At 46.9% G+C, this 57,671-nt stretch carries 48 protein-coding genes (2 of these 48 running past the window's edge); 20 read left to right on the forward strand and 28 right to left on the reverse strand.

The genetic code is table 11. The features are described from left to right. Positions 1 to 838 carry the 3' portion of an outer membrane protein assembly factor BamC gene (gene bamC, locus KGF88_RS03205; protein ID WP_153826062.1) on the forward strand. The gene continues 230 nt to the left of window position 1, outside the view, so 838 of the gene's 1,068 nt are visible here — the last part of the coding sequence; the start codon falls outside the window, past its left edge; the stop codon is at positions 836 to 838. A 38-nt stretch (positions 839 to 876) separates the two neighbouring features. Next, positions 877 to 1,590, forward strand: coding sequence for a phosphoribosylaminoimidazolesuccinocarboxamide synthase (gene purC / locus KGF88_RS03210; protein ID WP_153826063.1), 714 nt, complete (start codon positions 877 to 879; stop codon positions 1,588 to 1,590). Here the strand turns inward: purC and KGF88_RS03215 are convergent, their stop codons facing one another. The 4 genes from KGF88_RS03215 to KGF88_RS03230 are packed head-to-tail and all read right to left on the reverse strand — an operon-like array spanning position 1,591 to position 3,918. Further along, positions 1,591 to 1,737, reverse strand: a complete 147-nt coding sequence (locus KGF88_RS03215; RefSeq protein WP_110075301.1) for a DUF2897 family protein — start codon at positions 1,735 to 1,737, stop codon at positions 1,591 to 1,593. It lies immediately after the preceding gene. Further along, positions 1,725 to 2,438, reverse strand: a complete 714-nt coding sequence (locus KGF88_RS03220) for a M15 family metallopeptidase (protein WP_153826064.1) — start codon at positions 2,436 to 2,438, stop codon at positions 1,725 to 1,727. The genes KGF88_RS03215 and KGF88_RS03220 overlap by 13 nt, the downstream gene beginning before the upstream one ends. Further along, complete coding sequence (gene dapE / locus KGF88_RS03225) at positions 2,432 to 3,556, reverse strand: succinyl-diaminopimelate desuccinylase (protein WP_153826065.1); 1,125 nt, start codon at positions 3,554 to 3,556, stop codon at positions 2,432 to 2,434. The genes KGF88_RS03220 and dapE overlap by 7 nt, the downstream gene beginning before the upstream one ends. After that, positions 3,553 to 3,918 carry an ArsC family reductase gene (locus tag KGF88_RS03230; RefSeq protein WP_153826066.1) on the reverse strand — a complete coding sequence of 122 codons (366 nt, stop codon included), beginning with the start codon at positions 3,916 to 3,918 and terminating at the stop codon, positions 3,553 to 3,555. The genes dapE and KGF88_RS03230 overlap by 4 nt, the downstream gene beginning before the upstream one ends. 311 nt (positions 3,919 to 4,229) lie before the next feature. On the opposite strand from KGF88_RS03230, the gene yfbV reads away from it, so the two are divergent. Further along, positions 4,230 to 4,643 (forward strand): terminus macrodomain insulation protein YfbV, encoded by a 414-nt coding sequence (gene yfbV, locus KGF88_RS03235; protein ID WP_153826067.1) that lies wholly within the window; start codon positions 4,230 to 4,232, stop codon positions 4,641 to 4,643. Positions 4,644 to 4,648: 5 nt separating this feature from the next. On the opposite strand, the gene xthA is transcribed toward yfbV, so the two are convergent. Continuing rightward, positions 4,649 to 5,455: an exodeoxyribonuclease III gene (gene xthA / locus KGF88_RS03240; protein WP_153826068.1), complete on the reverse strand. Its 807-nt coding sequence runs from the start codon at positions 5,453 to 5,455 to the stop codon at positions 4,649 to 4,651. Between the two features lie 156 nt (positions 5,456 to 5,611). Here xthA and KGF88_RS03245 point away from each other — a divergent pair, with 156 nt between their 5' ends. From KGF88_RS03245 to KGF88_RS03265, 5 genes are read left to right on the forward strand one after another with little or no spacing between them, the layout of a single operon-like run. Further along, a complete protein-coding gene (locus KGF88_RS03245) occupies positions 5,612 to 6,679 on the forward strand; it encodes an alpha/beta hydrolase (protein WP_153826069.1) in 1,068 nt (355 codons plus the stop codon). Between the two features lie 11 nt (positions 6,680 to 6,690). Continuing rightward, complete coding sequence (hemH, locus tag KGF88_RS03250) at positions 6,691 to 7,791, forward strand: ferrochelatase (protein ID WP_153826070.1); 1,101 nt, start codon at positions 6,691 to 6,693, stop codon at positions 7,789 to 7,791. Between the two features lie 22 nt (positions 7,792 to 7,813). Next, positions 7,814 to 8,089: a hypothetical protein gene (locus KGF88_RS03255; protein WP_153826071.1), complete on the forward strand. Its 276-nt coding sequence runs from the start codon at positions 7,814 to 7,816 to the stop codon at positions 8,087 to 8,089. After that, a complete protein-coding gene (locus KGF88_RS03260) occupies positions 8,086 to 9,579 on the forward strand; it encodes a phospholipase D family protein (RefSeq protein ID WP_153826072.1) in 1,494 nt (497 codons plus the stop codon). Before KGF88_RS03255 ends, KGF88_RS03260 begins: the two co-directional genes overlap by 4 nt. Positions 9,580 to 9,625: 46 nt before the next feature. Further along, positions 9,626 to 10,987, forward strand: coding sequence for an MBL fold metallo-hydrolase RNA specificity domain-containing protein (locus KGF88_RS03265; RefSeq protein ID WP_153826073.1), 1,362 nt, complete (start codon positions 9,626 to 9,628; stop codon positions 10,985 to 10,987). A gap of 23 nt (positions 10,988 to 11,010) precedes the next feature. Here KGF88_RS03265 and KGF88_RS03270 read toward each other — a convergent pair whose 3' ends face one another. Beyond that, positions 11,011 to 12,396 (reverse strand): SLC13 family permease, encoded by a 1,386-nt coding sequence (locus KGF88_RS03270; protein ID WP_153826074.1) that lies wholly within the window; start codon positions 12,394 to 12,396, stop codon positions 11,011 to 11,013. A gap of 136 nt (positions 12,397 to 12,532) precedes the next feature. Between KGF88_RS03270 and KGF88_RS03275 the strand changes: the two genes are divergently transcribed. After that, entirely contained in the window at positions 12,533 to 14,563 is a 2,031-nt protein-coding gene (locus tag KGF88_RS03275; RefSeq protein WP_153826075.1) for a BCCT family transporter, read from the forward strand. 88 nt (positions 14,564 to 14,651) lie between these two features. Here the strand turns inward: KGF88_RS03275 and KGF88_RS03280 are convergent, their stop codons facing one another. The 3 genes from KGF88_RS03280 to KGF88_RS03290 form a co-directional block, all read right to left on the reverse strand. Continuing rightward, positions 14,652 to 18,125 (reverse strand): putative bifunctional diguanylate cyclase/phosphodiesterase, encoded by a 3,474-nt coding sequence (locus KGF88_RS03280; RefSeq protein WP_153826076.1) that lies wholly within the window; start codon positions 18,123 to 18,125, stop codon positions 14,652 to 14,654. Between the two features lie 101 nt (positions 18,126 to 18,226). Next, positions 18,227 to 18,697 carry a GNAT family N-acetyltransferase gene (locus tag KGF88_RS03285; RefSeq protein ID WP_153826077.1) on the reverse strand — a complete coding sequence of 157 codons (471 nt, stop codon included), beginning with the start codon at positions 18,695 to 18,697 and terminating at the stop codon, positions 18,227 to 18,229. Then, positions 18,697 to 19,314: a YceI family protein gene (locus tag KGF88_RS03290; RefSeq protein WP_238387062.1), complete on the reverse strand. Its 618-nt coding sequence runs from the start codon at positions 19,312 to 19,314 to the stop codon at positions 18,697 to 18,699. The genes KGF88_RS03285 and KGF88_RS03290 overlap by 1 nt, the downstream gene beginning before the upstream one ends. Before the next feature lie 109 nt (positions 19,315 to 19,423). On the opposite strand from KGF88_RS03290, the gene KGF88_RS03295 reads away from it, so the two are divergent. Further along, entirely contained in the window at positions 19,424 to 20,362 is a 939-nt protein-coding gene (locus KGF88_RS03295) for a mechanosensitive ion channel domain-containing protein (RefSeq protein ID WP_153826079.1), read from the forward strand. Here the strand turns inward: KGF88_RS03295 and KGF88_RS03300 are convergent. Next, on the reverse strand, positions 20,359 to 22,527 hold the full coding sequence (locus KGF88_RS03300) for a putative bifunctional diguanylate cyclase/phosphodiesterase (protein WP_162014496.1): 2,169 nt from the start codon (positions 22,525 to 22,527) through the stop codon (positions 20,359 to 20,361). The genes KGF88_RS03295 and KGF88_RS03300 overlap by 4 nt on opposite strands. 163 nt (positions 22,528 to 22,690) lie before the next feature. On the opposite strand from KGF88_RS03300, the gene KGF88_RS03305 reads away from it, so the two are divergent. From KGF88_RS03305 to KGF88_RS03335, 7 genes are all read left to right on the forward strand, one after another. Then, positions 22,691 to 23,389 (forward strand): GntR family transcriptional regulator, encoded by a 699-nt coding sequence (locus KGF88_RS03305; RefSeq protein WP_153826081.1) that lies wholly within the window; start codon positions 22,691 to 22,693, stop codon positions 23,387 to 23,389. A 1-nt stretch (position 23,390) separates the two neighbouring features. Beyond that, positions 23,391 to 24,269 carry a methylisocitrate lyase gene (gene prpB / locus KGF88_RS03310; protein WP_153826082.1) on the forward strand — a complete coding sequence of 293 codons (879 nt, stop codon included), beginning with the start codon at positions 23,391 to 23,393 and terminating at the stop codon, positions 24,267 to 24,269. A 100-nt stretch (positions 24,270 to 24,369) separates the two neighbouring features. Then, positions 24,370 to 25,494, forward strand: a complete 1,125-nt coding sequence (gene prpC / locus KGF88_RS03315) for a bifunctional 2-methylcitrate synthase/citrate synthase (RefSeq protein ID WP_110075282.1) — start codon at positions 24,370 to 24,372, stop codon at positions 25,492 to 25,494. Between the two features lie 84 nt (positions 25,495 to 25,578). Beyond that, positions 25,579 to 28,173 carry a Fe/S-dependent 2-methylisocitrate dehydratase AcnD gene (acnD, locus tag KGF88_RS03320; protein WP_153826083.1) on the forward strand — a complete coding sequence of 865 codons (2,595 nt, stop codon included), beginning with the start codon at positions 25,579 to 25,581 and terminating at the stop codon, positions 28,171 to 28,173. A 4-nt stretch (positions 28,174 to 28,177) separates the two neighbouring features. Continuing rightward, the gene (prpF, locus tag KGF88_RS03325; protein WP_153826084.1) at positions 28,178 to 29,362 is read left to right on the forward strand and encodes a 2-methylaconitate cis-trans isomerase PrpF; all 1,185 of its coding nucleotides are present in this window, start codon (positions 28,178 to 28,180) and stop codon (positions 29,360 to 29,362) included. A 149-nt stretch (positions 29,363 to 29,511) separates the two neighbouring features. Continuing rightward, positions 29,512 to 30,381, forward strand: a complete 870-nt coding sequence (gene rluF / locus KGF88_RS03330; protein WP_153826085.1) for a 23S rRNA pseudouridine(2604) synthase RluF — start codon at positions 29,512 to 29,514, stop codon at positions 30,379 to 30,381. Continuing rightward, the gene (locus KGF88_RS03335) at positions 30,374 to 30,772 is read left to right on the forward strand and encodes a YchJ family protein (protein WP_228759458.1); all 399 of its coding nucleotides are present in this window, start codon (positions 30,374 to 30,376) and stop codon (positions 30,770 to 30,772) included. Before rluF ends, KGF88_RS03335 begins: the two co-directional genes overlap by 8 nt. Before the next feature lie 103 nt (positions 30,773 to 30,875). Here KGF88_RS03335 and KGF88_RS03340 read toward each other — a convergent pair whose 3' ends face one another. The 5 genes from KGF88_RS03340 to KGF88_RS03360 form a co-directional block, all read right to left on the reverse strand. Continuing rightward, positions 30,876 to 31,283 carry a DUF4870 family protein gene (locus KGF88_RS03340; protein ID WP_228759459.1) on the reverse strand — a complete coding sequence of 136 codons (408 nt, stop codon included), beginning with the start codon at positions 31,281 to 31,283 and terminating at the stop codon, positions 30,876 to 30,878. Positions 31,284 to 31,361: 78 nt separating this feature from the next. Next, positions 31,362 to 32,855, reverse strand: a complete 1,494-nt coding sequence (locus KGF88_RS03345; RefSeq protein WP_153826086.1) for a protein adenylyltransferase SelO — start codon at positions 32,853 to 32,855, stop codon at positions 31,362 to 31,364. Between the two features lie 72 nt (positions 32,856 to 32,927). Beyond that, the gene (katG, locus tag KGF88_RS03350; RefSeq protein ID WP_153826087.1) at positions 32,928 to 35,114 is read right to left on the reverse strand and encodes a catalase/peroxidase HPI; all 2,187 of its coding nucleotides are present in this window, start codon (positions 35,112 to 35,114) and stop codon (positions 32,928 to 32,930) included. A gap of 187 nt (positions 35,115 to 35,301) precedes the next feature. Further along, the gene (locus KGF88_RS03355; protein WP_257119962.1) at positions 35,302 to 36,237 is read right to left on the reverse strand and encodes a cytochrome P450; all 936 of its coding nucleotides are present in this window, start codon (positions 36,235 to 36,237) and stop codon (positions 35,302 to 35,304) included. A 221-nt stretch (positions 36,238 to 36,458) separates the two neighbouring features. Beyond that, the gene (locus tag KGF88_RS03360) at positions 36,459 to 37,358 is read right to left on the reverse strand and encodes a LysR substrate-binding domain-containing protein (RefSeq protein ID WP_153826089.1); all 900 of its coding nucleotides are present in this window, start codon (positions 37,356 to 37,358) and stop codon (positions 36,459 to 36,461) included. Between the two features lie 108 nt (positions 37,359 to 37,466). On the opposite strand from KGF88_RS03360, the gene KGF88_RS03365 reads away from it, so the two are divergent. Both KGF88_RS03365 and KGF88_RS03370 read left to right on the forward strand, forming a co-directional pair. Then, a complete protein-coding gene (locus KGF88_RS03365; RefSeq protein ID WP_162014497.1) occupies positions 37,467 to 38,312 on the forward strand; it encodes a DMT family transporter in 846 nt (281 codons plus the stop codon). An 87-nt stretch (positions 38,313 to 38,399) separates the two neighbouring features. Then, positions 38,400 to 38,672 (forward strand): TIGR03643 family protein, encoded by a 273-nt coding sequence (locus KGF88_RS03370; protein WP_153826091.1) that lies wholly within the window; start codon positions 38,400 to 38,402, stop codon positions 38,670 to 38,672. Positions 38,673 to 38,700: 28 nt separating this feature from the next. Here the strand turns inward: KGF88_RS03370 and KGF88_RS03375 are convergent, their stop codons facing one another. The 13 genes from KGF88_RS03375 to KGF88_RS03435 all read right to left on the reverse strand — a co-directional run bounded on the left by KGF88_RS03375 (position 38,701) and on the right by KGF88_RS03435 (position 56,602). Further along, positions 38,701 to 40,527 (reverse strand): long-chain-acyl-CoA synthetase, encoded by a 1,827-nt coding sequence (locus tag KGF88_RS03375; protein WP_153826092.1) that lies wholly within the window; start codon positions 40,525 to 40,527, stop codon positions 38,701 to 38,703. A 192-nt stretch (positions 40,528 to 40,719) separates the two neighbouring features. Then, on the reverse strand, positions 40,720 to 42,423 hold the full coding sequence (locus tag KGF88_RS03380) for a proline--tRNA ligase (RefSeq protein WP_153826093.1): 1,704 nt from the start codon (positions 42,421 to 42,423) through the stop codon (positions 40,720 to 40,722). Positions 42,424 to 42,510: 87 nt separating this feature from the next. Then, entirely contained in the window at positions 42,511 to 43,221 is a 711-nt protein-coding gene (tsaA, locus tag KGF88_RS03385; protein WP_153826094.1) for a tRNA (N6-threonylcarbamoyladenosine(37)-N6)-methyltransferase TrmO, read from the reverse strand. Between the two features lie 100 nt (positions 43,222 to 43,321). Further along, a complete protein-coding gene (locus KGF88_RS03390) occupies positions 43,322 to 43,732 on the reverse strand; it encodes an H-NS family nucleoid-associated regulatory protein (RefSeq protein WP_153826095.1) in 411 nt (136 codons plus the stop codon). 107 nt (positions 43,733 to 43,839) lie between these two features. Beyond that, the gene (locus KGF88_RS03395; RefSeq protein WP_153826096.1) at positions 43,840 to 45,483 is read right to left on the reverse strand and encodes an electron transfer flavoprotein-ubiquinone oxidoreductase; all 1,644 of its coding nucleotides are present in this window, start codon (positions 45,481 to 45,483) and stop codon (positions 43,840 to 43,842) included. A gap of 28 nt (positions 45,484 to 45,511) precedes the next feature. Continuing rightward, the gene (locus KGF88_RS03400) at positions 45,512 to 47,656 is read right to left on the reverse strand and encodes a putative bifunctional diguanylate cyclase/phosphodiesterase (RefSeq protein ID WP_153826097.1); all 2,145 of its coding nucleotides are present in this window, start codon (positions 47,654 to 47,656) and stop codon (positions 45,512 to 45,514) included. A 60-nt stretch (positions 47,657 to 47,716) separates the two neighbouring features. Then, on the reverse strand, positions 47,717 to 49,663 hold the full coding sequence (locus tag KGF88_RS03405; protein WP_153826098.1) for an acetoacetate--CoA ligase: 1,947 nt from the start codon (positions 49,661 to 49,663) through the stop codon (positions 47,717 to 47,719). Then, positions 49,663 to 50,571 (reverse strand): hydroxymethylglutaryl-CoA lyase, encoded by a 909-nt coding sequence (locus KGF88_RS03410; protein WP_153826099.1) that lies wholly within the window; start codon positions 50,569 to 50,571, stop codon positions 49,663 to 49,665. Before KGF88_RS03410 ends, KGF88_RS03405 begins: the two co-directional genes overlap by 1 nt. Positions 50,572 to 50,604: 33 nt before the next feature. Next, positions 50,605 to 52,569 (reverse strand): acetyl/propionyl/methylcrotonyl-CoA carboxylase subunit alpha, encoded by a 1,965-nt coding sequence (locus KGF88_RS03415; RefSeq protein ID WP_153826100.1) that lies wholly within the window; start codon positions 52,567 to 52,569, stop codon positions 50,605 to 50,607. 9 nt (positions 52,570 to 52,578) lie between these two features. Continuing rightward, positions 52,579 to 53,367 carry an enoyl-CoA hydratase-related protein gene (locus tag KGF88_RS03420; protein ID WP_153826101.1) on the reverse strand — a complete coding sequence of 263 codons (789 nt, stop codon included), beginning with the start codon at positions 53,365 to 53,367 and terminating at the stop codon, positions 52,579 to 52,581. Positions 53,368 to 53,376: 9 nt separating this feature from the next. Beyond that, on the reverse strand, positions 53,377 to 54,984 hold the full coding sequence (locus KGF88_RS03425; protein WP_162014498.1) for a carboxyl transferase domain-containing protein: 1,608 nt from the start codon (positions 54,982 to 54,984) through the stop codon (positions 53,377 to 53,379). Positions 54,985 to 55,004: 20 nt separating this feature from the next. After that, a complete protein-coding gene (locus tag KGF88_RS03430) occupies positions 55,005 to 56,174 on the reverse strand; it encodes an isovaleryl-CoA dehydrogenase (protein ID WP_110075262.1) in 1,170 nt (389 codons plus the stop codon). Continuing rightward, positions 56,171 to 56,602 (reverse strand): MerR family transcriptional regulator, encoded by a 432-nt coding sequence (locus KGF88_RS03435; protein ID WP_153826102.1) that lies wholly within the window; start codon positions 56,600 to 56,602, stop codon positions 56,171 to 56,173. The genes KGF88_RS03430 and KGF88_RS03435 overlap by 4 nt, the downstream gene beginning before the upstream one ends. 131 nt (positions 56,603 to 56,733) lie before the next feature. Between KGF88_RS03435 and KGF88_RS03440 the strand changes: the two genes are divergently transcribed. After that, positions 56,734 to 57,671, forward strand: partial view of a thiolase family protein gene (locus tag KGF88_RS03440; protein WP_153826103.1) — the 5' portion only. The gene runs 241 nt beyond the window's last position; 938 of the gene's 1,179 nt are visible here — the first part of the coding sequence; its start codon is at positions 56,734 to 56,736; the stop codon falls past the right edge of the window.

Genomic DNA, 57,671 nt, shown 5'->3' on the forward strand with positions numbered 1-57,671 from the left:
AGTAGTGGTTTGGCCCTTAGCTGATGGCAGCCGGGTAGAAGAAACCGAGCAACTGCCACGCATTTACTTTGATGAGCTTGAGGGGATGACTAATATTTCTGATTACGTGTGGAACTCGGCATTGCAAGGGTTACAAGCGTGTAATATTGGAGTAGCAGCCACCCAAGATAAACAAGTGATTAGTACCGATTGGCTAACCACTCAGTATCAAATAGGTGAGAACGAAACGCCCTTGCAAGTTCAACGGCGCTTTAATTTAATCATGGAAACTGCGCCACACGGTCGCACTGCGTCCTTATTGGTTGAAGTTGCAGAGCGGCAAGATAAGGGTCCAACTATTGGTGAGGTACTTGCCTCTAAACAAGATCGTGATGCCGCTGCAGGGTTGTTAAACCAAGTAGTTAGTGAAATTGCTATCATGCAATATCAAGGCGTCGGCAGCTTAACCGAAGACGGTACTTTAGCGATTGATACAGGCTTTGATGATGAAGGCTCGCCAGCGATGGTATTGGGCGCTAGCTTTAACTTCAGTTGGACCTTAATGGCCAGCGTCGTAGAAGAATTGGGCTTTGAAATTGATGACTTGAATCAGTCTACGGGCCGCTACTATTTGGATTACGATAAAGACAAGTCAGGTGCTTCAAGCCTAGCTTTTTGGCGTAGTAGCAAAGAAGGCAAGTTAGATATTGCCAATGGTAGTTATGAGTTAAAAGTGACCGGTGATAGACGTCGTACCACGTTAACTTTCTTCACCAACGGCGAAGCTTTTAGCGCGGCTGAGTTAAATCGAATTTTTGCGCCTGTAGCTGCTGAAATTAAACGCCAAAGTGAATTATAATAGGCGCTTCTTACACCTGCTTGGAGACCTAGTTGCTCATGGAAAAACGTACTGAATTGTATCGCGGAAAAGCGAAAACTGTGTTTACCACGGATAACCCAGACCGCTTGATTCTTGAATTCCGCAATGACACCTCAGCTTTTGATGGTGAAAAAGTAGAGCAGCTAGACCGTAAAGGTATGGTCAATAATAAGTTTAATAACTTTATTATGAGCAAACTTGAGGCCGCTGGCATCCCCACTCAATTGGATCAGGTATTGAGTGATACTGAAACCCTAGTCAAAAAACTTAGCATGATTCCGGTCGAGTGTGTGATTCGTAACTATGCCGCCGGGTCGTTAGTACGTCGTCTTGGGGTTACCGAAGGGCAACAGCTAAATCCGCCTACTTTTGAGCAGTTTCTGAAGAATGATGCGTTGCATGATCCTATGATCAATGAATCTTTAGCGATCAGTTTTGGTTGGGCCACCGCCGAACAATTAGCCAAGATGAAGGAATTAACCTTTAAAGTGAACCAAGTATTGCAAGCCTTGTTTGATGAGGCTGGCATGTTGTTGGTAGATTTTAAACTTGAATTTGGTGTTGATAGCGCTGGTAATATTGTCTTAGGCGACGAATTTAGCCCTGATGGTTGTCGTTTATGGGATAAAGAAACCCGCAAAAAACTAGATAAAGATCGCTTCCGCCAAGGTTTAGGTGGGGTGGTTGAAGCTTACGAAGAAGTGGCATCACGTTTAGGTGTGCCACTGTAACTAAGCGTCTTTATCACTATCCCAATCGTCATCATGCCGCTGCGAGTGTTCTACTTTCGGCGGCATTTTCATAGGTGCGGTATGGCGTAACAGCATGATATTGCCAATGACAATACCAAAAACGATAAGTAAGGCTATCCAAACCATGCGCTGGCTCCTGTCACCTCTGGGCTACAGATGGTATCGACATACCGCTGTTTTAGTTCAGTTAACTGCGCCAAGATATAGCTTTTACCAGCAATATCAGCCTCAGTTATGACTTGTCGCAATAGCTCATTGCTTAATTGTTGTTGTGCGGCTGCAGCACATTCAACATGGCTGATGTGCCAAGGTTCAGCTGCCACCCCACCTTGATAACGAGCGTAGGGAAAGAAAAAGCCAAAATCTTGTGCATGGCTCTGTAGCCATTGCCACATGGAATAGCAGGGGCCGCCCTCTTGATACTCGTTAGCAACCAGCTGTAGCTTGCTCTCATGGGCAGCAAAGGGGCGTGGGTCGTAGACATCTAAATCTGTGCCCCAATGATGGCGACTGGCGCCGGGTAGGGCAGAATAAAGCAAAATCGCCTCGACTTTTTCCCCGCTACTTAAGTGCTCGGTAGCTAGTTGTTCACCACGGTCATTGTAAATGGGGAGCTCACCATAAAACTTTCTATTCCAAATACTTAGCTGTCGGTCGAAGTCACGAAAACTCGAAGCAACAGCAACCTCAATACCGGCACTTGCCGCAGCCTTTTGCATGGCGGTAAAGGCTGCGGCCACCGGTGCTTGTAACAACACCTGCGGCGCATCAGGTAACGCCTCTAAGTGACTTGTTGTTCGACCGGTAAGTTGCGCTGCCGTTAGCATAGAAGGTGCTCCAGAATGCGCTCATAAATATCTGTGAGAAGTTCCAGATCTTGTTCTTTAACACATTCGTTTACTTTATGGATGGTTGCGTTCACCGGACCTAGTTCAATCACTTGCGCACCCGTTGGCGCAATAAAACGGCCATCCGAGGTACCACCAGCAGTAGATAACTCAGTTGTGCGCGCCGTGATTTCCGTGATCGCCATTTGGGTTGCTTCTAGTAAGCGTCCTGATTCGGTAAGAAAAGGCTCACCGTTTAGCTTCCATTGCAATGAGTAATCAAGGTCGTGCGCATCTAGAATGGCGATAACCCGTTGTTTTAAACTTGTGGCAGTACTTTCAGTACTGAAACGGAAATTAAACTGCAGATGAAATTCACCAGGAATAACATTGCCGGCGCCGGTGCCAGCATGCAGATTGGAAATCTGAAAACTAGTAGGTGGAAAGTACTGATTGCCATCATCCCAATGTTCAGCACATAACTCGGCGATGGCAACAGCGGCTTTGTGTACCGGATTTTCGGCTAAATGGGGATAAGCCACATGACCTTGAATACCAAACACCACCAAATCACCAGTGAGGCTGCCGCGACGGCCATTCTTTACAACATCGCCGACGTGGTTTGTACTTGAGGGCTCTCCTACTAGGCACCAGTCGATCTTCTCTTGTCTCGCTTCTAACGTCTCGATGACCTTGGGCGTGCCATTGATAAACGGGCCTTCCTCATCACTGGTAAGTAGAAACGCAATACTACCTTGATGATCCGGGTGTTTCTGCACAAAACGTTGGGTGGCTTTAACCATCGCCGCTAAACTGCCTTTCATGTCAGCAGCCCCACGGCCGTACAAATAGCCCTCGTGGCGAGTAGCAGCAAAAGGCGGGAAGCGCCACGCATGTTCTGCTCCAGCTGGGACCACATCGGTATGCCCAGCAAAACAGAATAACGGAGCCTTGGTACCACGGCGGGCCCACAGGTTGGTGGTATCAGCGAACACCATAGACTCCAATTTGAACCCTAACGGTTGCAGATAACTCCCAATAAGCTCCTGACAACCTTCATCGGCGGGGGTTACCGAGGGGCGCTGAATAAGCTCACAAGCTAATTCAATGGTACTCATGGGGTAAGCTCTAAAAATTGTTGCCAAGCAGTACTATTAAAACCAGTCAAGTAGCGGTCTTCTTGTGCTAGCAAAGGCCGTTTCATTAGTGTGGGATACTGCTGTAACAAGGCAACGATAGCGTCATTGTCGCCTTGTTTCACACTTTGTTGCTGGGCACTGGTTAATTCTCGCCAACTGGTACTGCGCTTATTGACTAAAGCATCCGCTCCCAGTTGCTGTAGCCAGCTACTTAAAGTGGTGCTAGCGACGGGTTCGACCCGCACATCGTGAAAGCGATAGGTTATTTGGTGTTGTTCTAACCATTTGCGTGCTTTTCGCACGGTGTCACAATTGGTGATGCCATAGACAGAAAGGCTCATGGATAAGGTCTCTTGTTATCGTTTAGTGTTACCAGTTATTCTACTATTGTAGTGTTCATCGCAGCATTGATCTACTATAACGACATTCTGGCAAAGGCGCTGTGAATTCTCCACAAATTATGTGGATAACTCTGTGGGTTAGCTGCTTTGAACTAAGTAAGCCATTGAAAATTATAGCAAAAGTTTTGTGGTTGAATAGTGACCAGTTTGTCTGAAGAATGATCTGTCAAGGTTTATCTAAAGTATTTTCGCCGGCGACTTGGATGAACGCGGTGCGTTAACTCATTAGCATCAATAAGAGTATCCTGACTATGAGCCAATCCTTTTGGCAGAGTTTTAAAGATGGCCAAGCTTATGCTGCCATCTGGCCTAAACATTCAGTAGTAGCAGCCATGACGGAATCACGAGTGGTTCCAGCGGTTCGCTTAGCTGCGCGCTGGATGCCAGCCCTAGCTGTGCTGAACTTTGTGTTGCAGTGGCAGTTACAAGGGCAGGCGATGCAACCGCAAGGCATCGTTACCTCATTATTTATGCTGAGTTTGCCGTTTCAAGGCTGGTACTGGCTGGGTAAACGCGCCAACAGCAAGTTGGATGCGCGGTTACAGCATTGGTATTTAGATTTAACGCAAAAATTGCAGGTGCAGCCGCGGCCAGAGCCGCGCTACATGGATTTGGCTAAGCTGATCCGTAAGGCGCTGCAGGAGCTACCACCGGATCAGCATTAGCAATCTTAGAACTGAAAGGTAGACCAAATAGGGGCATGATCGGACGGTTTTTCTATGCCGCGTAATTCATAGTCAATCCCACTATCAATGCATTGCTCAGCTAACACCGCAGTGGCTAAGATTAAATCAATGCGTAACCCGCGGTTATCATCAAAGCCACGTGAGCGATAATCAAACCAACTAAATTGATCCATGCTATCTGGATAGCGAGTGCGGAAGGTATCTACCAGGCCCCAATCTAGGACGCCATTAAGCCACTCGCGTTCTTCCGGTAAAAAACTGCACTTGCCGGTGCGTAACCAGCGCTTAGCATTATCGGCACCAATCCCGATATCACAATCTTGATGAGAGATGTTCACATCCCCCATCACAACTAAAGGTTGGCTAGGATCTTGTGTGGCTAAGTAAGCCATTAAATCGGCATAGAATTTTTCTTTAGCCGGAAACTTCAACGGATGGTCACGGCTTTCGCCTTGCGGAAAATAACCATTTAAAATGCGTACACTACGACCATCGTCGCTTTCATAGTCGCCCATAATCATGCGCCGTTGTGCATCCTCAGCGTCTCCAGCAAAGCCGTACTGGACATTAGTGAGTGGTTTTTTACTGAGTAAGGCAACGCCATAGTGGCTTTTCTGGCCAAAGAAGACCACGTGATAGCCCATCGCCTCAACGTCTGCGAGCGGAAATTGTTCATCATGAACTTTGGTTTCTTGTAACCCAATAACATCGGGTTGGTGTTTGTCGATTAAAGCTTGTAGCTGGTGCAATCTGGCACGAAGACCGTTGATATTAAAAGAAATTAATTTCATCAAAAACTCTCATTTCGGTTCATTCTAGAAGTTATCGGCAAGCATAGCAGATTGCCGCAATCGGTGCGACAGTGGGCTGCCTTGGGGTATTAATTCAGGTATACTCGAAGCATAAATTATCAAAAATCATTAGGTTGTATTACAGGGCAGTGAATCATGGCAGGCGATTTAATTCGGGTACGAGCTGGACGACAGGCGTGGCAGCAGATTAAAGAACAGGGGTTGCGACAACAAGATATTGAGTTGTTGCTTGGTGCTTCTGGTGGGCCTAAGTGGTTTATATTGCAAGGCTTAGATCGCTATTTCTTTGGTGATTTCTTTGCCGCACGGCAGCGTCCGTTGAATACTTTAGGAACTTCCGCTGGCGCTTGGCGTTTCGCCAGTTTAGGCCAGCAAGATCCTGTTGCAGCAAGTGACTTGTTTTGTCGCTTGTACCGAAGCCAAACTTACAGTGCTAAACCTGATGTTGCGGAAATCACCGAAGAGGCACGCAAGTTATTGCATGAGTACATTCCTGATGCCGCAGTGGCTGATATTTTACAACAGGATCGATTTCATCATCATTGGATCGTGACTCGTTGTCGTGGACTTACTGCGCACGAAGGCAAACGTCAACTGCTGGGCTTATTAGGCTCGGCCGCCGCCAACAGCGTTAGCCGTAAGTGGTTGGGACGCTTTTATGAGCGGGTGGTTTTTCATCATCCGCATGCAAGTGCTGAGTTTAGTCGCGCTTGGCGTGATATGCCGACGGTACATGTTCCGTTAAGCGAGCAAAATTTTAAACCAGCCTTGCTAGCAACGGGCTCCATTCCCATGGTCTTGGCTGGAGTAAAAGATATTATTGGGGCACCAGCAGGTACCTATCGCGATGGCGGTATTACGGACTATCATTTTGATGTCGATTTGTCTGCCGTACCTGGATTGGTGCTGTATCCGCATTTTCATCAACAGGTGGTACCAGGTTGGTTTGATAAGAACTTAGGCTGGCGGCGTACGCATGGTAAACAATGGCCTAATGTGATCTTAATCACGCCAACAGACGAATTCATTGCGTCATTACCTTATGGCAAAATTCCAGATCGTACAGATTTTGCTAAGTTGTCGGTTCCTGATCGTTTTGCTTATTGGCAGCAAGCAGTACAGCAGGGACAGCAACTAGCAGCGCAGCTACAGGAATGGATTGAAAGTGGTGAAATTCGCAACAAAGTGGCCTTGTGGTCTTAGGAGAACAGCCAATGAAATTTACAGGTAGCCCCAAATTTAGCCATCAACAACGGGATCGAATTGGTGTGCTTATCACCAACCTTGGTACTCCTGATGCGCCCGATACGCCATCACTGCGACGTTATCTACGCCAGTTTTTGTCGGATCCTCGTGTGGTTGAGGTACCTCGCTTATTATGGTGGTTGATTCTTAATTTAGTGATTTTGGTGATTCGCCCTAAGCGTTCGGCGGCCGCCTATAAAACCGTCTGGACCGAGCGTGGTTCGCCTTTACTGTTCCATACGCAAGATCAACAGCGAGCTTTGCAACAGGCGTTAGCGCGTGATTATGGTGACGATGTGTTGGTGGAATTTGCCATGCGTTATGGCAACCCAAGCATTCAGCAAGGTTTACAGTCGCTGTTTGAGCAGGGCGCAAGAAAACTGGTGGTGTTGCCTTTGTATCCGCAATATTCGGCGGCAACTTCGGGCTCAACCTTTGATGCAATAGCGGCAGATTTTACCCAGCGGCGATGGTTACCAGATTTCAGGTTTATTGCGCATTATCACGATTACGCGCCTTATATCAAAGCAGTTGCTCAATCGATTGAGCGTTACTGGCAACACCATGGTAAGCCTGATAAGTTAGTCCTGAGCTATCATGGCGTTCCTTTAAAATACTTGCACCAAGGTGACCCTTACCATTGTGAGTGTCATAAAACATCGCGATTAATCGCTGAGCAACTTGGTTTAAGCAAGGACCAATACGTGACGACCTTTCAATCACGATTTGGTCGTGAAGAGTGGTTGCAGCCCTACACTGATGCTACCTTAAAAGCATTACCGGGGCAGGGGGTTAAGAACATTCATGTGGTTTGCCCTGGCTTCTCGGCTGATTGTCTTGAGACCATTGAAGAAATTGGCGAAGAGAATCGTGAGTATTTTATCGAAGCTGGCGGCGAAAATTATGGTTACATTCCAGCTCTGAATGCTGAACCTGAGCATATTGAAGCGCTAGCTCAGTTGGTTCGCGACAATCTAGTCGGATGGCAGTTACATCACGACGAGAGCGCTCGAGCAGCTCGCGCAGAAGCCGTACAAGCGGCATTAAAAAAGAGTAAATCTGCCGGTTAACAAGCCGGTTAAGGAGTTCATCATGACAGTTGATAATCACCAGCAACCAGCTGCAACGAACGATGACCATAACAGTAGTGAGGATGAGCGGCATCGGGTGTATCAGGTGAGTGCCAATCGTGGCCGAGCTAAGCACAAAATGCGCTACGTTGAAAGCATGATAGCCGATGAGGATAGTGGTGATTGCCGGTTGTGTCGCGGTGCTTTGGCACCTAATGATGAGGACCAAGCAGCCACCACCAATACGGGTGATCAGGCTGATACAGACCTGACCGCGAAGCCACCGAAAGCACCATGAACGCAGCTAGCTCGGCACCTCAGCCGTCCGCTTATGCTACCCCGTTACAAACGCTGAAACGGCAACATCCTGGCTTAAGCGGGGTGTTGCCGTTAGTGGCAGCGCCCGATGCTTTTGCTACCCGCGTGTGGCTGGCGCGCCAAGCTCAACATAGCCTTGATCTGCAATACTACATTTGGCGACATGATCGTACCGGTACCTTATTATTCGAAGAATTGCATGCTGCTGCCGACCGCGGGGTGCAAGTGCGGCTACTGTTAGATGACCACAATACCGCTGGGCTAGATGCCATTTTGTTTGGCTTACAGCGCCATCCAAATATTCAGATCAAGCTGTTCAATCCACTCAAATTGCGGCGCCCACGGTGGCTCAACTATCTGCTTGAATTTCGGCGTTTAAACCGGCGCATGCATAACAAAGCTTTTATTGTCGATCAGCAGGTGTTGGTAAGCGGTGGGCGTAATATTGGCGATGAATATTTTGGCGCCACTGATGATCGTCTCTTTGCTGATTTAGATGCCGTCATGGTTGGCCCAGTCGTGGATCATGCTGTCAGCCAGTTTGAAAGTTATTGGCAATGCTCAGCAGCAGTACCTATCAATCAACTCATCACCTTAACCAAGCCACAGCAACTGAGCCTGCTGGCACAACGCGCGCACGAGGTGAGCCAAGATCCGAAGGCCCAGCATTACATGCAAGCGTTACGGGATTCTAATTTTGTGCAGCAGTTAATCCAACACCAGCTTGAGTTTGTCTGGTGTGATATCAAACTTGTGGCCGATGCGCCCAGTAAAATCATGGGGCGGGCGCGTGGGCGACAGTTGTTGAGTCAGCAGTTACAAGAAGTGATCGGGCAACCGCAGCAGCGGGTACGCTTGGTTTCGCCATATTTTGTCCCAACTGCAACTGGGGTTAAACTGCTCACAGAGATGGCAGCTCGCGGTGTTCATATTTCAATTCTAACCAATGCGCTAGAAGCAACCGATGTGGCAGTGGTGCATTCTGGTTATGCTAAGTGGCGTAAGCCGCTGCTGCGGGCAGGGATTGAATTATTTGAATTACAGCGAATTTCACCGTTAGCCCGCAAAAAAGAACGTCAACTAAGACGGCAGCGGCTGAAGGGGAAAGAGCGGTTAGGTAGCTCAGCATCAAGCTTGCATGCAAAAACCTTCAGCGTCGATCAACAACGGGTGTTTTTAGGTTCGTTTAACTTTGACCCACGTTCTGCGCAATTGAACACTGAGCTAGGGTTTGTGATTCACAGTGAAGTTTTAGCGAAACGTATTGATGATGCCTTTGTTGAAACTTTACCCAACTACGCTTATAGGCTAGTGTTAGAACCACATGTCCATGCCCAGCGAGCGAAACTCGTTTGGCAAGAACGTCTGGGTAGTCAAATAAGTCAATATCATAGCGAACCAGGCACCTCTTGGTGGCGTCGCATGGGCATGAAGACCCTAGCGCTGCTGCCAATTGACTGGTTGCTTTAGCGAATACGGAGCAGCCGATTCGCCTTTCTTAAGCCAAGGAGTATGTATGCGATTAACCTTTTTAGGTGCAGCCGAAACGGTAACAGGCTCTAAGTATTTGCTCGAAACTGCCACCACTCGAGTGCTGATTGATTGTGGGATGTTTCAGGGGTACAAATGGCTACGGCGGCGCAATTGGCAGCCGCTACCATTAGGGATTAATCATGTTGACGGGGTCGTGCTTACTCATGCTCATCTCGATCACTCCGGCTTTTTACCCTTGTTGTATCGTGAAGGTTACCGTGGCCGCGTGTTTACTCATGCTGCTACTGCTGGCTTATGTGGCCTCTTATGGCCTGATAGCGGCAAGATCCAAGAAGAAGACGCAAAGTTCTATAAACGCCATAAGTTAAGCAAACACCAAAATCCAGAACCTTTGTACGATGAAGCCACAGCAGAAGCAGCCTTAACACTGCTTGAGCCGGTTGAGTTTCATCAACCTTTTAGTATTGGCGATATTCAGTTCAGTTTACGACCAGCAGGACATATTCTTGGAGCTGCTAGTGTCATTGCTGAGGCTGATGGCGTGCGGATTGGTTTTAGCGGAGATGTTGGGCGGCCTAACGATATCTTAATGATGCCGCCAGAGCCACTGCCTGAATTAGATGCTTTGTTATTAGAAGCAACCTATGGCGATCGGCGCCATGATCCGGAAGACCCTTGGCAACAGTTAACTGACGTCGTAAACGAAACCGCCAGCAGTGGTGGGGTGTTACTGATCCCAAGTTTTGCGGTAGGACGGGCTCAGTTGTTGCAGCATATGCTGATCACCCTGATGCAGCAAAAAAAGATCCCTCGGATGCCGATTTTCTTGGATAGTCCAATGGCTATCAATGCATCTGAGCTGTATCAACAATTTCATCAGTATCACCGCTTAACAGCCGAGCAATGCTATGCGGCTGCAGCAGGAGTTGAATACACCAGGCATGTAGAAGATTCGAAACAAATAGCACAGCAAACTGGGCCTCATATCATTATTGCTGGTAGTGGGATGGCTACTGGTGGGCGCATCTTGCATCATTTTAAACATTGGCTGGGGGATCATCGCGCAACCGTCTTGTTTTCTGGCCATCAGGCTGGTGGCACACGTGGCGCCAAGATGGTGCAGGGCGTTGAGCGTATCAAGCTGCACGGTGAGTGGTTGCCCGTGAAAGCACGTATTCGGCAGCTTAACGGTTTGTCAGGGCACGCCGACTACAGTGAAATAGGTGATTGGCTGAAGGCTTCGAAGCTATCGCCACAGTTGCAGATTTTTTTGGTGCACGGTGAGCCTGATAGTCTTGAGGCCATGTCGGATTACCTCAAACAAGAAACCTCATTTGATATCAACGTGGCTGATTATATGGGCGTGCAGCACTTCAAGCGCTAAGCCTGCGGGCTTTGTCGCGCAGTTTAAACCAGCACCAGTACCAAGGCGGTGGTAAGCACCGCCAAGATAATATTCAACATCAGGCCTTCACGCACCATATCTTTGATGGTGACTTGATTGGATGCAAATACAATCGAGTTTGGCGGTGTTGCAACGGGCAAACAGAAAGCACAGCTACAGGCAATCGCCGCAGGAATCATCAGCACTTCTGGGGGTAATTCTAAAGCGGTTGCAGTAGCAGCTAAGACTGGCATCAACAAAGTAGCGGTGGCGGTATTGGATGTCACTTCAGTTAAGAAGCTTACCGCCAAAGTTAAGGCCAGAATCAAGAGCCACAGAGGCAAGCCTCCAAGCCCAACTAAGGCTTGTCCGATAATATCGCTCAGCCCGCTTGAAACAAACCCCTGGGCGAGCGCAATACCACCGGCAAACAGCAGCAAAATCCCCCATGGAATAGTCACCGCATCCTGCCATGTGAGCAACGGTGAGCCTTGCCTATCGGTTGCAATGAAAAGTGCTAGTACTCCAGCGAAAGCGACCGTAGCATCGCCAACACCAGCCAGCCCTAGCCAATCGGTCCAGCCACCGAAAGGAGCGGTACGAGTCATCCAGAGTACAATGACGGCGCCAAATATCCATAACACACGGCGCTCGTTACTTTGCATGGTTGGCAGGTTGGCTAAGTGGAGCGTAACGCTACCTCTGAGTGAGCGCGTTAACCACCAAGCAATGACAGGAATACCGACAATGACCAAGGGTAACCCTATTTGTAGCCAACGTAAAAAACCAAAGCTGGTGCCAGTATAGCTTTCGTAAACCGAAGCAAAAATTAAGTTGGGCGGGGTGCCGACTAGGGTAGCGACGCCACCTAATGAAGCTGAATAGGCTAATCCTAGTAGCAACGCACGCTGAAATTTATGATCATTCGCAGCTTCGGCCAATGCTAAAGCGACTGGCAAGAGCGCTAGCACGGCCGCCGTGTTAGAGATCCACATCGATAAAATAGCAGTAGCTAACATAAAAGCAAATACCATACGCCGCCCGCTGCTAGCGCCAAGACGCTTCACTAAACCAAGCGCAATGCGTTTATGCACACCGCTAACCTCAACTGCTTTGGCGAGCATGAAAGCACCCATAAACAGCAGAATGATGGGATTACCTAAGGCGGCTGAGACCTCATTGACGCTCGCGACGCTGCCCAAAGGTAACAAAATAAAAGGTAGCAACGAGGTTACTGGTAATGGGAGAGCCTCGCTAATCCACCACCAAGCCACCCAAATGGTGGTGGCTAAGGTCCAAGCCGCTGGCGCCGGCATCTGCCCCCAGTGTTGGGCTAAGAGATAGCTCACAAGTGCCGCTAACGGTCCTAGCCATAGTGGATTAAACCAAGATTTTAAGCTATTTAGCATGGCAGAGGCTCGCTGGTTAAGGGGTATCTAGTTGGGTTTTTACGTGAATGACTAATTTAGCAGAAACTAAGTTTATTTGAAATTTTAACGCTTTACGCATAGGGTAAAAAGAAACAACTTACAGGAGAAAGGATTTATGTCCGCAACCAAAGCGAAGTGGAACTCCGCTATTTTGGCACCGGTCTTTATACCCGCTGTTGCCGTCATCGCCTTGTTAGTCATAGGCACCCTAAGTAATCCCGAGCTAGCTGGCGAGGTGTTCAGTGATGTGTTGGCCTGGATAACCGCTGATTTTGGCTGGTTCTACATGCTAGCGGTCGCTATTTTCTTAGTTTTTATTGTTGTGGTGGCTGTCTCCAAGTGGGGCCGAATAAAACTAGGGCCTGATCATGCAGAACCTGAGTACAGTTTTGTGGCTTGGTTTGCCATGCTGTTTTCGGCTGGCTACGGCATAGCCTTACTCTTTTTCGGGGTGGCTGAGCCGGTGCTGCATTATGCAAGCCCGCCGATGGGGGCACCAGAGACGGTCGATTCTGCTAAGCAAGCCATGCAAATAGCATACTTTCACTGGGGCTTTCATATTTGGGCCATTTACGGCTTGGTTGGCTTGGTGTTGGCTTACTTCTCATTTCGTCATGGTCTGCCGTTGTCGATGCGTTCTACCTTGTATCCACTCATCGGCGAGAAAATCCATGGCCCAGCTGGGCATGCCGTCGATACCTTTGCCATCTTAGGTACCATGTTTGGTATTGCTACCACCCTGGGTTTATCGGTGATTCAAATTAACGCTGGTTTGCACTATCTGTGGCCCGATATTCCGATCAATTCAACCGTGCAGATTATCGCTATTGCGGTGATTACTGTGTTTGCTATTTTATCGGTGGTAGCGGGTCTAGACAAAGGGGTTAAACGCCTCTCTTACGTCAATATGGTGTTGGTGCTCTTCTTACTGTTATTTGTGTTTTTTGCAGGGCCAACGGTACATATTTTGGAGACTTATTTACAAAACACCGGGGCCTACCTGAACAATATTGTTGAGCGAACCTTTAATTTGCAGGCTTATTCGCGGAGCGATTGGATCGGTAACTGGACCTTGTTTATTTTCGGTTGGACTATTGCTTGGGCGCCATTCGTTGGTTTGTTTATTGCGCGTATTAGTCGTGGCCGCACCATCCGCCAGTTTGTGTTCGGGGTGATGTTTGTGCCTACCATGTTCACGTTCTTTTGGTTCAGTGTATTTGGTGACACCGCACTGAATTTAATCATGAACGAAGGTTACACCACCTTGATTACTGAAGTGCAAAACGATGAAGCCATCGCGTTATTCAAGTTATATGAACGCTTACCTTGGACAAATATTTTGTCGTTTGCCACAGTGGTATTGATTGTTACTTTCTTCGTTACCTCGTCAGATTCGGGCTCGTTAGTGATCGACTCGTTGGCTTCCGGTGGACGTACCGACACGCCGGTATGGCAACGGGTGTTCTGGGCTTCGTCAGAGGGAGTTGTGGCAGGGGTGTTATTGCTTGCTGGAGGGCTAGGAGCGCTACAAACCGCAGCTATTGCCAGTGCTTTACCCTTTGCGGTGGTGATTCTTATTGCAGCGTTTGGTATGTGGCGTGCGTTGGTGATAGAGGGACATCAGCATGCTAGCTTGAAAAGCGCGATGCGTACCCACCGTCGTGGGGTTCATGCAGGGCCATCCTATTGGAAGAAGCGCTTAGCCGGAGTCGTTGATTTTCCTAAACAACAAGCAGTGCGAGAGTTTATTGAGCACACCGTAATGGAAAGTTTAGGTGATGTTGCAAAAGAACTTAAAGGGCAGCAATGGCAGGCCGAGACTAGCTTTGATACCGAAAATATTCGGGCTATTTTTAGCGTGCAAAAAGACGATGAAGTAGACTTTACCTACGAAGTGCGGATGCGTGCCTATCAACGACCACAATTCGCGGTAGATAAATCGAATGGTAAGGATCGTGAATACTATCGAGCTGAAGTCTTCCTGCGCCAAGGTGGACAAGCTTATGATTTATATGGTTATGAGCCGGGCGATATTATTAACGACGTGATTAATCAATTTGAAAACTACTTGCAGTTTATGCATATCTCACCAGGGAGCTTACCTTGGGATTTAGAGCAGCATGATGACGACTTGAAATCATCGTAGTGATAGCGCTGTCTTAACGCAAAAGCCCCGCCCAGTGTAGCTGAGTGGGGCTTTTTTTAGGCCATCACAAGTGCTTTAACAATCTTGCTTATGCGTGCTGAGCCAAATAAACTTTAAGCTCTTCTAACGGCATGGGCTTGGCGTAGTAGAAGCCTTGAATGTAGCCGCAGCCAAGCTGCTTGAGCATAGTGATTTGCGCTAGGGTTTCGACACCTTCAGCAATCACTTCCATATCAACCTGGGTGGCCATATTGATGACCCCAGCAGTGATCGCCTGATCACTTGCAGATTGGTCGATGTCTTGCACAAAAATACGGTCAATTTTAAGCTTGCTAACCGGGAGCTTCTTTAAGTAACTCAGCCCAGAAAAGCCTGTGCCAAAATCATCAATCGCAACTCGAATACCAACCTCTTTAAAGCGCTGCAGAACCTCGATGGTATGATGTGAGTTCTCCATAAGAATACTCTCAGTCAGTTCTAATTCGAGGAGATCGGCTGGAGTGCCCGTTTCTTCGAGAATTTGCTGTACCTGATCGAAAAAGTCAGCACGGTGAAATTGTAAAGCAGATAAGTTTACCGCAACTCGGATAGCGCCAAATTGTTGCATCTCGTGCACATCGGTGCAGGCTTTACGCAGCGCCCAACGCCCAGCTGGAATAATTTGTCCGGTAGACTCAGCCAGTGGAATAAACTCACCCGGTGAAATGAACCTGCCATCTGGAGTTATCCAACGCATCAAAGCCTCAACGGTAACCACGCGGCCGCTATGCAGATCAATAATAGGCTGGTAATGAAGCTGTAACGCATCATCATCAATCGCTTGCTGAAATTCACTCCGTAAAATAACATTCGCTTGATAGTTATCATTGTTGGCGGCTTGATAAATCTGGAAGTGATTGCGGCCCTGTAATTTAGCTTGGCTCATGGCTATATCAGCTTGCTGAATCAATTCTAACGGCTGCTTTATCTTCCGAGTGTAATAGGTCACCCCAATACTCGCTGAAATGTAAATATTGTGGCCCTCGACATGGTAGGGTTCATCAATGACATCCATCAGCTGTTGAACTAGGCTTGTTACCGTGCTGGTATCCTCAATTTCGCTTATTACAGCAACAAACTCATCGCCGCTAAAGCGGCTGATAAAATGCGGAGCTTGAATAAGTTGCTGCAGGCGCTCGGCCGCCTGTTGCAAAATCGTGTCACCAACTTTGAGGCCAAGACTGTCGTTCACTGGCTTGAAGCCATCTAAATCGATGAACAATACTGCCAAAGTACCTGGCGCATGCCCTTGTTGTTGACGCTGCACCAACCTTTGCAGGTGCTGCTCTAAACTGAAGCGGTTGGCTAAACCAGTGAGTGCATCATGGCTGGCCTGATAGGCGAGTTGCTCTTTATCTGCAACCTGTTCAGTAACATCATGCTGTACTCCCAAAAAGTGAGTGACGTTGCCTTGTTCATCTCGTACTGGCGACAGGTATAATTCATTCCAGAAACTACTACCATCTTTGCGATAATTAAGTATTTGCGTACGAAAATCTCGTTTTTCACGCAGCGCTTGCGCGATTTCGGTAACCGTAACTGGATCGGTCTCAGGGCCTTGTAACAAAGCACAGCTTTTCCCCACGATCTCGTGATAGGAATACCCTGTTATCTGTTGGAACACTTTGTTCACATAAACCACTGGGAACCCAATCACATTCGCATCTGCAATGACAATACCATTGACGCCACTATCAATGCCGCGACTAAGCAGCAGCCGTTGTTCAGCATCTTTTTTGGTTTGGGTAATATCTTTGGCGACCCCAAAGGTACCCAGTATGTGTTCGTTTATTTTGATGGGCAGGTTGGTCAGATCTAAGTCTATCTCCTGCCCATGCGCAGCTATGGCGGTGACCTCGTAGCGCTGACTATGGCCAGCTAGCACTTGTTCAAACAAAGCAGCAACCGATGGATGTTGACTGCTTGGTATCAGCTTACTGTAATGCATGCCAAGTATTTGTTCGCGAGGCAACTGCAACAGCTTGCAGAAAGCATCGTTCACCTGACTGAGGCAGCCGTTAGTATCTAACGAAAAGGCAGGGTCTGGGTTGTTATCAAACAGCGAACGGTAGCGCTGTTCGCTTAAGCCGAGTGACAACTGCTGTTCACGCATCAGCCGGTTTTGCTGAAACATCAGCAAAAAGGCCATGCTAAACAATAAGCCTAAGGCCACGATGACGCTACGCATACCGGCAGCACGATTGAGGTCAGCAAAGCTATGTAAAGTAGCCGTTAGGGTTAAGTTTGGCCCGTGAGGTATCTCAAGTAACGTGGAAGCGAGCACCACTTCATTGCCATGAGATGGCTTGCCCTCGTCAAAACTACGCACAAAGCCACTACCCAGCTGCGTATAGATTTTAATTTCATCATCTGACACCCGCGTATCAGGGTTCATCATTCTGTTCAAATTAAGCGTAGTGAGTAGGTAGCCCGGCTGACTACTCACTCGATTTACCGGCACCAACAGCAGTGCCACGGCGGGTAGATCACGCTTGGCAAAACGCAGGGGAGGGATGAGATACTGAGTTTGTTGAGGTTGTTGTGCCAACCATTGTTGCACTTCTGCATCACGCAGAACTTCCGCGGCTAGGGCAAAACTATCATCGCGGTCAAAGCGCCAGAGCGGTTGTGCTTGGGCGTCGAGTAACGAAATCGATAAGATATGAGGGATATCCCGCATGTAGGCCTGCACATCTGATTGTTGCATATCAATCGCGAGCCGATCATCTGCGACCCGCCAGCGTTCAACCATACGCTCAAGTAGTTGGACATTGACATGGGCCATTTGAATCCGAGCTTTTGCAACCCGTTGTAGGCCATCATCAGCAGCTGTTTGAATTAACTGCAAATGGCTTTGCCCCATATAGAACCAGGTTGAGCAGGTAATAAATACGGCTAAACCACTTAGACTCGAGGCGGTGCGGTTAGGCATTCGTATAGGGGGTGCTTGGCGATGACTAGCAAGTAGAAAAGCAATCCCTATCAGTAATAAAAGAATACCTGCAACCCCGGTAATATCGGGATGCGGGCCAAAAATCATAAAGCCGCGAGAATCAAAATGAGCGACTAAAATAATACTACTGGCAATGATCACCACTAATGCTAGGGTGCGCACCCACAGCCGCTGCACTATACCGCGAGGATTGAGCATAAGCATGGTGCCAAGCAACATGAACAAGGCAACCATGGGGGTGTATAACACCGCTTCGTAGTTGGCGAGCCACGGCATAAAAAATACGCGGTTTAAGCTCGAGTGTACCAATAGACTATGTAAGGCGAAGCCAACAATCACCGCACCTGCGGATATTTGCAGCCAACGTCGTGCCGTTAACAGCCCCAATAGCGCCGCAGCAATGGCCACACAAATAGCTGCGGAGGTGTTAGAAAGCATGCGATCGAATAAGCCCGTAGGAGGGCTGATGAGGTTGGTCAACAACCCCCAAGCGCCGATGGTCGCAGTGGCGGCTAATCCAGTGAATAATGCTGCGGAAATCACCGCCGGATGGACTCTGAATGATGTCATAGTTGGCTGTTATCGTTTTCTTGTAATTCTTATGTAAACAGCACTATATGAGAACCAAGCGGACTTGGTCAACCGTTGTCACAGGGTTGATTCAGGATATTTTATGGGTGTAGGTCACAACTCAGCAACAAGCGGTCTTCGCCCGGGCCTAAAAAGTCAGCTAAATAGGCTTGTTCGCTAAATCCTAACTGCTGATACAGCCCAATGGCTGCGGCATTGTTGGGGGCAACGGTGAGCTTTACTTCACGATAACCCGCCGGCAGATGCTCAAGCCATGCTTGTAACAATTGTTTGCCTACGCCTTGTCCACGCCAAGCGGAATTAACTAACACCGACATGATCCAGCAGCACTCGGGTTGTTGGTCGGGGGCGGCCATGATGTAACCCGCTAACTGCTCAGTCCTAGTCGATAGCCCGGTGCCCTCTGCGAGCCATTGCAAGTTCGGCCACTGCGCGAGCGCTTGATAGAAGAGTGGGGCAGGGTAAGCTTCGGCGCCGTACTGGTCGTATTCTAGCGCAGCTAACTGCAGCACATCGGCTGCAGTTGCGATACGTACATTTAGGGCAGCCATTAGCGCGTAAATTGCACCGAGAAAGTCACAGGTACGCTGTAATCAATTCGTTTTAATCCGGCGATGTCGCGTAACTGATTAATCCCCTCTGCCAATTTAAACGCTTGGGTATCAATCATCAGCGGTTGTACGGTGGTTGCTAAAAAACGATTTTCCGCCAAGCGTGTGACCTGCAAGGTGGCACTTAGTTTCTCAGTCTCGCCAGCAATGAACACACTTAAGGGTAAGCTCAAAGGTAAGCTCTCACCCACTTGTAAGCGCAACAGCGGGGCTTCTTCTACCGTAGCCGTGGCAGTCACAACCGTGTAATTGTCAGAGTCAAACAGGTGCTTCAGCATGCGTTCATTGCGAATCGGTATCAGTGTATCTAAGCTAATCACCGGGATTTCGATGCTTACTTGGCTGTCGAGCCACTGACCTTGTAGGTCAGTAAAACGATGCACTTCTGCAACCACATCGTTTTTGACCGAAACAAAATGTAGCTGTGATAATTCGCTATCTAATTGCCATTCACTTGCTTGTACCGTAGCGGTGGCGCTTAATCCCAATAGGCTGCCGGCAGCAATCGTGTGTAGTGCCAACTGTTTAAATTTGGTAAAAGGTAATTGCAACATCATAAGCTCCTTGTTTCTGTAGAGGATATAGCCGTATCGACATGTTATTATTACGCAATAAGTATTATGATTGTTCACCAGCACATTGTACGAGTAAATCAACGAGACCGCCATGCAAGTTGCAGACACTTTACGCCAAGTTATCTCGGAATTTGAATTAACCGGTAACATCACCAAGCCCCTAATTGCGACTTTGATTTTAGTGTCGGCGATTTTGTTGGTGCGGGCGATATTGGCTAAGTTTATTCGCAAAAGTGTCAGTACCACCGAATTAAGGCGGCGTTGGTTAGTGCAAACGCGCAATGGTTTGTTGCTGTTGATGATGCTGGGCTTAATGCTGATCTGGGCGGAAGAATTGCGCACGTTAGCGCTAGGTATTGTGGCCATTGCGGTGGCGTTTGTGGTGGCAACCAAAGAACTCATCATGTGCTTAACGGGCAGTTTAGTTAAGTCCGGCAGTAGTTCATTCAGTATCGGCGATAGAATTCAAATCAAAGATTTTCGTGGCGATGTGATTGATCAAAACCTACTGGCGACCACCCTATTAGAAGTAGGGCCGGGCAAGCACAGTCACCAACGAACCGGGCGCATGATAGCTATCCCTAATTCGTTGTTTGTGTCGGAGCCGATCATTAATGAAAGCTACACCCATGATTTTGTCTTACATGTGTTTACCGTTCCTTTTAAACGTGAAGACAACTGGCGCGCAGCACAAGCTGCGTTTTTAGAATCGGCTAATCGGCATTGTGCCGATATCCTTGAGTTTGCCCGGCGCTATATGCAACGCATGAGCGATCATCGAGGCATAGATGTACCCTCAGTGGATCCGCGCGTTACCATCACGGCTCCCGTTGCTGGTGAAATACACTTAATTGTTCGGTTTCCGGCTAAAGCTGGAATGCGTAGCTATTTAGAACAAGCTATCTTAACGGAAGTGTTTGAGCACCATGATTTTACCAACAAGAGCAGCACTGCCGAGCTAGGTGTTAGCAGAAGTGAACGCAGCAGCACCGAGACTGCTGCGGAAATCATCACGCCACCGCTTACTTAATCCGTATCAGCACTGGTAGCGAAATGTTGCTCGAACTCAGCTTGCGGCAGCGCTGGCGCGTACAAGTAGCCTTGCAGTAGGTCACAGCCTTTGGCGAGCAAATGATCTCGCTGAGCCGGCGTTTCTACCCCTTCGGCAACAATATTCATTGCTAAGCTGTGAGCCAGCTGGATCATGGCTCCCACAATCGACGCCATGGATGGAATCACTAGCATGTCGCGGACAAAAGTAACGTCAATTTTGAGTGTCTCGAACGGCATTTCTGCTAAATATAGTAATGATGAGTAGCCGGTACCAAAATCATCAATGGCAAAGTGAATGCCATGGTCACGTAGCTGCGCCATTTTTTCGGCGACAGCTTCGACATCATGTAGTAATAAAGTTTCAGTCACTTCAAGTTTAAGTTTACTTGGGCAAACGCCGTAACGTTTAACCGTATTCAGCACTCGCTCAACAAAGTCGGGCTGCTGAAATTGCATACCGCTGACGTTGATAGATAACACTAGGTTGCTCAGGGGCGCGTGGTATTGCCACTGTTTTAGCATAGCGCACGCTTGTTCTAGCACCCAATGGCCCACCTGAATAATAAGCCCCGTTTCTTCTGCTAGCGGGATAAATTCAGCAGGGGATACAAATCCACGTTGTGGATGCTGCCACCGAAGAAGTGCCTCTGCGCCTACCCATGAGCCATCGCCATCCACTTGCGGTTGTAAAAACAAAGCTAATTGCTGTTTCTCGATAGCGTTACGTAAGTCGGCCTCAAGTTCTAAGCGCTGTTGCGCTTTTAATGAAAATTCGTTGTCGTAACATTCAATGCCTGTTTGTCGTTGCTTTGCATGCGCAAGGGCTAAGCTTGCTTGTTGCAGCGTCGTCTCCGGAGCCGTGAATGCATCAATGCGGGTTACCCCAACAGACACCGTGCTCAGATGGCTATAATGGCCCAATTGGTATTCTTCTTGAAGGTGATCTCGCAGCGCCTGAATTTTAGCAAAGGTAGTTTGTTGTTCTGCGACAATGGCATCGTGTTGGCGACAGGGGAGGACCACAGCAAAATCATTGGCGCCCAACCGCGCGACAAAATAATGGCCGTTGCTCCAATCAAGAATACGTTGCGCTACTTGTTGGAGTAGTACATCGCCATAGCTGCTTCCAAAACTGTTATTGAGAGCTTTAAATTTATCTAAATCATAGATTGCTAAAACGTGAGCTGCACCAGCGCTAGCATTTGGCTTGAGCTGCTGATTTAGAAGCTGTAAATGCTCGAGCAACAGCGCGCGATTAGCTAGGCCAGTTAAACTATCTTGGGTGGCCATCGTACGAATCATTTTTCTAGCTTCGCGTTGAGATTTAGCATGAGCGTAAAAGCGTTGGTCAACTTTACTACCAAGGGTAGCCGCAATCGTGGCTGCAATCAGACTAAACCAAACCACGTAGGCCAACCAGTTATCGTGTTGATGGCCATGCATGGCTAGTTCTTTGCTATAAAAACGGGCCGCTAACAGCGCAGTGTAATGCATGCCGCTGATGGCTGCGGCGATGATGGCAGCAGGAAACAAGCGACTCACTAGACGTTGTAATTGGCCATCACGTTCAAAACGCAGCAGACCGCGGTAAGTTAACATGGCTACGATACCTAGGCTTAGTGCTACCACTAAGGAGGTGAGAAACCACGTAATGTCATAGACTAACGCGCCATTAAAACGCATGGCTGCCATGCCAATATAATGCATCGCACCAATCCCCAGCCCCAGCACGAGGCCAGCGCTAATGGTTCTGCCCGTAGCGGCCGTTTGGCGAGCATTATCATTGAGCGCCGGTAGTTGACTGTGCAGGGCGTAAGCATTGGCTAAAATAGCAGGTATCACTGAGAGGATGGTCAATCCAGTATCATGATGAATGGCCAGTGGAATTTGAAATGCCAGCATGCCAATAAAATGCATACTCCAGACTGCCACGCCGGCTATTGCGGCACTTATCCATAACCATAAGTTGCGATAAAAGGCATGGCGATAGCTTTTTGCTCGACTGAGAGTTAACAACGACGTGTAGCTACCAACTAATGCAGCTAGGTAGGACAACATCACCAAGCCTAAATGATGAGAACCGGGTATGGCGCTGTAATTGAATTGGCCGAGGTCGAAAAAATGGCTTAGGGCTTCATGCATGTTGTTGTACATCCTTTGTTAGTCATTTTGATGAATAACGTAACCCATGCGACTTTAGTTTAATTGTCGACAATAAAATTGATTTCAACCTTGGAATTCCATTTCCAAGGGCGTAGAATAAGCTCAGTTCAAAGATACTGTCGACAATCAATCGGGTAACGTCATGACAACCGAAGCTGCCATTATACATAGTCCTATCTGGCGTTCGCCGATCACTTCGGCCGATCGCGTCTTACATGAAATTCAACGGGCGATCGTAGCAGGTGACATTGCTGCGGGCAGCAAAATCAGCGAACCTGAATTGGCGCGGCGCTTTGATGTCAGCCGTGCGCCTTTGCGCGAGGCGTTAGCGCGACTAGAACGTTGCCACTTGATTGAACGAACGCCTAATGCTGGCTCTCGTGTCGTTACCTTATCGACCGCAGGGCTGCAAGCTTTATACCAAATTCGTGAAGAATTAGAGGGCTTAGCCTGTCGTTTGGCTGCCACCAACATGGATGAGCATGAAATTGAACAGCTGCGCCAGTTGCTAGACCAACACCTCACCAGCCAACGAGTACGCGAAGGTGAAAGTTATTATCAAGAGGCCGGCGATCTTGATTTTCATTATCGCATTATTATGGGTAGCAAAAACCCTTACCTCATCAATATGTTATGCGATGAATTGTACTTTTTAGTACGAATGTATCGAGTTCAATTAGGGATGAATGGTCCGCGCGTGTCGCGTGCGTTTGATGAACACAAAGCTATTATTAATGCCATCGCTAATCGCGATGGTGAACTGGCGGATCTGCTGATGCGCCGCCACATCGCTGCCTCGCGTGGCAACATTGAATCTAAACTACAGCAATTGGGGAAATAACATGACTCAAGTACACAGTGCCGGCGCTAAGTTTCGCCAAGCCATTGCCGCCAACAAACCGTTGCAAATTGTTGGCACCATCAATGCTTACACCGCCATGATGGCAGCACGGGTTGGCCATCAAGCACTTTATTTATCGGGTGCCGGCGTTGCCAATGCTTCATTTGGTTTACCTGATTTAGGTATGACGTCACTGAATGACGTGTGTGAAGATATTCGACGTATTACTGGCGCAACGGATGTGCCCTTATTAGTTGATGCTGATACGGGTTGGGGCGGAGCCTTTAATATTGCCCGTACGGTGAAAGAAATGACGCGCGCAGGTGCGGCAGGTTTTCATATTGAAGACCAAGTAGCGCAGAAACGTTGTGGCCATCGCCCAAACAAAGAGATCGTGTCACAAGCAGAGATGGTAGACCGAGTTAAAGCTGCAGTAGATGCTCGCATTGATGATCAGTTCTACATCATGGCGCGTACCGATGCGTTTCAGCAAGAAGGCCTCGCCGCAGCGATTGAACGTGCACAAGCCTGTGTTGAAGCTGGTGCTGATGCGATTTTTGCTGAAGCAGTGCATACTTTAGAACATTATCAAGCCTTTACCGATGCGTTGAACGTACCTGTTTTAGCCAATATCACCGAGTTTGGTGCAACACCGTTGTTTAGCAAAGATGAGCTAGCTGAGGTTGGTATTGAATTAGTGCTATACCCACTTAGTGCCTTCCGCGCCATGAACAAAGCAGCCTTAAATGTGTACGAAAGCATTTTAGCCAAAGGCCATCAGCAAGACGTAGTAGACAGCATGCAAACCCGCGCTGAACTGTATGATTTTCTGAATTATCACGCCTTTGAAGATAAATTAGATTCATTGTTTAAAAAGTAGAGCAACAGCGCTAGTGGGTTTTAACTAGATCGATATTGGGGTGGTGGCAGTCAGCAAATAGCTGCTATCACCTTAAGATTTCAATAATAAGGAGTTAATCATGGTTGATAAGAAACTAACAGGGGCCGGATTGCGCGGTCAAGTAGCAGGAGAAACGGCACTTTGTACGGTAGGTAAAAGTGGCTCAGGCCTAACCTATTACGGCTATGACATTAAAGAATTAGCCGACAAAGTGAGTTTTGAAGAGGTCGCATACTTATTATCACGTGGCGAGTTACCGAACGCGACACAATTAGCTGAGTTTAAAGCGCGTCTTAAACAACAACGTGGACTGCCACAAGCATTGAAAGATGTGCTAGAGCGCATTCCTGCTGATGCTCATCCGATGGATGTGATGCGCACCGGCTGTTCGTTTCTAGGCAACATCGAACCTGAGCAAGATTTTAGCGAAGCAGATGCAAAAATTGAGCGGATGTTAGCCGCATTCCCTAGTATTTTGTTGTACTGGTATCGCTTTAGTCATGATGGCAAACGTATTGAAACTGCCACTGACGATGATTCCATTGGCGCGCATTTCCTTCATTTATTGCATGATAAAGCGCCGTCAAAATTACACACGGATGTCATGAATACCTCATTGATTCTGTATGCGGAGCATGAATTTAATGCTTCAACCTTTACTGCTCGGGTATGTGCTTCAACCCTTTCTGATATTTTCTCATGTGTTACCGGTGCGATTGGTTCGTTACGCGGTCCATTGCATGGTGGCGCAAACGAAGCCGCAATGGAGTTGATTGAGAATATGCAAAACGCTGATGACGCTGAGCAACAGCTGATGGGCATGTTAGAGCGTAAAGAGAAAATCATGGGCTTTGGTCACGCTATTTATCGCGAATTTGACCCACGCAACGATATCATTAAAGAGTGGTCAGAAAAGCTCTCGCAAGAGTTTGGTGATAGCCGTCTGTACGATGTATCTGTGCGTTGTGAAGAAGTGATGTGGCGCGAGAAGAAATTGTTCCCAAATGCCGATTTCTTCCATGCTTCGGCCTATCATTACATGGGCATCCCAACTAAATTGTTTACCCCAATCTTCGTGATGTCGCGGGTAAGTGGTTGGACTGCACACGTAAAAGAGCAACGTGCAAATAACCGTATTATTCGTCCTAGTGCCGACTATACTGGTCCTGCACCGCGCCCAGTTCCAGCGTTAGCCGACCGTTAAACCGGCGTACGCACCAGCTTAGTTGCTCCGGCAAACATTCAGTGTGTCGGAGCACTTTTGTCCTATTCATCTAAGGGGACCGCCATGAATCAAGAATTTCGTCAACAGCTCCCAGGCACAACGTTACAATATTACGATACCCGTGCTGCGGTAGAAGCTATCGAACCAGGCGCATATGATCGCCTACCTTACACGTCTAAAATTTTAGCTGAGCAGTTAGTGCGTCGCTGCAACCCCGCGGAGTTAACGGCCAGCCTTGAACAATTGATTTATCGCAAGCGCGATCTGGATTTTCCATGGTATCCAGCGCGGGTAGTATGCCACGATATTTTGGGCCAAACAGCGCTCGTTGATTTAGCTGGTTTACGTGATGCAATTGCCGCTAAAGGTGGCGACCCAGCTAAGGTTAACCCGGTGGTACCAACCCAGTTAATCGTGGACCACTCGCTAGCAGTAGAACATGCTGGCTTTGAGAAAGATGCCTTTGAAAAGAACCGAGAAATAGAAGACCGTCGTAATGACGACCGGTTTCATTTTATCAACTGGACTAAAACAGCCTTTAAAAACGTTGATGTTATCCCTCCAGGGAACGGCATCATGCATCAGATCAACCTAGAAAAAATGTCGCCAGTTGTGCAAGTGCGTGACAACGTGGCTTTTCCTGACACCTGTGTAGGTACCGACAGCCACACCCCCATGGTCGATGCCTTAGGCGTCATTTCTGTTGGGGTAGGTGGCCTAGAAGCCGAGAGCGTGATGCTGGGACGAGCCTCTTACATGCGTCTACCCGACATTATTGGGGTAGAGCTAACAGGCAAGCTTAAACCAGGCATCACTGGTACCGATTTGGTCTTAGCTATCACTCAGTTTTTGCGGAAAGAGCGCGTGGTAGGAGCCTACTTAGAGTTCTTTGGCGAAGGTGCTGATGCTTTGTCAGTAGGTGATCGGGCGACTATTTCAAATATGACGCCAGAATATGGTGCAACTGCAGCCATGTTCTACATTGACCAGCAAACCATTGATTATTTGAAGCTTACCGGTCGTGATGACAAGCAAGTTGAGCTAGTTGAACGCTTTGCCAAACACACGGGCTTGTGGGCGGATAGCATGAAGGCAGCTGAGTACGAGCGGGTATTAACCTTTGATTTAGCCGCTGTTGAGCGCAATTTAGCTGGGCCGTCTAACCCGCATGCGTTGCTACCTACAGCTGATTTGGCAGCACGTGGTATTGCGAAGCATATTGACCAGCCCGAAGCAGGTTTGATGCCTGATGGCGCAGTCATTATCGCGGCTATTACCAGCTGTACCAATACCAGCAACCCACGCAATATGATTGCGGCCGGCTTGATCGCACGTAATGCTAATAAACTAGGTTTAACCCGTAAGCCTTGGGTGAAAACCTCGTTAGCACCGGGCTCAAAAACGGTAAAAATGTACCTAGAAGATGCCAACTTATTGCCAGAACTCGAAACCTTAGGGTTTGGCGTCGTTGGTTTTGCCTGTACAACTTGTAATGGTATGAGTGGTGCTTTAGATCCAAACATCCAGCAAGAAATTATCGAGCGAGATTTATTTTCAACGGCGGTTCTCTCTGGTAACCGTAATTTTGATGGCCGTATTCATCCATACGCCAAGCAAGCATTCTTAGCATCACCTCCGTTAGTTGTGGCTTATGCTATTGCCGGTACCATCCGCTTCGACATTGAGAAAGACGTTCTAGGTCTCGACCAGCAGGGTAACCCTGTTACCTTAAAGGATATTTGGCCAAGCGACGAAGAAATTGACGCCATTGTTAAACAAGCGGTTAAACCAGAACAGTTCCGTACGGTTTACGACCCTATGTTTAGTTTGAACGTTGATTATGGTGAGAAGACTGAACCGCTTTATAACTGGCGTCCACAGAGCACTTATATTCGCCGCCCACCTTATTGGGAGGGCTCATTTGCTGCAGGGAACAGCTTAAAGGGCCTACGTCCGCTAGCTGTGTTAGGTGACAATATTACGACCGATCACTTGTCGCCATCCAATGCGATTTTACCTGACAGCGCAGCCGGTGAATATTTAGCCAAGATGGGTTTGCCCGAAGAAGATTTTAATAGTTATGCAACTCACCGTGGTGACCATTTAACCGCACAGCGGGCAACATTTGCTAACCCTAAACTCTTTAATGAGATGGTCCGTAATAATCAAGGTGAAGTGATTCAAGGCTCTCTAGCACGAGTAGAGCCCGATGGCAAAGTGATGCGCATGTGGGAAGCCATTGAAACCTACATGGAGCGTAAGCAGCCATTGATTATTGTTGCTGGCGCTGATTATGGTCAAGGATCGTCACGAGACTGGGCTGCGAAAGGTGTTCGCCTGGCAGGTGTTGAGTGTATTGTGGCAGAAGGCTTTGAGCGTATCCACCGTACCAATTTAATTGGTATGGGAGTGTTACCGCTAGAATTTGAAGCAGGTACCACACGTGACACTTTAGCTATTGATGGCACTGAAACCTTCGATGTGGAGGGCGAGGTGCAGCCGGGTGCGACCATGACTTTGGTGATTCATCGGGCCAACGGCGAAGTGGTAAAAGTACCTACCAAGTGTCGGTTAGATACTGCTGAAGAAGTGTCAATCTACTCAGCTGGCGGTGTTCTACAACGTTTTGCTCAAGACTTTTTAGCTGGTGAGGTTTAATCCTATGGCATTTGCTCCGCAATTAAAAATTGCCGCTACGTATATGCGTGGCGGCACTTCGAAAGGGGTCTTTTTTAAACTGGATGATTTGCCCCTAGCTGCGCAAACGCCGGGGCCAGCGCGTGATAAATTATTGCTGCGTGTTATTGGTAGTCCGGATCCTTACGGCAAACACACCGACGGCATGGGCGGAGCTACTTCCAGTACCAGTAAAACGGTCATTTTATCCCGTAGTAGCCGAAGTGACCATGACGTCGATTATCTATTCGGACAGGTAGCTATCGACAAGCCATTTATTGATTGGAGTGGCAACTGTGGCAACCTAACGGCAGCCGTAGGCTCGTTTGCAATTAGCAATGGTCTGGTTGATGCTGAACGGATTCCGTCGAACGGCATCTGTATCGTTCGCATTTGGCAGGCAAATATTCAAAAAACCATCATTGCGCATGTGCCTATTACTGACGGTGAAGTGCAAGAAACCGGTGATTTTGAACTGGATGGGGTCACTTTCCCAGCGGCAGAAGTGCAGGTTGAATTTATTGATCCTGCAGCTGATGAAGACGGTGCTGGTGGAGCAATGTTCCCCACGGGCAATTTGGTTGATGAGTTTGAGGTGCCAGGGCTTGGCAAGTTGCAAGCAACTTTTATTAATGCGGGTATCCCGACGATTTTTGTCAATGCCGCAGATATTGGTTACAACGGCACTGAATTACAAGGAGCCATCAACGAGAACGCTGAAGCCTTGTTGATGTTTGAAAAGCTGCGCGCCTACGGTGCCGTTAAAATGGGGTTAATCGACTCTATTGAGGCTGCTGCGGCACGTCAGCACACTCCTAAGATTGCCTTTGTGGCTGCTCCGGCAGATTATGTTTCAGCCAGTGGTAAAGCAATTCATGCTGGTGACATTGATCTGTTGGTACGGGCTATGTCGATGGGTAAATTGCACCATGCCATGATGGGAACAGCAGCAGTTGCGATCGCAACAGCAGCAGCTGTGCCAGGTACCTTGGTTAATTTAGCTGCTGGCGGCGGCGACCGTAGCCAAGTTGTCTTTGGCCATCCATCAGGCACTTTACGAGTGGGAGCTGAAGCTACTCAAGTGGATGGTGAATGGACGGTGACCAAGGCTATTATGAGCCGCAGTGCACGGGTGCTGATGGAAGGCTGGGTGCGGGTACCACAAGACTAAAACCACAACACCGGGGCTTAGCGGTGTTACTAGGCTAGCCAACAAGCGCGAATGGATTGTTGTTGGCTAGTCGCTTTTAGTTCATCTAAAGGCACGGATTCTGATACACTTTAGCGGATATCTTCGTCTATTAAGGTGCTTTTTAACCTATGCAAGTCAACCAATCATCTCCACGTGATGCCGTGCGTCTCAATAAATTCATCAGCGAAAGTGGTATGTGCTCACGCCGCGAGGCAGATCGCTTTATTGAGCAAGGCCAAGTGACACTTAACGGTCGTCCTGCGGTGGTGGGTGACAAGGTGGGGCCTAGCGACGAAGTGCGAGTGAATGGCCGCCTAGTAGCAGCTCAAAATAAAGATAAGTTCGTTTTCATTGCGTTAAATAAGCCCGTTGGTATTGTAAGCACAACCGATTCAGCTGAGCCTAAGAATATCCAAAAATTTGTCGGCCACAAAGAGCGGATCTTTCCCATTGGCCGGTTAGATAAAGACTCGCAGGGGCTGATATTTCTTACCAGCAATGGCGATCTCGTTAACAAAATATTGCGTGCGGGTAACCGCCACGAAAAAGAGTACGTGGTGACGGTTCATAAGCCTATTACCGCCGATTTTATCAAGGGAATGGCTAACGGTGTACCTATTTTAGGAACCATGACCAAGCGTTGTAAGGTACAGCAACTGTCGTCGTTTGTGTTTCGGTTAACGCTAGTTGAGGGTATGAATCGACAGATTCGTCGGATGTGTGAATACTTCGGCTACGAGGTGCGTAAATTAGAGCGAACTCGCATTATGAACGTGCGTCTAGGTGCTCTTCAAGTGGGTCAATGGCGCAATCTAAATGCTGCCGAGTTGGCTGATATTATGGCGGCCATTGAAGGCTCTACTGGATTAGCACCAGAGGGACATAAAAGTCGGCGCCCGAAGCCGCAGAAAGTCGCTTCAGCATCAGCGGGTTCGCGCTCAGAGCGTCAAGCTTCTGCGGCCTCACGCAAGAACCGACGAGGTGGTCGCTATGATTAATCTTCCAGCCAAGAATATGGGTAAGAAGTGCCCCTGCGGTGGCGGAAAATATGCCAATTGCTGTGGGCCTTTTCATACTGGCACCAAGTTGCCACGCACAGCAGAGCAACTGATGCGGTCTCGCTACAGTGCATTTGCTCGCAACCTAGTGGAATATATTGCTGCTACTTGGCATCCCTCCACTCGACCAGAGCAGTTAGAACTCAGTGATAATCCGGTTTGGCTTCAGTTACAAATCATTGCTAGTGGTAGCCAAGGAAATCGTGGTTACGTGCACTTTATCGCTTATTTCGCAGCTGAAGATGGTATTGCAGAAATGGAAGAAGAGTCTGAATTTATTAGAGAACAGGGCCGCTGGTGGTACTTAAACGCTATTTCCGTTGAACACTAAAATAGCTTTGCCGCGGCGGTGATAAAACCAGCAGTGCAAAACAACCACATGCATTGCAACTGCTGGGAGATTTGGTCAAAAGTTAGAAACGTAAGTAAGTAACTTATACCGGCATAGGTTTGTTATCGTTCAAGTTTAGTAAGCCACGTACGGCGCGATAGATAAACCAGACGGCTGCGACCAATAGCACGATAAAGCCGATGCCAAAGAAGGTAGTGACTAAACCAATGAGCGACCACACTAACATCCACCAAAAGGTGCGAATTTGCCAAGTAAAGTGTGACTCTAAGTAAGTGCCACGAACTTCAGCTCGTTTAATGTAGTTAATAATAATACCCACAATGCTGGTGAAGCCAACAAAGCAAGACACTAATTGCAGAATATAAATGACCAGTGTCAGGGTTTTATTCTGGTCTTGATCTACAGTATTAGTGGCATGAACTGTTGTTGAATTCATTGTGACTGCTGGTTCTGGGTTCGGTTGTCCTGTCGTGTTTGATTGCTCAGTCATAAGCTAAAACTCCTTGTTATAATGTTGTTACTGCGTTTGCAAGGATAACCAAACTGTTTAGAACAATCCAGCTTTTTTTCAGGTACCACAAAAGGTTGTGGTAACCTGCTGGCTCGCAGTAGCCGGCGGCATTAAATCTGCGTACTCTGCTCGTTCTTGGTATGGCTGTGCGAAGGCTTGCTGTAATCGAACAAATTGAGCAAGGGAACCTGTCTTAACTACCTCACTAATACAGGCTTCAATTAAATGGTTGCGCGGTATCAGAGCTGGATTAACCTCATTAAGTTGGCGCTGTAATTGATGCGCCGGAATACTCGCAGTCGCGTGCTGCCATTGCTGTTGCCAAGTTAACCATGACGCACTATCACTAAACAGTTGATTGCGTCGATTTGGCTCCGTATCTCCTAGGTAACGAAATGCGAGGGTGAAATCAATGTGCTGCTGTTGCATTATCGCAAGTAGCTGTTGAACTAAGTTGCTGGCGTCTGGATGGTCTGGGCTAAGCCCGATTTTAGCGCTAAAGTAAGCTTGATAATACTGTTGGTACTTGTCACTAAAGCCCATGACCAGCTCGGTAGCTCTTTCTATGGTAGCAGCGATGGCTGCTTCTGGTTCAGGTGCATCGTTAGCGGTCATGATAGGTAGCAAGGTTTCGGCAAACCGAGCTAGGTTCCATTGTGCCATTGCAGGTTGATTGGCGTAGGCGTAGCGCCCTTGTTTATCAATAAAGCTAAACACTTGGTGTTCGTTGTAGGCTTCCATAAAGGCACAGGGGCCGTAGTCAATAGTGTCACCAACTAAGCTCATGTTATCTGTGTTCATAACGCCATGGATAAAACCCAAACTCATCCATCGTGCAATTAATTGTGCTTGGCTTTCGATAACTGCGCTAAGGAGCGCATCATAGCGAGCAAAACCAGGCGCATGTTGGAGTATAATCTCTGGGTAATGCCGTTCAATAAGGTAATCGGCAAAGCTTTTAAGCTTAGCCGCACTATTTAAATTTAAGACATATTGGGCGGTACCTACACGTAAATGGCTGCGCGCTACGCGTGCCAAAATTGCGCCGGGTTGGGCTTGTTCACGCTGTACCCAATCGCCTGTCGCGACTGCAGCCAACGCCCGCGTCGTAGGTACGCCTAAATGATGCATGGCTTCGCTAACTAAGTACTCTCGTATCACTGGGCCGATGGCAGAGCGGCCATCGCCGCGGCGAGAGTAGGGGGTGCGGCCACTGCCTTTTAGCTGCAGATCAAAACGTTGTCCCTCAGGGGTCACGATTTCCGTCAGTAAAATGGCGCGGCCATCACCTAAATGCGGGTTAAAATGACCAAATTGATGACCACTGTAGGCGAGCGCATGGGGCTGGGCCCAGTCCGGCAGTTGGTTACCAGCAAAGAGTTGCAAGCCGGCTTCAGTCCCCCAAAAAGCTTCGGGTAAGCTAAGCTCAGCCGCTAATGGCTGATTAAAAGCTAGCCATTGTGGCGCCGATACTGGGCTGGGTGAGCAACTCGTCGAAAATTCATTGGCTAGCTGACAATAACTGAGTTCGGTAGTAAATGACGCTGACATGATAGGCCTCTATCTATTAAAAAACCCGCGATGGTTTTGCCAACGCGGGTTCTAGCTTAGCGCATTGTCGATTTAGATTAAATCGAAGCGATCTGCATTCATGACTTTGGTCCAAGCTTTCACAAAGTCATGCACAAATTTTTCTTGTGCGTCATCTTGCGCATAAACCTCTGCATAACTGCGTAAGATTGAGTTAGAACCAAAGACTAAATCAACTCGTGTTGCGGAATACTTGGTAGCTCCGGTCGCACGCTCCTTAATGTGGTAAAGATTCTTACCAGCGGGCTCCCATGTATAGGACATATCAGTTAAGGTAACAAAAAAGTCATTGCTTAAGATACCTTCACGGTCAGTAAATACACCATGTTTGGTACCACCAAAATTGGTGCCTAGTACTCTCATGCCACCAACTAAAACCGTCATCTCAGGTGCTGTTAGGCCCATGAGTTGGGTGCGGTCTAACATGAGTTCTTCGGGTGCTACTACGTAATCTTTTTTCACGTAGTTACGATAAGCATCATGCACAGGCTCTAGTGGCTCGAAGCTCTCTGCATCAGTCATCTCATCGGTTGCATCGCCGCGACCTGGGGCAAAAGGTACCTTGATATCGACCCCCGCTGCATGTGCGGCTTGCTCAACCGCTGCAGTACCACCTAAGACAATAAGATCCGCTAAACTAATTGGTTTATGGAAGCCGGCTTGAATACTCTCGAGTACTTTTAGTACCTTCTGGAGACGTTCAGGCTCATTTCCCTCCCAATCTTTTTGCGGTGCTAAACGAATTCGCGCACCATTAGCTCCGCCACGATAATCCGAGCCGCGGAAAGTACGAGCGCTATCCCAAGCCGTCGCTACCAGTTCATTTGTACTTAAGCCGCTACTAAGAAGTTGCTGTTTAAGCTCGGCAATGTCGGTATCGTTGAGGCTGTAATCAACCGCAGGAATAGGATCTTGCCAGATCAAGTCTTCAGCCGGTACATCAGGGCCTAGGTAGCGAGATTTTGGTCCTAGATCTCGGTGCGTTAATTTAAACCAAGCACGGGCAAACACTTCAGAGAAGTATTCAGGATCGTTATAGAACCGCTCTGAAATCTTACGATAGTCAGGGTCCATTTTCATGGCCATGTCGGCATCGGTCATAATTGGGTTATAACGCTTGCTAGGGTCATGGGCAGCAACTGGTTTATCTTCTTCTTTAATATTGATGGGTTCCCACTGCCAAGCACCGGCTGGGCTTTTCTTTAATTCCCAGTCATAGTTCAGCAAGAGATAGAAGTAGCCGTTATCCCACTGCGTTGGATGGGTGGTCCAAGCCCCTTCAATGCCGCTGGTAATCGTATTTCCACTGTGACCTTTACCGGCTGGGTTTTTCCAGCCTAAGCCTTGCTCGGTTACATCAGCCGCTTCAGGCTCAGCACCTAACTTAGTAGCATCGCCATTGCCGTGACATTTGCCCACAGTATGCCCACCAGCGGTAAGAGCACAGGTTTCTTCATCGTTCATCGCCATCCGTGCAAATGTGCGGCGGACATCATGAGCTGTGCGTAATGGATCCGGCTTGCCATCAACCCCTTCAGGGTTCACGTAAATTAATCCCATTTGCACTGCTGCTAGAGGGTTTTCTAAGCTATCACGGTCTTGATCGTCACTGTAACGTTGCGCCGTTTCAGCTAACCATTCTTTTTCAGAACCCCAATAAATATCTTTTTCAGGATGCCAAATATCAGCGCGGCCGCCAGCAAAGCCATAAGATTTAAGCCCCATTGACTCATAAGCCATGGTTCCTGCCAGAATCATAAGATCCGCCCACGACAATTTGTTGCCGTATTTTTTCTTGATAGGCCACAATAAGCGACGTGCTTTATCAAGGTTGACGTTATCTGGCCAACTGTTTAAGGGAGCAAAGCGCTGATTGCCGGTACCACCGCCACCACGACCATCCGCGGTACGATAAGTACCAGCCGAGTGCCACGCCATGCGGATCATAAGACCACCATAATGACCCCAGTCAGCTGGCCACCACTCTTGGCTGTCGGTCATGAGTGCTTTCAGATCATTTTTAACAGCTGCTAAGTCTAATTTTTTAAATTCTTCGGCATAATTAAAGTCTGCTCCCATCGGGTTAGTCTTGCTATCATGCTGATGCAAGATGTCGAGATTAAGAGCATTAGGCCACCACTCCATCACTGTTTTACTCGAGCTGGTATTGCCACCATGCATCACGGGGCATTTGCCACTTGAAGCTGATTTATTATCCATAGCTGTTCCTCTTCATTTTGAGCTGCAAAGAACTCTGACGAAATTAGCTTGTGGTGCATCTAAGTATCCGATAATACAAAGGATCAGCACCATTCACTGCACTTTATGACTATAGACTATAGCGCCCCACACACAAGTTAGATAGCTAGAATTATCGATGACTGAGATAGGCTTTTTTGATGACAACTTAAGCACTTAGTCTCAGCGGTAACGCGCTAAAGCCGGTAGCAGGGTAGTTAGACCATGTTGGCTGGCCGGCTAATTCTAGACAGGATACCCGCTCTAGCAAAATACGTGTAAATGTTTCTAGTTCCAGTTGGGCTAAGGGTTTACCGGGGCAGACATGAACTCCAGCACCATAAAGTAAGTTATGTGCGGCATTTTGCTGCGGATTGAATGTCAATGGCTGTGGAAAAACGGCAGCATCCCGCTGTATTTCTGGCCATACTAGGGTTATCGGAGTTGCTGAAGGAAGCTCTTGCTGAGCAAGTTGTACAGGACAACGAGTGCGTCGTCGATTACTAGGCAAGGGCGCATGAATACGTAGTATTTCATCAATACTTTCGCGCAGCGGTAAGTCGTTGTTGCGTAGCTGCTGTTGGAGCTGCGGATGTTGCGCCAAATAGCCGGTTATAAGACCGACACTGGCGGTAATGGTTGCTAATTCTCCTACCGTCCAGTTTCGAATTAAGCTGGTTAATTCGGCTAAACTAAGTGCTCGGCCGTGAATCCTTAATTCGGTGAGTTGACGCATCACCGTTGGTTGTGACTGTTGTTGAGCTAGCTTGGCCAACGTGGCTATGTGTTGCTCAAATTCGGCCGCAAGCATTACCATAGCCGATTTATCTTGTTGGCGTTGCGCCTGCTGTTGGGCTTGTAACCAAGCCTCAATAAGCGGTTTGTAATCGTCTGGCCAACCCATAAAAAGCCATTGAATATCCAACGCAAAGGGACGAGCAAAAGCTGTGATAAAATCGATAGTCATACCATCTGCGTGGTCAACTAAGGCTGCTATTTGGCGCTCTATCAAAGCACGACAAGCGGGCTGAAACTGAGCGATGGCAGTCGTTGAAAAAAAAGGCTCAATCAGTTGCCGATAGGTTTGATGCTGCTCATCATCCATGCCGTTCGGTACTGAGAGATGTTGCGATACCTGATTGCTAAAAAGCTGAGGCTTAGACAAGACTTGCATAGCATCAGCGTGACAGGTGACAGTTACTTGCGACGTTGCGGATTAAGACATATTAAGCCTCCTTAATGATCGAGACTTCATTATCCGCACTACAGACTTGTTTACAAGTGAGCTTTTCGTATTTTGGTCAAACCAATTGACCTAGATCATGATCACAAACTTTTTTCTTTGCAAAGCGCAACTAACCACTTACCTAAAGCTTCAAGACCAATCCGCTTAGCTGCTTGATTTGGATAAACAAAGTAAAAGCTATCGTCGGTGCGGATACTATGTAAAGGCAATTCGTACAAGCTATCGGCACGCTCAGCAGTACTGGTCATAAATTCATTGAGTAGGGCAATTCCTTGGCCATATTTAGCCGCTTCAACCGCTAATAAAACATGACTAAAGTGATGAATTTTAGTATGAGGTGGTAAGGGTTGCTGAACCGCAGCAAACCACCGTCGCCAATCCTCGCCGGGCTGGTTGGAACTGAATACAGATGCGGCCGACAATAATGGGAATTGCGTTAATAAATGAGGCTCTCGCAATTGCTGTGCTTCGCTCCAAAGGGGTTTGGCACAATAGGGTTTGAGTCTCTCATCGTATAAATGATATTGAGCAAAGCCGGTGCGTGGTGGTTGAGTCGTAATAAAACAATCGGCAAACTGTGTATCAAAACGTCCGTCTTGAGTGAGCATTTGCAGTGATAGATCAATATTAGGATAACGCAGGCGAAAGTCATCTAATGCTGGAATCAGCCACTTGACCGCTAACGAGCCATGCAACGCTAGTTTTAGCTGCCGAGATTTTTGTTGCTTCATATCGATACTGGCGTGACTGATAGTATCAATGGCTGGTGCCACTTGTTGTAGATATTGCTCACCTAAAGCCGTAAGCAAGATATCTCGCCCTCTGCGGACAAATAATGGATGCCCGAGGAAATCCTCAAGCCCTTTTATTTGGTGGCTTACAGCACTCTGCGAGACATGTAAGCGCTGGGACGCCAAAGAAAAGCTTTGAGCACGAGCCGCTTCAACAAAATAGTGAATAGCGCGTAAAGGGATACTCATTATCCAAAAATCTCATAGTTATTTTAATTAATATCATTATAAGTAATATCACCACGATAGTACAATCTAACAACAAGCCAAAGTCTGTTAGTTAAAGAGGAGTTAGTCGTGGATCGTTCGCTTATTCTAGCCGTGTTGTTATTAATTTTTGGCAACAATATTGCGATTTTATCTGACTCCTTAATTAAGTTACTTGATGGCTTTGAAGCACCCTTTCAGTTTGTGCTGCTGCGCCAATTAAGTGCAGCTTTGTTATTACTACCTGTGATGCTTTATTTACGTCGACCGTTACTACCTCAAAAATTACGCTGGCATGCCACTCGTGCTCATATCTTCTTATTTGGCGCGGTATTTATGGTTATTTCACTAACGACCTTACCCTTGGCTACTGCGAATGCTATTTTTTATGCAGCACCACTGATTACAGTGGTATTTGCACGTGTTTTTTTCAAAGAAAAGGTTACTCTCTGGTCATTAGGCACAGCGGCTTTAGGTATGCTTGGCGTATTAGTTATTGTTAATCCTAGTGAGGGAAATATCTTTGTTTTGGCGGCGTTGGTGGTGGCTGCAAGTTTAGCTATAAATAATCTACTGATTAAGAAACTGCCGGTCGAACATAGCATCATTGATACTCTTTATCTGACTAACATACTTGGTATTCCTACCACCTTGGTGTTGACCCTTATTGAGGGGGCTACTTTTGATTGGTACTTATTTTGGTTAGCTATAGGGTCGAGCTGCTTTGCGATGATTTATGCGGCAACATGCGTGTATGCATACCGAGCTGCCGATAGTAATAAGATAACCAGTGCTGAATACACAGGATTGATTGGTGCCGTTCTTTTAGGATTCGTGTTTTTTGCCGAGCAACCCGATTTACGTTTTTATCTAGGGAGTCTATTAATTGTTATTCCTCTTACACTACTCACTTGGCGTCAGGGAAAGTCGAGCTAGTAGGCAGTAAGTGATACTTGATAACTAATCTAAAAATAAAGCTTGAGCGTAATTGTGGTGGGAAGCATCACAAAAGAGCAAACAAGTATGAGTAAAGGGAATAACTGGGATTATCAGCTTGAACCTTCAGAATTATCACGAATTATCGAGATGGCATGGGAAGACCGAACTCCGTTTGAGGCAATCAAAACTCTATACGGTATGGATGAGCAAGCTGTTATCTCGCTCATGCGGCGGCAACTCAAATTTTCTAGTTTTAAATTGTGGCGTCAACGGGTTAGTGGTCGTGTCACTAAGCATGAGCGCTTACGAGACCCCGCTGTAAGCCGAGCTTACTGTCCGACTCAATATAAGCGTTAATGAGTGTTTATAAACCTGTTGGGTTGTTCTATTTTAGTTGGATTAAACCTTGATGGATCGCCTCATAAAGCTGGGTATTAAGGGGCTGATATCCATGTTTCAAATCAACTAACACATACAGGGGATCGGTAACCTTGGCTAAACTAAAGCTTTCTTTCTTCAATTGAGTTTTCATCATCTTGAAAGTAGTCGTCAGCTCGTGATGTTGACGAAGCCGAATAAAGCGAGGTAACGCATATTCGGGTAAGTGCTTGCGGATGGTTTGAAAGAAGTCTTGAGGATTGAACTCTCGACCCTGTGCTAGAACAAGACTAACCATCCCCGCTTTACCCTCGGCATGGGGTACTTTTACACCGTAGGCTACAGCTTCAATGATATCGGTAACACGAGCTACTTGAGCCTCAACTTCTGTGGTGGCAACGTTTTCTGACTTCCATCTGAAGGTTTCACCTGTTCTGTCGACAAAGGCTATATGGCGAAACCCTTGGTGTCGAACGAGGTCACCCGTATTGAACCAACAATCGCCGGGTTTAAAAACATCTGCCAGTAATTTTTCAGCATTAGCTTGGGGATTATTCGTGTAACCATCAAAGGGAGCTTTCGATGAAACCTTTGTTAGTAAAAGGCCAACGTCACCTTTTGCTACGGGTTGTAAATAGCCGAGATCATCTTGTACTGGTATTTCGCGTTCAAAATCAAATGCGACAACAGCATATGTCATGGGTGAAAAACCGACAGTACGTTTTAAGTTGAAGGCGTTAACAAAGCCTACATTGCCTTCGCTAGCACCGTATAGTTCGCAAATATGACGAATACCAAAACGTTGCTGTAACTCATCCCAGATTTCAGCTCTTATCCCGTTACCAATAATGGCACGAATACCATGCTGGTTATCACTGGCTTGTGTCGGCTGATTTAGTAAGTACCGGCACATTTCTCCCACATAAACAAAAACGGAGGCTTGAAAATCTTTGATATCCTGCCAAAACCCTGAGGCACTGAATCGTTCAGATAATGCCATCGAACTACCACTCATGACCACGGCACTTAATGCTATGGATAAAGCCGTATTATGATAAAGCGGCAGGGTGTTGTAGAGGGTATCTTGTTGTTTCAATCTCAGCGCCATATGGCCGAAGCCGATACCGGCTTTATACCAGCGAAAATGGGTCATGGCTGCAGCTTTAGGTAAACCGGTAGTGCCAGAAGTAAGCACATAAAAACAATGCTGAGCTAAAGTAATGGTCTCGGTTTGGCTTGGATTATGTTGATGTTCAGGCTTAATTAGGGGCGTTAAATCAGTGGAAAAACAAGCTTGCGCGGCAGCGCTTAATTGGTTCCATTCCACTCTAGAATCAAGTGCACATTGAAGATCTAGGTTAAGAATTGCTACATCCTCGGCGTAAGCACTTTGGCTGATTAATAACTTGGGCTGCAATACCTTAATACTATGCGCGAGAGCTTCTTGTCGTTGTTTTGAATTAAGCATGCCAGCTATTGCTCCAAGTTTATTGATTGCAAATGCCCAAGCTAGCTGTGCAGCCGAATTATTAAAAAGTAACGCGACACAATCACCGTCCTTGATACCATAGGTAGCAAGTGCGTGGGCTAATTGATTAACCCAGTTGTTGAATTCTTCGTAAGTAAAGTTGCCCTCATGAGTCTTCAAAAAAATACGTTTGGGATATCGGCGAGCTGCTTGCTGTAGAAACCATCCCGTAGAGCCACGGTGATGTTTTTTAGCCCATGCTAATTTAACAAGAGTGCAGAAAAAAATAGGTAAACGAGGGATGAATTTAATCAAAGCCTCTAACATCATTTTCCATGAAATCGTATTGTTATTATTTTTATCCATGGTTAAAGGTTTAGTTGGTATGATTAACTTTATATTAGCGCTAATACTGATGTTATTTCCATAGCTGGCCAGCGTAATTTTTGCTTAATAGTTGCCCTAGTGATCTGACTTAAATTGAAAGCCCTGCAGCTGATTCAGCTGCAGGGCTTTGCTTTTATCTGGTTCTTGTGGCTTGCGGGCCGGTTTTAAAACTTATTGCGACATAAGAAAACTAACAACATCATCAATCGCGATAGTTTGTTTTGCACCAGTTGTTCGGTTTTTGTATTCAATCAAACCTTCATCAAGGTTACGCTCGCCAATCACTAATTGGTGAGGAATTCCAATCAACTCCATATCCGCAAACATAACGCCGGGTCTTTCCTTTCGGTCATCAAAAAGTACATCTACATGATGTGCTTGAAGGTCTTTATACAATTTTTCTGCAGTATCTTGTACTCGTGACGATTTGTGCATATTCATGGGTACGATTACTACTTGGAAAGGAGCTAGTGCCGTTGGCCATTTGATACCGAATTGATCATGGTTCTGCTCAATCGCTGCTGCGACAATTCGAGAAACTCCAATACCGTAGCATCCCATCATTAACGTTTCATGTTTACCGCTATCAGTAAGGACACCAACTTTCATTGCATCTGAGTATTTCTTCCCTAATTGGAAGATATGACCCACCTCAATACCGCGTTTAATCAAAAGGTTACCTTTACCACAGGGGCTAGGATCGCCTGTAACCACGTTGCGGATATCTGCTACTTCTGGTAGCGGAACATCACGGTTCCAATTGATATTGAAGTAATGATAGCCATCATCGTTAGCGCCTGCAGCAAAATCTGCCATAGCTGCAACACTGCGATCTATAACCAAGGGGATTGGAAGCCCAACAGGACCAAGAGAGCCCGGGCCTGCGCCAATGGCAGCCACAATGTCTTCTTCATTTGCGAACACGAGCGGTGATGCGATCTGTGGCAGTTTTGCTGCTTTTATTTCATTCAACTGATGATCGCCTCGTATCATAAGTGCAACTAGCGACCCTTCGGTACAGCCATGGACAATAAGAGTTTTTACGGTCTGTTCTATGGCGATACCAAACTCATCAACTAGGCTAGCAATAGTTTTAACATTTGGGGTGGCGACTTTCTCCATAGCTGCGGTTGCTGCCGGTGGCTCGGCTAGAAGTGTTATAGCTTCGGCCATTTCAACGTTCGCGGCGTAATCAGAGCTATCAGAGAATGCAATATCATCTTCACCAGAGTCAGCCAATACGTGAAACTCGTGAGAGGAGTGACCGCCAATGGAGCCTGTATCAGCGATAACAGGGCGATAATCTAGGTTTAAACGCTCGAAGATACGACAGTAAGCAGCATGCATTGCGTCGTAAGTTTCTTGAAGACTAGCTTGGTCCAAGTGAAAGGAATAAGCATCTTTCATGATAAATTCACGCGCCCGCATGACGCCAAAACGAGGTCTAATTTCATCTCGAAATTTAGTCTGGATCTGGAATAAGTTCATAGGCAATTGCTTATAACTATTGATTTCTTTTCGAACGAGTTCAGCAATGACTTCTTCGTGTGTGGGGCCCAGCACAAAATCACGATGACTACGATCTTTCAATCTAAGTAGTTCAGGACCATAATCTTCCCAGCGACCAGATTCTTGCCATAAATCAGCGGGTTGAACCATAGGCATTAATACTTCTAGCGCACCAACGCGTTCCATTTCTTCTCTGACTACACGCTCTACTTTACGCAAAACTCGTAAACCTGTTGGTGTCCAAGTATAAAGACCAGCAGCTACTTTGCGAATCATACCGGCGCGAAGCATTAATTGATGGCTAATAACTTCGGCATCAGCAGGTGTTTCTTTTAGTGTTCCAAGTAAGTATTGGCTAGTACGCATGTGTCCCTCAAAGTTCCAACTAGGAGCTAATTAAAGCGCTTATAGTAGTTAAGTAATGGATAGAATTCTACCAGCAGCGGGGCTAAGTCAAAAGGTTTTAGTGACGCTTAAGACTATATTTTGCTGTTGCTTGACCCGCCACTTAATATTTAAATCATAAAGCGCCATACCATAGATTTTCTCTTGATGAGCTGCTTTGTTATAAGCAGGACGTGGATCCTGTTCTAACACTTGCCCGATCAATTCTTTTAGGTTTGGATAATCGTCAGCAAGTAAGGCTAGGTCTTGTATGGCTTGTTCACTGAAATGAGTCTCTAATTCGGTAGTAGGGCGATTATCGGCAAAGCCACCTTGAGCATCGATAACACTATCAGCGTAGGGTAAATAAGGCTTAATATCGACCACCGGAGTTTCATCTACCCAATCCGCACCTTCAACGGTAATCCACGTGCTACCGCTGTGGTAATCAATGCTCAGCAGTTTTACCACCGACATCCCCAGGCCATTGGGGCGATAGGTCGCTCTGGTAGCGAAAACGCCCTTACGTTGATTACCGCCTAATCGCGGTGGCCTCACCAACGGTTTCCAACCGCTTGCAACGGTCTGATGAAAAACAAAGATGACCCAAATATGAGAAAAATCGAGCAACCCTCGGCAGCAATCAGGCTGGCTATAAGGGCCTGTCAGTTCAATGGTAGTGGTAGCAGCGCGAACCAGTCCCGGTTGTCGAGGAACAGCAAATTTTTGTTGGTAGGGCGAATGTACCTTACCTATGATTTCTATTTGATGGTGTTTCATGAAGCTATGCTAGCCCCTTAAGGTAGGACTACTGAGGCTTGTGTTACTGGCACTCTATTTGCATCACTAGGTATGCTTATAAGTGCCAGTTCGGGTTTATCTATTTTATTAAAAACTGTTCTAAGCTGGCACCTTCGGCTAGCGCCTTTACGATAGCTTTTGGCATGCGGCCTTGGCCCGTCCAGGTTTTACGTGCACCATGCTCATCAGTGTAAGTATACTTTGCTGGCTTGGGCGAACGTGGTCGTTTTATGTGGGCAGAGGTACCGGCAAAGGAAGTATCCATCAGATCTTCCGGAGATAAACCAGCATCAGCGACAGCAGCTTTCAATGCCGCTATTTTCTCGAGTTTTTCGGCTTCTTGTTGACGAAGTTCTGCTTCTTCTTGAATCCGATCGTCGATTATTTTCCCAAGCTTTAACTGAACTTCTTTTAACTCTTCAACCGATAACTCTTTTATTGCAGCTTTTAACCGTCGTCCGTGGGTTAATATAGAAATAAATTCACTCATTAAACGAAACTCTCTTTATTAAGTTATGAGGCGATATTACATACGAGTTTTATTACGACGACAATCTTATTTTCATGTCCGATTTCTCGGACATGAAAACTAAGCTGTTACATATTAGGATAATTAGGTCCACCTGTACCTTCAGGTGTCACCCAAGTAATATTTTGCGACGGATCTTTAATATCACATGTTTTGCAGTGAATACAATTCTGGGCATTTATCTTAAATACATCTTTGCCATTTTCTTCTACCACTTCATAAACGCCAGCAGGGCAGTAGCGCTGAGCTGGCTCTGCGAATTTGGGCATATTCACATTCAATGGAATGCTCGAATCCTTAAGCTTTAAATGACATGGCTGATCTTCTTCATGATTAGTATTCGATAAAAAAACGGATGATAATCTATCAAAGGTCAATTTGTTATCAGGCTTTTCGTACTCAATGACTTGGCATTCGCGCGCCAGTTTTAACTGAGCGTGATCTTCATGCTGGTCTTTAATGTTGAATGGGAGCTTACCGCCAAACCAGTTCTGATCGATGGTGTTATATGCGCCACCAAGGTAAGTACCAAACTTATGAACGGCCGGACCAAAATTACGTGAGCGGTAAAGTTCATCATATAACCAAGATTCTTTAAAACGAGATTCAAAATCTTTTAATTCGTGGTCTTCGGTATCGTTATGTAACGCATTAAAAATACTTTCGGCAGCCAACATGCCAGATTTCATTGCAGTGTGATTGCCTTTGATTTTGGCAAAATTGAGCGTGCCAGCATTACACCCTATTAAAATGCCACCGGGAACCGTCATGCGCGGCAAGCTATGAAAGCCGCCTTTAGTAATTGCTCTCGCTCCGTACGAAACACGTTTACCTTGCTTCAGTGTGGCAGCAATCTTGGGATGCGTTTTAAATCGCTGAAACTCGTTAAAGGGGCTTAAATAGGGGTTCTTGTAGTTTAGATCGACAATCAGGCCTACATAAACTTGGCCATCTTCAGCATGGTAAAGGTAGCCTCCACCGGTTGCTTCGTCGGTGAGCGGCCAGCCGGTGCTATGCACAACTAACCCTGGTTGATGTTGCTCGGCTGGGATATCCCATATTTCTTTAAAACCAATCGCATAATGTTGTGGTGAGCAATCTTCGGCTAGTTTAAATTCTTGCTGTAACTGCTTACCTAGATGGCCACGGCTTCCCTCGGCAAAAACAGTATATTTAGCACGAAGCTCCATGCCGGGTTCAAATCCTGGTTTTTGTTCGCCGTTACTGTTAATGCCCATATCACCAGTAATTACACCAGCTACACGTTGCTCTTCAATGATGATGCTGGCCGCTGGAAATCCAGGGAATATTTCAACGCCCAATGCTTCGGCTTGTTCGGCTAACCAGCGACAAAGATTACCTATACTAGTAATGTAGTTACCATGGTTGTGGAATGTCTTAGGCACCATGAAAGAGGGCAGTTCAGTTGCCTTTTCTGCGTTTTTAAAGAGCATGATTTGGTCGTGCGTGACTGGAGTGTTCAGCGGCGCTCCCAATTCTTGCCAATTTGGCAATAACTCATTTAATGCGCGTGGTTCAAAAACGGCGCCTGATAAAATGTGAGCACCGACCTCAGAACCTTTTTCAACAACGCATATCATTAATTCTTGTTGTTTTTCTTTGGCTTGTTGAGCCAAGCGAATAGCACAACTCAATCCTGCTGGACCTGCTCCAACAATAACAACATCAAACTCCATACTTTCGCGTTGCATTTGCTACTCCTTTTATTGACTAGTGTGCTCAACCACGCTGTTGTATCTGAGCATCTAAAATACTTTGAACTTGTTCGGCTGGAACTGGACGAGAAAGGAAATATCCTTGCGCCGATACACAATCACGCTGTAATAAGAAATCTACTTGCTGCTGATTCTCTACACCTACGGCGCTAATTTCAATCGCTTTGTGCCGGCTAAATTTAATCATAGTGTCAGTAATCAAGCTTTGTATTACATCGTAGGGCAGCTTCTCAATGAGGGGCTGCCCGATTTTTAGTTGATGGGGAACGCATTTTTCCATCGCAGCAATCGAAGCATAATTTAATCCAAGGCCATCAACGGTTAATCTAAATCCAAGTTTTTTAAGCGTTACTAATATCCCATCATCGAATTGTGCGTGAGAACAGTAAAGCTCTTCTCTAATCTCAATATAAACCAACTGAGCTGGTATATTAGTTCGTCTCAAGTTTTCCTTTAATAGCTCTGGTAATTCAGGTAGTGCTAACTGTTTGCCTGAGAGATTTATTCCAATTCTTAAGTCATGATAATCGCCATCACGCCATGTTTTAAATTGATTAAATATTTTTCTGAGAATAGTTTCCGTTAATCGTACAATCAAACCTGTATCTTCGACGAGTGGCAGAAAATATTCGGGAAATGCCAGGTCACCATCATGTTGGCGCCAACGCAAGAGTCCCTCTAGCGACACAATTTGATTACTACGAAGGTCAAAGATGGGTTGATAGTGAACTTCCAATTTTTGTGACTCAATAGCTTCATGTAATTGTTCAAGTACGTATAACCGCTGACTTAATTCTGACTGCTGATCTTGGGTATAAATACATACGCCGCGATAACCAATTTGCTTAGCCTTATTTAGGGCAATATCAGCATGGCGTAATAGAGTTTCAGCATCGTAATTCGCATCATTGGCAAAGGCCATACCTATTGAAAATGAACTATAAATCTCATGGTTATTGATAAAAAACTGAGGTTCTATTTGTTGATTGACTAGGGTCGCAATTTCATGTGCCTTGTCATTACTATTCACATCGGCTTTAACTAACAAAAACTCATCACCACCTAACCGCGCCAAGTAACTTCCTGGCAGTGATAACCGTTCTAATCGATGAGCTACGCGTCGAAGTAATTCATCACCGATTTTGTGACCTAGGGCATTATTGATGTCTTTAAAATGATCGAGATTTAATTGCAATACTAGCGTATTGCCTAATTCTGCTTGTTGCTCGGCTAAGTGCTGTATTAAATAACGAATGAGTGCATTGCGATTCGGTAATTCAGTTAAAGCATCGTGTTCAGACAAGAACTCTAGCCTCGCCTGAAGCTCATTTTTGGTTTGCAGATGAAGCTGCAATTCAGCAAGCTGGTTATTTAGCCGCTTGATATTTAATTCGCGCTTATTAATGGCATAAGCTGCTAAAAAACCAAGCCCCAGCAGGAATAAAGCAGCTAACGGCAAGTAAATAGGTCGAACAATATGAAGTTGCTCAAAACGCTCATGGCTTGGCCATAGGGTAAATAAGAAACGCGAGTCAGCGATTCTTATCGTAAATTCTTTTCCCCATAGATTGCGTAGCTCATCGTTAGCAGCGAAAGAAAAAATCGGTTGATTGTCACGAATGACGCTAACTTGGTTACCTTCTTGAATATGGTGCCTGATGGTCTCACCAAATAACTCTTGTAAATCAACCAGTAGAACCATGAAATAGGTCGTGGAACCATCTTTAAAAGGGACAATTAGGGCAAAATGGTGAGCATCGTTAGCGAGGTTTTTTCCATCCACGAATAGGGGCTGTAATTGACTTTGCTGAATATGAAGTCGATCTTCAGGGCTAACCAATAACTCGGTCTGCTGAGCTAAATGAGCATTCACCGAGCCGTATGTTTGGATAATTTTCAGCTCATCATCTACTAAGATAACGGCTTCAACCGATTTATAAAAGTCGGCTAGAATATCATTAATGGCTTGGCCAGGATCATCAACCACTGAAATAGACGGTTGCTGAAGCAATTCACCGGTGATTTCCGCAGTGTACATGAGTCTGATGAGGCTAGCTCTGAGGTTGCTTTCAACACTCTGTGCATCGTCTTGAATACGTTGGTGAATGCGCGAATGATCATAACTCTCTAAGGTTAGCCATGCCAGCATGGTAACCCCGAGAGTGATAATTGCTACAATAAAGTAGGACCGCCAACCGCGCACTAACGCTTACTCCTGTAGTTCTGGTCGATTTACAAAGTATTGCAACGCGTCTGGGTTTGCGAGAGCGTCGGTATTTTTTACCGGTTCATTATGAATCACTTGGCGTACCGCAAGTTCAACAATTTTACCACTGATAGTTCTTGGTATATCAGCTACTTGAGCAATAACCGCAGGAACATGACGTGGCGTAGCATGCGTCCGAATAGTCTGTCGTATTTGCTGTTGTAAGGCATCGTTGAGCTGTAACCCATCACGTAGACGCACAAACAGCACCACGCGCTCATCATCTTGCCAGCGTTGTCCCACAGCAATACTCTCTAAGACGGCTTCGACTTTTTCAACTTGTCGATAAATTTCAGCAGTACCTATGCGAACGCCACCAGGATTAAGCACAGCATCGGAGCGACCATAAATAATCACCCCCTGGTGTTGGGTTATTTCGGCATAATCGCCATGTGCCCAGACTTGATTAAATCGTGCAAAATACGCATTAAAATAGCGCTCTCCTTGGTTGTCATTCCAAAAACCAAGGGGCATGCAGGGAAAGCTGTTAAGACAAACTAATTCACCTTTTTCGCCTGTTACTGGGTTACCTTGCTCGTTAAATACTTGCACATCAAGAGCTAAGCCACGACATTGTAGTTCACCACGATAGACGGGAAGAATAGGGTTGCCTAGTGCAAAGCATGAAACGATATCAGTACCACCTGAAATAGAGGACAGACAAAGATCAGCTTTAATATCTCGATAAACATAATCGAAGTTCTCCGGCGCCAACACCGAGCCGGTCGTTAAAATGGTTCGCAATTGATTTAACGAATGCTGTTGTTTGGGCTGATAACCGGCTTTTTCTAGGGCTGATAGATATTTCGCACTAGTCCCAAATACGGTGATGCCTTCCTCATCGGCCACTTGCCACAAATATGCAGGGCTAGGGGCAAAAGGAGAACCATCAAAAAGCACCAAGGTAGCGCCTTGAGCAAGACCAGAAACCAACCAGTTCCACATCATCCAGCCGCACGTGGTGAAGTAGAAGAAAACGTCATCGCGACGGATATCAGTGTGGAGAGCATGTTCTTTTAGATGCTGTAAAAGTGTTCCACCAATACCATGCACGATACATTTAGGGACCCCCGTTGTGCCTGAGCTGAACATAATATAGAGCGGTGCATTGAACGGCATAGGTTCAAAGTGAAGGGTGTTGGCATCTTCTATCAGGTAATCATCCCAAGCGTCACAACCAGGAGCTAAGGTCCGGTCTAGTTCGGCAAAGGGGACAACAAGGGTGCGTTGTAAGCTGGGCAATTGTTCTCTTATGGCGGCAACTTTTTCATGAATATCGATGGTTTTGCCGTTATAAAAGTAGCCATCAATGGTGATCAGCAGTTTAGGCGTGATCTGACCAAATCTATCCACGACACCTTGTACGCCAAAATCAGGAGAGCACGACGACCACACAGCTCCGATACTGGTGGTTGCTAGCATCGCTATAACTGTTTCAATACAGTTAGGCATCATACCAGCAACGCGGTCGCCGGCAACGATACCGTCTTTACGCATAGCTGCTGCTAGCGCAGCGACCCTGTGATACAACTGTGCGTAGCTAAGTTGCTGTCGACTACCATTTTCGCCGCGAAAAGTGAGTGCAATGCGGTCGTCGCGATAGCGTAAGAGGTTTTCTGCAAAATTAAGCGTGGCTTGAGGAAACCAAGAAGCGCCGGGGAGTTTATCGGCATCTTTAACTATTATTTCGCCTGGCTCACCAATAACGTCACAATAATCCCATAGGCTGCGCCAAAAGGTGGGGCTATGAGCTACTGACCAAGCATGTAAATCATGATAGCTAGCCAGTTGGAGTTGTTGTTGTTGGCGATTGATGGTGCGCATAAAATCAGTCATACGCGCCTGCTCAATTTGCTCGGCAGAAGGCTGCCACATAACTGAGTTCGACATTACTTGGTTTCCTGTTTTGCTAATTCAGCGAGTGCGACCTGTGAGCGTGGACCATGATTTAAATGCTGACAAATAGCGGCGCCGGCTTCGACTAATTGATTAAGATTGATACCGGTATTAATACCCATACCTTCAAGCATATAAACTAAGTCTTCGGTAGCTAAGTTACCGCTAGCACCTTTGGCATAAGGACAGCCACCTAAACCTGCCACGGCACTATCAAAGGTGCTTATTCCCATCGGTAGACAACTAGCGATGTTGGCCAGTGCTTGCCCGTAAGTATTATGAAAATGCAACGCTAAGTGCTGCATCGGCACTCGTTCAGCAACGGCTGCTAGCATCTGTTGGGCGTGCAATGGTGTCCCTACGCCAATAGTATCGCCAAGGGATATTTCGTAGCAGCCAAGCTGCCAGAGTTGTTCGGCTACGGCGGCTACTTGCGAGATCTCAACGTGGCCTTGATAAGGACATCCGAGAACACAACTGACATAGCCACGAACACGGATGTTAGCTTGCCGAGCAGCTGCAATAACAGGTGCAAAACGCGCAAGGCTCTCTGCAATACTGCAATTAATATTTTTTTGACTAAAAGCTTCAGATGCCGCAGCGAAAACTGCGACTTCATCTACTCCGGCTGCAATTGCTGCTTCAAAGCCCTGTAAATTAGGTGTCAATGCTGCATAAGTGGTTGTTGGCGAGCGCTCGATGTTGGCAAAAACAGCGGCGCTGTCAGCCATCTGAGGAACCCATTTAGGGCTAACAAAGGCGCCTGTTTCAACGTAAGTTAAACCACTTTTTGCTAATGCATTCACCAGTGCGACCTTTGCCTCAAGGGGTACAGCAACTTCGTTCTGCAAGCCATCTCTGGGGCCTACTTCAACTATTTTAACTTGCGTAGGTATTGTCATTTCTGTCTCCGCACAGTGAATCATAAATAGCTATTACTCTGAATCTGCTAAGCTCAACAGTTCAGCTCCATCGCTTACTAAATCACCCGCTTGATAGAAAACTTGTTCAACTACCCCAGCCTGAGGTGCGCGAATGGTATACTCCATTTTCATCGCTTCCATGATAATGAGCGCTTGTTCTGCTTCAACAGAGTCACCCGGCGCAACCATAACTTGCACCACAGTGCCGTTCATGGGTGCGGTTAGATTGCCAGCAGCAACCTCCTGTTGCAGGGTGTCGGCAATCAAATGCCGAGTAAATGGCAAGCAGGCACGTTCTGTCATCACTAGGATATCTTGGTTTGAACGCATGATATGAGCGCTGAAACGGCGTCCATTTTGAGTGAAGTAATACTTATCCGCAATTTTTTCCACCAACCAATGATCGCTATCGTCAGTCGCTTGCCAGCCGGTGGCTGTTGCGGTCAGCTCAATATGGAGCAGGTCGTCAGCATAGCGCAATGCTAATGCGAACTGGCTAGGTTGATTCAGCCTAAATGACTGCTGCGATGTCCATGGGTTGGCTGGCGCTGAGGCTGTTTTTAAATCCACCATTTCCGCTAAAGTAGCCATGATTGCGTATGGCTTAATAAGAGCATCATTATTTGGAAATAATTCAGTATGATACTTCTCAATAAAGCGAGTTGTTAAATCAGCTTGAGCAAATTTCTGATGGCCAGCAATTTTACGTAAAAAATCGATATTAGTGCGAACCCCAGCAATTTGATAATCGTTTAGGGCTTGAATTAAGCGTCCTAGTGCGATGGCTCGATCTTCACCCCAAACCACAAGTTTAGCAATCATAGGGTCATAGTAAGAACTTACCTCATCACCCTCGACCACACCGCTATCGATACGGACGTATGCATTAGTGCTTGGTGGTTTTAAAACATGCAAGGTACCGGTACTTGGCAAAAATTCATGGTCTGGGTCTTCGGCATAAATCCGGGCCTCAAAAGAGTGTCCGGTGATCTGGATTTGGTCTTGAGAAAGTGGGAGTGGAGCTCCGCCTGCTACCAGTAGCTGCCAAGCGACAAGGTCTTGGCCGGTCACCATTTCTGTTACCGGGTGCTCTACTTGTAACCGAGTATTCATCTCCATGAAATAGAACTTATTATCGGTATCGAGTAAAAATTCTACCGTACCAGCACCAACATAATCGATGGCCTGTGCAGCGCGAACGGCAGCTTCGCCCATTGCGATTCTGGTACTACTACTGATAGATGGAGCAGGGGCTTCTTCGATGACTTTTTGATGGCGGCGTTGTACTGAGCAGTCACGTTCAGCTAGGTACACGGCATTACCATGCTCATCGCAGAACACCTGAATTTCCACATGTCGAGGATTACCGATAAATTTTTCAATCAACATCTTGTCGTTGCCAAACGCAGCTTGTGCTTCGCGTTTCGCAGAGCTTAATGCTTCGGCAAACTGATTGGCGCTTTCAACCACGCGCATCCCTTTACCACCGCCACCATACGCGGCTTTTAATAGTACCGGGAAGCCGATTTTTTGTGCTTCTTCTTGTAATAACTCAAGGCCTTGTTCACTACCATGATAGCCTGGCACCAAGGGAACACCAGCTTCACTCATGATAGCTTTAGCGGCGCTTTTTGAGCCCATAGCTGCAATAGCACTAGTAGGGGGGCCGACAAAAATGAGTTGGTTGCTGGCGCACGCATCAGCAAAATCTTCATTTTCTGAGAGAAAACCATAGCCTGGGTGAATAGCATCAGCGCCGCTTAGCTTAGCCGCCGCAATGATTTTATCGATGACTAAGTAGCTTTCGGCACTGGGCGCAGGACCGAGATAAATGCTTTCATCAGCCATGTGTACGTGTTGGGCATGACGATCTGCATCAGAATAAACGGCAACGGTTCGGATACCCATACTGCGCGCTGTGCGGATAATACGGCAAGCGATTTCACCGCGGTTAGCAATTAGCAATTTGCGTAACATTGCAGATCCTTATTTATTTGTGGTTTTCCAATCAGGAGAACGCTTTTCTAAGAAAGCAGAAAGCCCTTCTTGACCTTCAGCAGAAACACGAATAGCAGCGATGGCCTCAATAGTTGTGGTGCGCGTATTCTCGTTCAGTGGCTGTTGATCTAATGTCAGTATTAGTTTTTTAGCTGCAGCTACGGCATGCGGACCATTACCTAGTAGTTGTTCAATGACAGGAGTAACTGCTTCCTCAAGATCATCAACCAGGCTATGTACTAGGCCCATTTGTTGCGCAACGTCAGCACTAAAACGTTCTGCGGTGAGCATAAAACGGCGTGCCTGACGAGTCCCGATAGCACGCATCACATAAGGGCTTATCACCGCTGGAATGAGCCCGATTTTTACTTCGCTTAAACAAAAACTTGCGGTGGGAGTGGCCAGGCAGATGTCGCAGCAAGCGGCTAAACCTACAGCGCCACCAAAAGCAGCACCTTGAACTAGCGCAACCGTTGGTTGCGGAAGTTCATCTAACTCTTGCATAAGACGGGCTAACTCACTCGCATCTTTGATGTTTTCTGCGTAGTTCTTAGTTGCCATAGAGCGCATCCAGGTAAGATCGGCTCCAGCAGAAAAGTTTTTGCCTTGCGCTTGCAATACCAGCATTCTCACGTTGTTATTGCTACGTACCTGAGCTAATGCGTGTAGTAGCTCGGCTATCATGTTGTCATCAAAGGCATTGTGAACTGCGCCTCGGTTCAACGTGAGCCATGCTACCTGGTTTTTTTCTTCTAAAATGATGGATTGATAATTCATAGCAAGCTCCTACATGCGGAACACGCCGAACTTGGTGTCGGCAATAGGGGCGTTATTCGCTGCGGCCAAACTTAGTGCCAAAACGGTACGAGTTTGGGCAGGATCAATAATTCCGTCATCCCACAATCGTGCGGAAGCGTAATAAGGATGCCCTTGCTTTTCATAGGTTTCGATAATTGGCTGTTTTAATTCTTGTTCTTGTGCAGCCGTCATCGTTTGCCCAGAGCGAGCTAGGTTATCTTTGGTGACCTGAGCCATCACACCAGCGGCTTGTTCACCACCCATGACCGAAATTCGTGCATTTGGCCACATAAACATCAAGGTGGGGTCGTATGCTCGTCCACACATACCATAATTACCAGCACCGTAGCTCCCGCCAATTAAAATGGTGAATTTAGGAACTTGAGCGCAACTAACCGCTGCCACCATTTTCGCACCATGCTTAGCTATGCCTTCGGCTTCGTATTTTTTACCGACCATAAACCCAGTGATGTTTTGTAAGAAAACTAAGGGGATTTTACGCTGGGCACAGAGCTCGATAAAATGCGCGCCTTTTTGCGCTGATTCAGAAAACAGGATCCCGTTATTAGCAACGATCCCAACGGGGTAGCCGTGAATAGTGGCAAATCCAGTAACCAAGGTAGCACCGTAGTTTTGTTTGAACTCATCAAAATCAGAGCCATCGACAATACGCGCAATCACTTCTCGAACATCGTAGGGCTTACGTAAATCGGTGCCGACAATACCGTAAATTTCATCAGCTGAGTAACGCGGCTCAACAAAATCATGCTGTGGCAGAGGCGCAGCCGGCTGGTAATTGAGCCGTGCAATGGAACGTCGAGCGAGTGCTAACGCATGTTCATCGTTTTGTGCAAAATGGTCGGCAACCCCGGAGATACGAGTGTGCACATCAGCGCCACCGAGCTCTTCGGCGCTTACTTCTTCGCCTGTCGCCGCTTTAACCAACGGCGGACCAGCTAAGAAAATGGTACCTTGTTCTTTCACGATAATACTTTCGTCAGCCATTGCTGGCACATAAGCACCACCGGCGGTGCATAGCCCCATCACAACCGCTACTTGAGGAATTCCTTTGGCTGACATATTGGCTTGATTAAAGAAAATACGGCCAAAGTGGTCACGATCAGGAAATACTTCATCTTGCCGTGGTAAATTAGCACCACCTGAATCGACGAGATAGATACAGGGGAGGCGACAACGCTCTGCAATTTCTTGGGCGCGTAAGTGTTTTTTCACGGTCAAAGGATAATAAGTACCACCTTTAACCGTGGCGTCATTGGCTACAATCATACATTGCACGCCAGCTACGCGTCCTATTCCAGCGACCACGCCAGCAGCAGGAACATAATCCTCATAACAATCCCAAGCAGCAAATTGGCCAATTTCTAGGAAAGGTGAGCCGCTATCCAAGAGTTTATCAATACGCTGGCGCGGAAGGAGCTTTCCGCGTGCCAGATGGCGCTCTTGATATTTTGCGCCGCCACCTTGTTTGATCTGTTCAGCTTTCTCGTACAAGTCGTTAACCACGTCTTGCATCGCCTGCTGATTAGCGATAAACGTGGCATCTTTGGTATTTACACTGCTGCTTAATACAGTCACAACGGCAACTCCTGAGTAGGTTAAGCTGATTCGCTGAACAGTTCACGACCGATCAGCATGCGGCGAATTTCTGAGGTACCAGCGCCAATTTCGTAAAGCTTAGCATCTCTCAACAAACGTCCAGTTGGATACTCATTAATGTAGCCATTGCCACCTAATAGCTGAATCGCATCCAGTGCTAATTGGGTGGCTAACTCAGCTGAATATAAAATGGCGCCCGCAGCATCTTTACGAGTGGTTTCACCGCGATCGCAAGCTTGGGCGACGGCATAAACGTATGCTCGGGCGGCGTTGGTGCGTGTGTACATATCGGCTACTTTGCCTTGCACTAGCTGAAACTCACCAATGGCTTTGCCAAATTGTTTACGATCGTGGGTATAAGGTACCACAACATCTAAGCAGGCCTGCATAATACCCAAGGGACCAGCGGCCAGAACAGCGCGCTCGTAATCGAGACCACTCATTAAAACTTCGACACCACCATCTAGTTCACCCAAAATATTACTAGCTGGTACTTTGCAGTCAGTAAATACAAGTTCACAGGTGTTTGAGCCACGCATTCCTAATTTATCTAGTTTTTGCGCCGTGCTAAACCCGGGAAAATCTTTTTCAATGATAAATGCGGTGATGCCTCGAGAGTTTTTCTCAGGCGAGGTTTTTGCATAAACGACTAGAACATCAGCATCGGGACCGTTGGTGATCCACATTTTGTTGCCGTTAAGGATATAGTCATCGCCCTGACGCTCTGCTTTTAATTTCATACTAACAACATCTGAACCCGCATTAGGTTCACTCATAGCAAGAGCACCGACGTGTTCGCCACTACAAAGCTTGGGCAAGTATTTTTGCTTTTGCTCGGTGGTGCCATTACGGTAAATTTGATTAACGCATAAGTTAGAGTGAGCACCGTAACTCAAGCCAACCGAGGCGGACGCCCGGCTGATTTCTTCCATGGCAATCACGTGCTCTAGATAACCCAAACCCGAACCACCGTATTCTTCTGCAACAGTCATACCAAGCAGGCCTAAATCACCGAACTTACGCCACAAGTCAGCAGGGAACTCATTACTTTCGTCGATGGCAGCAGCACGTGGAGCGATTTCATCGCGGGCAAAGGCATTAACGCTCTCACGAATCATATCGGCGGTTTCGCCAAGGCCAAAATTAAATACAGTATACTGACTAATCATAAGGTCTCCTGATTACTACTTGGGTTCTGGTTAGCGGCTGCCTGTGCGTTAATTTCAGCTAATTCATCACGACAGCGTTCTTCTAAATTACTTAATTCAACAAGCAATACTTTGATGTCCTCGAGTTGCTGTTTGAGCGACATTTTCTTATCGTCAATCAGCTCTAACACCGTATGCAACTGACGAGAACTACTATTTTCCATGTCATAGAGATCAAACAAGCGCTTAGTTTCCGCTAAGGAAAAACCGAGTCGCTTACCGCGCAAAATCAGTTTTAGGCGTACGCGATCTTTATTGCCGTAGAGGCGTGTTTGGCCTTGTCGCTCCGGTGCTATAAGACCTTGATCTTCATAAAAGCGAATGCTGCGCGTGGTAATATCAAATTCGCGCGCTAATTCACCAATGGTATAGGTTTGTGATGGCTTCATTTGTGCTTGCTTGTGTCCAGTGAGAGCGGTAAGCTTAAAACAAGTTAACGTTAACGTAAAGGTAAGAAACTACGAAAACTTCCGGTAGCAATAAAGTTACTGACGAGTTGGAGGGTTGATAAGGAGAAAATATGTCTGATGCAGTTGTGATTGTTGCCGCCAAACGTACTCCAATGGGTGGTTTTCAAGGTAGTTTAGCTGACGTAAGTGCCCCACAACTTGGCGCTACAGCCATTCGAGCAGCCGTAGCTGCAAGTGGGTTAACCGCGGCCTCCATCGATGAAGTTATTATGGGGAATGTACTCCCGGCCGGTTTGGGACAGGCTCCAGCGCGACAAGCGACGCTCTTTGCAGAACTCCCTCGCAGTGCTGGCGCAACCACCATCAATAAGGTGTGTGGTTCAGGTTTGAAAGCAGTCATGTTAGGGCATGATATTATCCGCGCAGGCTCAGCGAAAACTGTTGTAGCCGGTGGCATGGAAAGTATGAGTAATGCGCCATACCTATTGAAAAAGGCTCGCACAGGCATGCGTATGGGACACGATGCTGTCTATGATCATATGATGTTAGATGGCTTAGAAGATGCATACGAAGGTAAAGCGATGGGGTGCTATGCGCAGGCCACTGCAGATGACTATGGTCTGGGCCGTGAGGCGATGGATGCGTTCGCTATTTCGTCATTAACCCGAGCCCAAGAAGCCATCAAAAGCGGTCGTTTTGATGATGAAATTACTCCCGTAACTTATTCAACCCGTAAAGGCGATGTAACCGTTAGTATTGACGAGCAGCCTGGTAAAGCGATGCCAGAAAAAATTCCGGGGTTGCGTCCAGCTTTTGCAGCTCAAGGAACTATTACTGCAGCTAACTCGAGCTCTATCTCTGACGGTGCTGCAGCATTGGTATTAATGTCAGAGAGTGATGCTAAGCAGCAGGGCTTAACCCCACTAGCCAGAATTGTTGGGCATGCCACTCATTCGCAAGCGCCTGCAGAATTTACTGTTGCGCCAATTGGAGCCATGAATAGCCTGTTAGCTAAGCTTAACTGGCAGGTTGAAGACGTTGACTTGTG

The organism is Idiomarina loihiensis (genome assembly GCF_024584785.1).
Lineage (GTDB): Bacteria > Pseudomonadota > Gammaproteobacteria > Enterobacterales > Alteromonadaceae > Pseudidiomarina > Pseudidiomarina fusca.

Coding starts and splice junctions, on each gene's coding strand:
- KGF88_RS03285 (WP_153826077.1), bottom strand. CDS start 18,697: ATGGCTGCCCTAAATGTACGTATCGCAACTGCAGCCGATGTGCTGCAG.
- KGF88_RS03360 (WP_153826089.1), bottom strand. CDS start 37,358: ATGAGTATCCCTTTACGCGCTATTCACTATTTTGTTGAAGCGGCTCGT.
- rluF (WP_153826085.1), top strand. CDS start 29,512: ATGCAAGTCAACCAATCATCTCCACGTGATGCCGTGCGTCTCAATAAA.
- KGF88_RS03400 (WP_153826097.1), bottom strand. CDS start 47,656: ATGCTGGCATGGCTAACCTTAGAGAGTTATGATCATTCGCGCATTCAC.
- KGF88_RS03265 (WP_153826073.1), top strand. CDS start 9,626: ATGCGATTAACCTTTTTAGGTGCAGCCGAAACGGTAACAGGCTCTAAG.
- KGF88_RS03220 (WP_153826064.1), bottom strand. CDS start 2,438: ATGCTAACGGCAGCGCAACTTACCGGTCGAACAACAAGTCACTTAGAG.
- KGF88_RS03290 (WP_238387062.1), bottom strand. CDS start 19,314: ATGATGTTGCAATTACCTTTTACCAAATTTAAACAGTTGGCACTACAC.
- KGF88_RS03345 (WP_153826086.1), bottom strand. CDS start 32,855: ATGTCAGCGTCATTTACTACCGAACTCAGTTATTGTCAGCTAGCCAAT.
- KGF88_RS03245 (WP_153826069.1), top strand. CDS start 5,612: ATGGCAGGCGATTTAATTCGGGTACGAGCTGGACGACAGGCGTGGCAG.
- KGF88_RS03435 (WP_153826102.1), bottom strand. CDS start 56,602: ATGAAGCCATCACAAACCTATACCATTGGTGAATTAGCGCGCGAATTT.
- KGF88_RS03410 (WP_153826099.1), bottom strand. CDS start 50,571: ATGACAATACCTACGCAAGTTAAAATAGTTGAAGTAGGCCCCAGAGAT.
- KGF88_RS03420 (WP_153826101.1), bottom strand. CDS start 53,367: ATGAATTATCAATCCATCATTTTAGAAGAAAAAAACCAGGTAGCATGG.
- KGF88_RS03415 (WP_153826100.1), bottom strand. CDS start 52,569: ATGTTACGCAAATTGCTAATTGCTAACCGCGGTGAAATCGCTTGCCGT.
- katG (WP_153826087.1), bottom strand. CDS start 35,114: ATGGATAATAAATCAGCTTCAAGTGGCAAATGCCCCGTGATGCATGGT.
- KGF88_RS03355 (WP_257119962.1), bottom strand. CDS start 36,237: ATGGATGATGAGCAGCATCAAACCTATCGGCAACTGATTGAGCCTTTT.
- dapE (WP_153826065.1), bottom strand. CDS start 3,556: ATGAGTACCATTGAATTAGCTTGTGAGCTTATTCAGCGCCCCTCGGTA.
- tsaA (WP_153826094.1), bottom strand. CDS start 43,221: ATGAAACACCATCAAATAGAAATCATAGGTAAGGTACATTCGCCCTAC.
- yfbV (WP_153826067.1), top strand. CDS start 4,230: ATGAGCCAATCCTTTTGGCAGAGTTTTAAAGATGGCCAAGCTTATGCT.
- KGF88_RS03395 (WP_153826096.1), bottom strand. CDS start 45,483: ATGCAACGCGAAAGTATGGAGTTTGATGTTGTTATTGTTGGAGCAGGT.
- KGF88_RS03215 (WP_110075301.1), bottom strand. CDS start 1,737: ATGGTTTGGATAGCCTTACTTATCGTTTTTGGTATTGTCATTGGCAAT.
- KGF88_RS03405 (WP_153826098.1), bottom strand. CDS start 49,663: ATGTCGAACTCAGTTATGTGGCAGCCTTCTGCCGAGCAAATTGAGCAG.
- KGF88_RS03255 (WP_153826071.1), top strand. CDS start 7,814: ATGACAGTTGATAATCACCAGCAACCAGCTGCAACGAACGATGACCAT.
- purC (WP_153826063.1), top strand. CDS start 877: ATGGAAAAACGTACTGAATTGTATCGCGGAAAAGCGAAAACTGTGTTT.
- KGF88_RS03275 (WP_153826075.1), top strand. CDS start 12,533: ATGTCCGCAACCAAAGCGAAGTGGAACTCCGCTATTTTGGCACCGGTC.
- KGF88_RS03340 (WP_228759459.1), bottom strand. CDS start 31,283: ATGACTGAGCAATCAAACACGACAGGACAACCGAACCCAGAACCAGCA.
- KGF88_RS03430 (WP_110075262.1), bottom strand. CDS start 56,174: ATGATTAGTCAGTATACTGTATTTAATTTTGGCCTTGGCGAAACCGCC.
- KGF88_RS03380 (WP_153826093.1), bottom strand. CDS start 42,423: ATGCGTACTAGCCAATACTTACTTGGAACACTAAAAGAAACACCTGCT.
- KGF88_RS03335 (WP_228759458.1), top strand. CDS start 30,374: ATGATTAATCTTCCAGCCAAGAATATGGGTAAGAAGTGCCCCTGCGGT.
- KGF88_RS03260 (WP_153826072.1), top strand. CDS start 8,086: ATGAACGCAGCTAGCTCGGCACCTCAGCCGTCCGCTTATGCTACCCCG.
- KGF88_RS03390 (WP_153826095.1), bottom strand. CDS start 43,732: ATGAGTGAATTTATTTCTATATTAACCCACGGACGACGGTTAAAAGCT.
- KGF88_RS03300 (WP_162014496.1), bottom strand. CDS start 22,527: ATGCATGAAGCCCTAAGCCATTTTTTCGACCTCGGCCAATTCAATTAC.
- KGF88_RS03370 (WP_153826091.1), top strand. CDS start 38,400: ATGAGTAAAGGGAATAACTGGGATTATCAGCTTGAACCTTCAGAATTA.
- prpC (WP_110075282.1), top strand. CDS start 24,370: ATGGTTGATAAGAAACTAACAGGGGCCGGATTGCGCGGTCAAGTAGCA.
- KGF88_RS03305 (WP_153826081.1), top strand. CDS start 22,691: ATGACAACCGAAGCTGCCATTATACATAGTCCTATCTGGCGTTCGCCG.
- prpB (WP_153826082.1), top strand. CDS start 23,391: ATGACTCAAGTACACAGTGCCGGCGCTAAGTTTCGCCAAGCCATTGCC.
- KGF88_RS03375 (WP_153826092.1), bottom strand. CDS start 40,527: ATGGATAAAAATAATAACAATACGATTTCATGGAAAATGATGTTAGAG.
- KGF88_RS03270 (WP_153826074.1), bottom strand. CDS start 12,396: ATGCTAAATAGCTTAAAATCTTGGTTTAATCCACTATGGCTAGGACCG.
- KGF88_RS03230 (WP_153826066.1), bottom strand. CDS start 3,918: ATGAGCCTTTCTGTCTATGGCATCACCAATTGTGACACCGTGCGAAAA.
- acnD (WP_153826083.1), top strand. CDS start 25,579: ATGAATCAAGAATTTCGTCAACAGCTCCCAGGCACAACGTTACAATAT.
- KGF88_RS03280 (WP_153826076.1), bottom strand. CDS start 18,125: ATGACATCATTCAGAGTCCATCCGGCGGTGATTTCCGCAGCATTATTC.
- prpF (WP_153826084.1), top strand. CDS start 28,178: ATGGCATTTGCTCCGCAATTAAAAATTGCCGCTACGTATATGCGTGGC.
- KGF88_RS03295 (WP_153826079.1), top strand. CDS start 19,424: ATGCAAGTTGCAGACACTTTACGCCAAGTTATCTCGGAATTTGAATTA.
- xthA (WP_153826068.1), bottom strand. CDS start 5,455: ATGAAATTAATTTCTTTTAATATCAACGGTCTTCGTGCCAGATTGCAC.
- hemH (WP_153826070.1), top strand. CDS start 6,691: ATGAAATTTACAGGTAGCCCCAAATTTAGCCATCAACAACGGGATCGA.